Raw genomic sequence first — 52,320 nt, 5'->3', positions numbered from 1 at the left:
CTTCGCCCCCACATCGGGGGTCTGGGGGTCGCCCCCCAGAACAAACCGGAACGCCCCCTACCCGCGCTCTTTGCGGGCAGGGGGCGTTCCAAAGTGAAGGGGACCCCGCGCACCTGTCAGAGCCCGCTTATCCTTGCTGCCTTCCGGCCCTGGGGAGGTTCACAGGATGGACACCGCACGAGGTCCGGGTTCAGTGTAGCGGGTCGCTCGACCGGGTGCTTCGGGGGGCGGTGCCGCCGGATCGGGAGCAGGATGCCGGGCCATGGCGGAGGACACACGGCTTGAGATCGACATCGAGCTGTTCGGCGGTCCCGAGGACGGCCGGACGATCAAGGTCCCGGCGCAGCGGGACGGCGTCCCGATGCTGCCGCGCTGGGAGTACCCGCAGCTGCCCAAGGAACGCAACCGCGAGAAGCTCAAGGCTGCGCTGGCCGCGTCACCGGTGATCGTCTACGAGCGGCCGGCCGAGCCCACCCACGGCCGCTGGAAGTACGTCTACGCCGGCACCCGCGCCCGCAGCTGAAAACAGCAGAGGCCCCACCTGTCGGTGGGGCCTCTGACCTGCGGAGGATACGGGATTTGAACCCGTGAGGGGTTTAATCCCCAACACGATTTCCAGTCGTGCGCACTAGGCCACTATGCGAATCCTCCGCGAGAGACCTTACCCGAGGGGGTATTGACCAGCCAAAACGGCTGGTCAGCTGCTCTGTGGCGGCGAATGTCAGACCCGCGTGCCAGGCTGGTGGGGTGACGGATCCGCTGAGCGCGCTCCTGGAGGGGACGGCAGCCCACGCCCGAGGCCGGTTCGACCAGCGCAACGGGCGGCTGGGCAGCTCTACGACTGTGCACGCGGTGCATTTACAGCGCTGGCTGGGCGAGATGCTGATCCCGGCCCCCGGCTGCCATGTGGGCACCGGCACCTGGGACTTCACCCGGTTCGTGCCGACGAACGACCCGGTGACGTGTGGCCGCTGCCTGCGCTCGCCGCATGTGAGGCAGGCAGCGGCCGATCACGTGTCGCCGCAGCTGGAGCTGGATCTGGTCAGCCCCGAAGACAGCCGCTGACCCATTCCTCGACGCCGGCGGCGGTGATGGGCAGCGCGCTGGAGAGCACGTCGGCGCCGGTGTCGGTGACGACGAGGTCGTCCTCGATGCGCACGCCGAGGCCGCGCAGCTCCGGGGGCACGGTGAGGTCGTTGGGGTGGAAGTACAGCCCCGGTTCGACGGTCAGCGCCATGCCGGCGACGAGGCTGCCGTCGTGGTAGGCCTCGGCCCGGGCCTTGGCGCAGTCGTGCACCTCTAGCCCGAGGAAGTGGCCCACGCCGCAGACGATGTACCGCCGGTGGTGCTGCCCGTCGGAGTCCAGCGCCTCGTCGACGGAGACGGGCAGCAGGCCCCAGTCGTGCAGGCCTTCGGCCAGCACGCGCATGGCGGTCCGGTGGAAGGCCCGGTACTCGGCGCCGGGCCGCACGTCGGCCATGGCGGCAAGGTGGGATTTGAGCACCAACTCGTACACCTGCCGCTGCGGGTCGCTGAACTTGCCGCTAACGGGGAAGGTCCTGGTCACGTCGGCGGTGTAGTAGGTGTTGACCTCGACGCCGGCGTCCATGAGCAGCAGCCCGTCGGCCGGCACGTCGCCGTCGCAGCGAACCCAGTGCAGCACGGGCGCGTGCGGCCCGGCGGCCAGGATCGAGGCGTAGCCGGGGGCGTTGCCGCTGGTGCGGGCGCGCCGGTCGAAGGTGCCCTGGAGCCAGCGCTCGCCGCCGCCCTTGATCGCCATCGGCAGCTCGGCGGCCACCTCGGCGAAGCCGAGCACGGTGGCGTCGACGGCGGCCTGGAGCTGGCCGATCTCCCACGCGTCCTTGATCCGGCGCAGCTCGGCCAGCGCGGTGCGCAGGGTGGAGCTGTTGCCGTAGCCAAGGGCGTCCAGCATCGGCTCGACGCCGCCGGTCGCGTTGACCGCCGGGTGCTGGCCACGCAGCAGGCCGGGCAGGTCCTCGACACGCCGGCACGCCACGCCGAGGGCCTCGCTCCACTCGGCCAGGCCGGGCACGGGCCCGATCCACAGCTCGCCGTCACGGGCGCTGCCGAAGAACTCCGGATCCCCGGGACGGGCGGGCTCGCGCAGCAGCAGCACGGTCTCGTGCCCGCCGGACACGGGCAGCATCAGCAGCACGGCGCCTTCGGCGTTGCAGCCGGTGAGCCACGCGAAGTCGCTGTCGGGGCGGAAGTCGTAGTCGGTGTCGTTGGCGCGGACCGGGGCCCGGCCGGCGGCGACCGCGATGCGCTGGCCCGGGAACTCCGCGGACAGCCGTGCGCGGTGCGCGGCGGCGGCCTCCGCGGCGCCCGGGGTCAGCCGGACCTCGCGGGCGACATCGCCCCAGCCGGTTCCGACCGAGGATCGAAAGCCGGTCGCCTCGACCAGCCTGGACGGGTCTCGCCTCGCCGGCCGATCAGTCATGTCGAGCACTCCTCACAGCGTGAACCCGTTCGGAAACGGGTCGGTTGGGTCCAGCAGGTACTGTGCCATGCCGGTAACCCAGGCGCGGCCTTCGATCGTCGGAGTCACGCCCCGTGATGTCTCGGCCACAAGCCGTCCGATGAAGCGTGTGCCCAGCAACGACTCGTTGACGAAGTCGGTGTTCAGCGGCAACTGGCCGCGGGCGTGCAGCTGCGCCATCCGTGCGCTGGTGCCGGTTCCACACGGCGACCGGTCGAACCAGCCGGGGTGGATGACCATGGCGTTGCGGGCGTCGCCGCCGTTTCGGCCGGGTGCGACGAGTTGCACGTGCTTGCAGCCGGCGATGCCGGGATCTTCCTTGTGCACGGGTTTCCGGACAGCGTTGATGACGTCCATTATGGACAGTCCGGCCGCCAGCATCCGGTCCTTCTCCTTGACGTCGAAGGAGATGCCGATCGACTCGATCGGCAGGATGGCATAGAAGTTGCCGCCGTAGGCCATGTCGTAGCGGACCGCGCCCAGCCCCGGCACGTCCACCACGGCGTCGAGCTCGTGGACGTACGCCGGCACGTTCTGGAACCGCACCGACTCCGCGCGGCCGTCTCGCACGGTCACCTCGGCGACGACCAGGCCCGCCGGGGTGTCCAGCCGCACGGTCGTGACCGGCTCCGTGACCTCGACCATGCCGGTCTCGACCAGCACGGTCGCGACGCCGATCGTGCCGTGACCGCACATCGGCAGGCAGCCGGAGACCTCGATGTAGAGGACGCCCCAGTCCGCGTCCGGCCGGGTCGGCGGTTGCAGGATCGCGCCGCTCATGGCGGCGTGCCCCCGCGGCTCGTTCACCAGGAACTGCCGGATGTGGTCCATGTTCTTGATGAAGTACTCGCGCCGCTCGGCCATGGTGGCGCCGGGGATCGGCGAAAGACCGCCGGTGACCACCCGCGTCGGCATGCCCTCGGTGTGCGAGTCGACGGCGGTGAAGTACCTGCTGGCCCGCACGTCAGACCACCCGGGCGAGATCGGCGTCCAACTGCTTGCGGTGCGCCTCGGTCAGCGGCCCGCGCGGCGGACGGCAGGGACCGCCGTAGCGACCGAGCTTGTCCATCACGTACTTGATGGCCTGCACGAACTCGGTGCGCGAGTCCCAACGGAACACCGCGACGAGCCGCTCGTACAGCTTGCGCGCCTCTTCGAGACGACCCTCCTTGGCCAGGGTGAACAACTCCACCGACTCGGCCGGGTAGGCGTTGGGGAAGCCGGCGAACCAGCCGGTCGCGCCCATCAGCACGGCTTCGAGCAGCACGTCGTCGGCGCCGGCGATCACCGCGAGCTCCGGAGCCTGTTCACGGATCTCCAGCACGCGGCGGACGTCGCCGGAGAACTCCTTGACCGCCAGGACGTTGTCGATCTGGGCGATCTCGCGCAGCAGCGTCGGCGTGAGGTCGACCTTGGTGTCGAAGGGGTTGTTGTAGACCATCACCGGCAGGCCCACTTCCGCCACGGCCGCGAAGTGGTTGATCACCTCGGAGTCGTTGGCCCGGTACATGGTCGGCGGCAGGCAGAGCAGGCCGTCCGCGCCGTCCTCGGCCGCCAGTTCGGCCCAGCGCCGGGCCTGGTGCGAGCCGGGGGCGTGCACGCCGACCACCACGATGCCGTCGTCGCCAACGGTCTCGATCGCCGTGCGCGCCACGGCCCGGCGCTCGTCGTCGGTGAGGGACGAGTACTCGCCGAGGGAGCCGTTCGGGCCGATGCCGTGGCAGCCGTTGTCGATCAGCCAGCGACAGTGCTCGGCGTAGCGGTCGAGGTCGACGCTCAGGTCGTCGTGGTACGGCAGGGCGGTCGCGACGACCACTCCATCGAAGATCATGGCTCCTCCACGGGATTGGCGGCGAGGTCGCCGAGCGGGATCGGGGTGGCGATCGGCCGGCGGGCGAAGGCGGTGGGGTCCAGGTCGAGCAGGTCGGCGACGGTGTGACCGCAGATCCGGGCCTGACAGACACCGAGGCCGGCCCGGCTGGCCAGCTTCACGGCCCGGGTCGCGGTGAGGTTTTCCGCCGCCGTCCGGAGTTTCCGGTGCGTGACGCGTTCGCAGCGGCAGATGATCGTGTCGTCGGTCAGCCAGCCCCGCCAGCCGTCCTTGACGGGATACACCCTGGTCAAGGCCTCGGCGAAGCGCCGGTCGACGGTGAGGCCGAGCTGCACGCCCGCCGCCGCGGCGCCGGCTCTGATGCCTTCGCGCGCGGCCAGTTCCGCGCCGCCGATGCCGGTGATCTCGCCGGCGGCGAAGATCCACGGCACCGAGGTGCGCTGATCCTCGTCGACCTCCACGAAGCCGTTGCCGATCCGACAACCGGCGGAGATCGCCAGTTCCAACTGCGGCACGAAGCCGTAGCCGACGCAGACGGCGTCAACCGGGATCCTCTTGGTCTGTAGGGGATTCCAGTCCCTGTCGAGCTTCGCGACGGTGACCTCGCGGACCCGGTCGTCACCGTGGGCGGCGATGACCGCCGTGCGTTCACGGTAGTAGGGCGCAACCTTGGCGTACTGGGCCAGCTCCACGAGTTTGCGGCGACCAGCGATCAGCGCTCTTGTTTCGCCCGGCCACGTTGTTGATGGCGAATTCGCCTCGAACACCCGGACCTTGGCGCCGACGTCCATGAGCGAGCTCGCGACCGGCAGCAGGAAGGGCCCGGTGCCGGCGACGATCACGTTGCGGCCCAAGGCAATTCCCTGCCCTTTGGCCATCGCCTGCGCCGCACCGGCGGTGTACACGCCGGGCAGGTCCCAGCCGGGGAACGGCAGGGTGCGATCGTAGGCGCCGGTGGCCAGGATCAGTTGTGACGCCGTGACGACGCGGGATCCGGTGAGGTGCAGGCGGTTACCCTCGATCGCCCAGACGCTCGTGTCCGGCAGATGCTTCACGCGGTCGTGGGCTACGCGGATTTCCTTGGCACGGAAGGATTGCCGGTGATACTGGCCGCCGATCCTCGGCGCGGAGTCGATCAGCAGCACGTCCTGCCCGGCCCGCGCCGCCGTGACGGCCGCGTTGACGCCGGCCGGCCCGGCACCGACCACAACGACGGTCATCGCGTGACCACCTCGTCACCCTCGTGCAGAACCCGTTGGCACGCACGGACATCCGGCAGGCCGTTGACCGTGACGAGGCAGCCGTGGCAGACGCCGATCGCGCAGAAGACGCCGACATTCGGCACCACCGCCGCGATCGTCCGACCGGGTTCGACCTTCCGCGATTCGCCGTTGACCGTGACGTTCACAGCGCCAGCCCGGGTCGGTCCGTGCGGAACGGTTTCGGGTCGATGTGCGGCGTCCTGCCGGTCATGAGCTCCGCGAGCAGGCGGCCGGTGGCCACCGCCAGGCCGATGCCGGCGCCCTCATGGCCGGTGGCGTGCCAGAGGTCCGGCACGCGGTGGTCTTCGCCGATGACCGGCAGATGGTCCGGCAGGTACGGCCGGAACCCGCCGTAGGCCCGCATGACATTGATGTTCCGTAGCTTGGGAAAGAGCCGGATCGCCTTGCGGGCCAGCTCGCGCAGGACGTCGACCTGGATGGTGTCGTCGAAGCCGACGCGCTGGCGGCTGGAGCCGATCAGCACCGTGCCGGCGGGCGTCGATTCCACCACCGTCGAGGTCTGGAGATCGGCGTCGCCGCTGGCCACCGCGCCGACGTAGTCGGCGTCGTACACCTTGTGCCGCACCAGATCCACGACCGGCGTCGTCACCAGGACCAGGCCGCGCCGAGGCAGCACCGGGATCGGCGCGCCGGCCTTGGCCGCGAAGTCGCCGGCCCACGGACCGGCGGCGTTGACGACGTGATCGCAGGCAATGACGCCGCTGTCCGTCAGCAAGGCGTGCTTGGTGACGCCGGTCGCGGTCACTCCGGAAAGGAGCTGGCCGCCACGCTGCCGCACGGCGGAGAGCAGCGTGGTGGCCAGCAGCACGGGTTGCACCTGGCCGTCCTCGGGATAGTGGACGGCCGCGGTGATCTCGCGGGTGAGGTTCGGCTCCAGCTCGAACGCCTCGCGTGCGGTGATCGGGTGGGCCTGCACGCCGGCTTCTCGTTGTCGTGCGGCGAAATCGTGCAACGGCTGGGGATCGGTGGTGGCCACGACGAGACCGCCCTTGGGCTGCCACTCCACATCGGCCTGCCCGAGTTCCGCGGCCAGCTTGGCCAGCAGCTCCGGGAGTTGGCGGCGGGAGGCCTGCGCCAGTTCGAGTTCCGGGCCGGGTTCCTTGTCGGAGACGAGCACGTTGCCCTCGCCGGCGCCGGTCGTGCCCGCGGCCGGGCCGCTGCGGTCGACCACGGTGACCGTGGCGCCGGCCGCGCTGAGCGCCTCGGCGCAGGCCGCGCCGATCACCCCGGCTCCGACGACCACCACGTGCACGGCCACCTCCGTTCGTTAAAATGAACGCTACGGGTTGGAGGTGGCGCAGGTCAAGGCCGGCGGGCCGGCGTCGGCCGGGTACTGGAGCAGCAGCACGGACAGCACCGGCCCGTCGACCGCGCGGTACATGTGCGGGCGGTCGGCCGGGAAGCTCACGTAGTCGCCCGGCCCGAGTTCGTACGGCTCCTCGGGCGGTCCGATCAGCAGGCGGCCGGCGACCACCGTGACGTGTTCGATCCCGGGGTGGCCGTCGGAGTGCTGCTGCTGCCCGGGCCGCACCCGCTGGTCGTACATCTCGAACACGGTCTCGGTCACGTCCAGGCGCCGCAGCATCCGCAGGTCGACCGCGTTGCCGCTGAGCACCTCCAGGTCGGCCGAGCGGATCAGCACCACGTCCGGGTCGCTGCGCAGCGTCAGCAGGCTCGACACCGGCACGCTCAATGCGTTCGACAAACTGAACACGGTCTCGATCGTCGGGTTGCCGGCGCCGGACTCCAGCTGGGACAGCGTGCCCTTGGCGATGCCGGACCGGCGGGCCAGCTCGGACAGCGACAGGCCGCTGCGGTCGCGCAGCACCTTCAGGTTCGCCGCCAGCACCTGGCCGGCCCTCGGCTGAGTCACGTCCCCACAATGACATGAAGGGACCTTTCCTGACGTTCAACGTCAGGAAAGGTCCCTTCCAAGCGGTGTGTTACCTGGCCGGCGGCGCGAAGCAGTGCGCCAGGTCGAGCAGCTGGTCCAGCAGCTCGTTGCCGGTGCTCGGCCGGAACCGGACCACCTGCGGGTCGTGGTCGCTGGCCTGGTCGGCGAACTCGGCGTTGACGTGCACCACGTCGTACTCCACGCCACGCGGCGCGGTGCTGACCAGCAGGTGGTCGAGCACCTCCGAGTTGCCCTGGTAGACGTAGCTGTACCGCTGGTTCGCGGGCAGCTCGTTCACCAGGTCACGCAACTTGCCGCCGGCGGTGAGGGTGGCCACCGTCGGCGAGAACTGCATGTCGTTGAAGTCGCCGGGGATGACGATGTTGGCCTTCTTGTTCACGGCCAGGATCTGGTCGACGAACGCGCGCAGCGCCGCCGTCTGCTGACCGCGCTGCACCTCCGAGCTGCGCGACGGCGGCTGGTTGCGGCCCACGTCCGGCTGGTCGCCGAGCTTGGACACCAGGTGGTTGCCGATCACGATGACCTCGCGGCCCTGGAACCTGAACTCCGCGGCCAGCGGCTTCCGGCTGGCGTTCCACGCCGTATTGGTCGGGTCGACACGACCCGGCGAGACCGAGAGCTCGGCCTGGCCGTGGTTGTTGACGATCGTGGTCGCGGTGGTGGCGCCGCCACCCGGACGGTCCACAAAGGACACCCGCTTGGCGTTGTAGAAGAAGGCGATCCGGATGTTGCCGCCCGGCTGGCCGCCGTCGGCGTCGTTCGTCGGATCGATCTCCGTCCACTTGTACTGCGGGCCGCCCGCGGCCACCACGGCGTCCGCGAACTTCTGCAGCGTCTGGTCCGCGGCGACGACGCCGTCGTCGGTGGCCCCCGAGTTGTCCTGGATCTCCTCCAGCGACACGATGTCCGGCGCGGCCAGGTTGTGCACCAGGTTGCCGGCCAGGCGGTCGAACTTGGCCTGCGGGTCGGTCGGCGCCAGGTTCTCCACGTTGTACGTGGCCACCGCCAGCTCGTCCACGGTCTGCTTGGAGGTGGTCTCCGGCTTGAGTCCGCCCGAGACGAGGTCGCCCAACTGCGTCGCCTGGACCACGTAGCCGCCGAACTGGGTGTAGTCCAGCGGGCCCGCGGTGGCGCCGGTGAGCTTGTCGCCCACGTTCGCCACGGGGAACGGCGTCTGGGCGAACGGGATCAGCGACTGCACCTCGAGCCGGCCGGCGTTGTTGTCGTCGTATCCCAGGTAGACCGTGCCGCCGCGGACGCTCGGGTTCTGCGCCGGCTTCGTCGTCACGTACAGCTCGTTGTACTTGTCGGTCGCGCCGACCACACGGGCGTCGTCCACCTCGACCCGCATGCCCTCACGCGACTCGAAGAAGTCCAGCGCGTACTTGTCCGGCTCCAGCGGAAGGCCCTCGATGTTGCCGCCGGTCGGCGCGAACGCCGTCGGCACCGTGTCCGGGTGCAGGATCTCCGCCGCCGGCAACGGGTTGCCCGAGGAGACCACCGTGACCGTGGCCGAGTCGAGCTCCGTGTTGGACTGGTACAGCGACTTCGCGCCGGACTCGTCCGGGTAGAACTCCGAGACCTTGCCGGCCACCGTGATCGCGTCGCCGGGCTTGACCGCGGCGGCCTTCGATCCGGTGTAGACGAAGATGCCCTCGCTGGTGCGCGGGTCGTTGTCCGGGCTCGGGTCCTGGAAGAAGAAGCCCTGGCTGCTGCCGAACGTGCGCACGCCCGTCACGATGCCCGGCACGTCGCTGACCTGCTTGCCGACCAGCGGCGAGAGACGGGTCGTGCCCTGGATGTCGTGGATGCGGGCCGGCACGCCGGTCGGCGGCGGGGTCGTGCCGCCGCCGGTCGTCTCGCCCTTGCTGTTGGTCGGGGCGGGCGCGCCGGCGGTGAAATCCTTGGAGTTGTCGTCGGTGTCGCCCGCCGTGCGGGACACCGCCGCCGTGTTGCTCGGGGCCGGGGCGCTCGCGCCCTCCACGACCACCGCGCCGCCGAAGCCCACCAGGTCGTGCACCCGGGGATCGGCCGCGCAGTCCGCCGCCGTGAGGCAGGTCAGCGGGTCCTTGCCGCTCACCAGGGCCACCGTGCCCGCGGTCGCCGACATGTTGATGTTGCCGGTCGCGTCGGCCGTCGGCAGCGCCGTCGTGCCGCCGGCGCTCTTGGCCTCGCCGACCAGGTACTTCGCGCCCGCGGCGATGCTGCCCGTCAGGGCCGTCGTCTGCCAGGTGCTCGTCGGCTTCGGCGCCGCCGGCAGGTACTGCACGCTCCAGCCGTCCACCGACACCGCCGCCGTGGACCGGTTGGCCAACTCGACGTAGTCGGAGGTCAGGGTGGCACCGGCGTTGCCGCCGCCCCCGTACACCTCGGCGATCAGGGCATCAGCGCTCGGCGCCGCCGACACCGGGGCCGCCGTGACGACCAGTCCGGCCGACAACAGCGCGGTCACCGCCGTGCCGGCCAGGGCTCTGCGGCGGTGTGGAGATGGGGTCACCCTCGTCCTCCTACTAGCTCAGTGGTCGGGGCATCCTCCCCCGGTCGAGTGAACACCGGAAGGCTTTTGCACAACGGTTACCTGGTAGTACGAAGGGCGGCAACTTCCGTCGTTTCCCGCATATCGGGCGGATCGCCGATCTACCGTCGACCCGTGAAGTGGTGGGGGCGCTTGTTGGCGGCGGAGGCCGCGTGCCTGCTCGTCCTGGTCATCCTGTCGATCGCGCCTGGCATCGAGCTGCCTGTGGCCGTCACCGTGCTGTTCCTGCTGCCCGGGTTCGCCGCCATCCCACCGTTGATGCTCATGGTCGACGCCAAGGAGCAGCTGTGGCGCGGGTTCGTGGCCGTGCCCCCGGTGTGGCGGCTCGTCCTGATCATGCTGGCCGTCGTTGCCCTCATCGGCGGGCTGAGCATGGTGCCGCGTGGCTTCCCCAGCTACGAGAACGGGCAGTACGTGACCAACAATCACGGTCACAAGACCATCTACACCGCCACCGAGTACGCCGAGGCCATGGCCAGCATCCCCCGCCTCGTCGCCGCCGTCGCGGTGGCCTTCCTCGCCGTGATGGCCATGCTCTGCCTGGCGTCCCTCAACCTCGGTCCCCCACCGAGGCCGCCCGCGCCGCCTCCGGCGGAACCGCGCGTCAAGCTGTGGCGGGACTTCGACAACTCCACACCCGAGGACTGAACCGTGAAGTGGTTGATCTTCGCTTTGCTCGTGGGCGCGGCCTGGGCCGTGATCGCCCTCGTGCTGTCCCTGGTCTTCGGCTCGGCCCTGCCGATCAGCAACCTGGCCATGGGCCTCACCGCCATCCCCGCCGGCTTGATCGCCATCGTCGTCTGGCGCGGCACCGGCGACGACGGCACGTACCGGAAGCTGCACCGCTTCTCCCCCGCCGCCAAGCGCTTGGCCCTCCTGTGCGTCGCGCTCTGGGTTCTCGGCATGGTCGCCTTCATCAATGGCGCTTTCTACGGTTCTCCCGACACTCCGCTCCATCTGCGCTCGCACTCGCACGTCTGGGCCGTGACCGAGGCCAAGTACCACGCCGCCGAAGCCGCCCAGTTCCGCATCATCGCCGGCTGGGTGCTGGCCGCCTACGGCACCATTGGCCTGATGACGGTCTTTCGGGCGCACTACCGCCCCGTCGTGCCCCGCTGATACGACGAAGCCCCGGCAACCTGGTTCGGTTGCCGGGGCTTCGTGCAGCGGTGGCGGTGGGATTTGAACCCACGGAGGGTTGCCCCTCACACGCTTTCGAGGTCTGCGACCGGCCGACCGGTAGGGATCGCTGAGGACGTCTCGCCTGGTCGGAGGTCCACGCCGTCTTGGAGCGATCAGCAGCGAACCGGGGCGATTGCAACCATCATTGCACCGGTGACGCACAGCAGAACAGCCGCTGCCTCACGAGTGGCATGTCGGCTCTCCCGACGCACAGGAGCTCCGCAAATCTGGACCGTCGCCTGTTCAGCGGTACATAGTCGACAACACTTTCGACTAGGATCGCAGTGAAGGGACAAGTTGGCGACGTAACTCAAGCAGGCGATGGTCGTGTCACTTTCAGCGACGAGTCATCACTCTCAGCTAACGCGGCTTGGCGCGAGCGTTACACTCCGTGTAGGATCGGCTGTTTGGCTAGACTTGGTTGTGGTGGTACGTCCAGGGTTGTGGTGCGTGCCAGACTGACGCGACAGGCGTCGTGGCGGCGGGATCATGAGCGAGAGGTGGTGCAGATGCTGACAGCTGATGATGTTGCATCCGTAATCCTTGAGCGCTCGGCCCCGTGGTCCGACGCGATGCGGCTCCAGAAGCTTCTGTATTACGTCCAGGCATGGCATCTAGCCGTAACAGACGAGCCATTGTTTCCAGAGCAGATCAAAGCCTGGAAGCAAGGCCCGGTTGTCCCACAGGTTTGGCATTCCCGGCGTGACCAGGCGACTCGTAGCGCCAACGCTCAGCACACGGGTCACATCCACCTTGATGAGATGACCTCCAATCTGATTGACCTTGTACTGGCCCGCTACGGCTCAATGTCGGGTGAGGAACTGAGCGCTCTTACACATGTGGAGCAGCCATGGTTGAACGCGCGCGGAGATCTCCCACCGGACGCCGAGTGTAGAACGGCCATTAGCACCGAAGATATGGCTGCGTACTATCGCGCCAACCGGAAGCTAGGAGGCCGGACCGCCGCCGATCTCGCAATCGGCGGAGTTTATATTCGTGGCGCGCGAGATGAGTCGGTCGACATCGATGCGATTCTAGATTCCTTCCCGGAAGACGATGACCCCGGCGAGGACCCTTGGGGTGGAGCTAGTCTGGAGTCGGCAGATAAGGGTGACGGCCGCGGCATCCACCTGGAGCCCTGGCGCGCCTATTCGGATTTGTGATAGATGGCAGCGAGCGATGAACCGCAGAGGCACGTCGTCGTGTTCGACTGCAACATCTATCTTGATATAGCCTCGCTTGTTGGAGCGCCGTTCGCGTGGTCAAACTTTGACAAGCTCGCCGCACAGCTCGCGAAGGAGTCTGTGCCACATCCGACCGATCGGGCGTATGACTCGCTTCGAGCCGTCGCCACATGTACATCTGGCCGCTTTGCGGGCGCAGAAACGGTTGAAGTATGGACCAATTCACATATTGACCGCATCACCCTTAGTAAAGCTACCCAGTCGACCAACCTGGACATTGAGACGGGTTACCGTGGGCTCGGATGGAGTATCGACGACGCCCGTTCGCTAGTAGCCGACTTGGTTTACGGCGTACTGCATCGGTCTAACGGTGGCACTCTCGGGGATCACTTCCCAGATGGAAATCCTCCGTTGGACTACGAAGATGGCATGGTCTACGGAGCCTGCCGACGCTTGTCTGCCATCGACCCGCTTGCTCGCGTCTACTGCGTTACACGCGATCGCGGGTTTTTGAAAGCAAGCAAGGAGGGCAGGCTGGACTGTCACAGTACCGTCCTAAGTCCGTCTCGCTTTGTTTCCCTTATCAGGGCCGCCCGCTCCCAATACTCTATTCGATCTATGAAGCCGCCGAATCCGAGCTAGTAGCCAAGCGAAGAAGCATGTATGCCGACGTATCACGACACTGTTGCGAGGGTAGAGTTTAGCTGACGGCGGAAAGAGCTGGCCGAAGCTGATTGGCGATAGCAGCCGCTGGGACCCACCCGCCCTTCTCGATTTGCTCGCTCGGTACCGTCACGGTTGCCACGAGGTCCCCCACCGCCTGGCCCTCCGTCGGGGCGAACAGCCTGATCTCCGGTGACGCCGGTACCAGCGGCACGACCACCGGCTGCCCGCCGTGGGTGCCAGTCAGCGCCCCGTACTCCCACCGTGGGACATCGGGTAGACGTCGAACCGGCGGTGTCTGGGCGACCTCGATCCCGGCCTCGGTCAGCAGCGTCACCACGGCCTTGACCAACTCCAGCGAGGCCACCACCAGCGTGCCGACTTGCTCGTTTGTCGACGCCTTCTTGTGGCGGTCGAACCAGTCCCGTGCGCCCTTCTCCAGCTCCTCCGCCGTCACCGCCGCGGTCGCTGCCATGTCGTGCCCTCCCCGATCGCAGTACCTGCCGCCATCCTTGCTGATCACGGCCGGTGGAAATGCGCGCGACAGCGGGTGAACCCCCGATCGTGTCCACTGCCGACATGCCGCTGAGCAGCGACGATGAACACGTGGAGGTGGTATGGGAGCGGTTCCTGGTCGCCGTCGACGTTGTGGTCCTGGTCAACGTCGACGACGCCGAGCTGGAGCGCTGGCCGGCCGGCGACCTCTACGAGCGCCTGCTGTTGGCCGGCGTGCCCATCACCTACGACCCCACCGGCGCTCACGGCCTGTTCGGCGACCGGCCCGACTACTTCGTGCTGCTGGTGGCCATGACCGCCGAGCTGGTCACCGCCTACCGGCCCGGCGCCGGCCTGGGCCAGGTCGACCTGCTCGAACCCGAGGTCGCCGAGATCGTGCTCGACTGGTACCGAAGGAACGTCGATGTGCCCTGATGAACTGATCAGCGAGGCCGACAAGCACCTGCTGGCCGAGCTCGATCGCCGCGCCGCGCCGACCCGAGCTCAAGCGGCGGCCGGGCTGTGGGTGTACGGGTCGGTGGAGGACCTGGTCATCCAGGCCGGACGCTGGTACCTGCCCACGGTCGCGCCGCTGCCAGCGGGTGGGTTCTCCGGCGTCGCCCGCCAGGCCCGCGAGCGCCGACTCCAGTACGTGGAGGGGTTCCTGCTGGACATCAACTACGAGCTCCGCGAGGGGGCCTGGGCGACCAACGGCGACCTCATCGTGGTCGGCACGTCCGGCGGGCTGGCGTTCTGGGGAGTGCCGTTGCGCGCCGGATTCGCCGACCTGGTGCGGAAACGGTCCGGATCCGCGTCGGTGCTGCACGGGCAGCGCCTGGACCGGTGGCACCTGCTGGAGTTCGGTTTTCCCCGCAACGCCCTCGTCGACACGACCTGAACCTGCGCTAGGACCGGTCATGGTGTGCGCGGTGCTGCTCAGAGGGCGGCCAGTACCCGCAGGCCCCGGGCTGTCCGGCCGAGGCGCTCTTCGAGCTCGTGCGCACCGTCCTGGGCGGCCAGCATCCGCAGCTGCTCGTAGACCGCGGCCAGCGGACCAGCACCGGCCTCGACGTCCGCCAGGCAGGGGTCATGCCGCTCGTGCCAGCGGTGGGCCAGTTCGGCCGGGATGTCCATCGTTCGATGGTTGCTCCCACAACACCACAGGTCAAGAAGCACGCACGGCAAGGACGCTCACAGGCCGCGGTGGGTTTGCGTGATGCGGGGTGCGAGCACGGTCTCCGGCAGCCACTGGTCAAGGGCGTCAAGCCCGCCAGGGCGTCCGTCCAGGTAGGGGATTCGGTAGTTGCACCGTCCGATCCAGAGACCACCGTCCGCCTGGATCCACTGCCGCACAAGGCCCATCACTGGCTGGCTCACGTCGACCCCGTCCGTCACCCGCCGATCAGCGCCAGCTGGCCGCGGAAACAGCGCCGTCAGGTCGACCCAGGCCGGCCGCCAAGGTTCGGAGGTTGTATCGGCTCGCTTGCTCCGGTCAATCGAGTCACTACCGACCATATGTTCTACTATGCGCCCTGACCTGCTGCGAGGGGAAGTCAACGCAGGTCACAGCGGGGTCGTCCACACCCAAGGCACCCGCCTGGGCGACCCCGCGCTCCCCTCGCCCGGCCAGCGCCACGACTGTCGCCATGCCCCCGTACGGTAGGCCGGTGGATGACGAGGTCAGGCGGTTGTGGCGAGCGCATGTGAAGGCCCGTTTCACTCTGGCCGCCGACGCCGAGCACCTCTCGCCCGGCGAGTTCGCGGCGATCATGCGTGAGGGCGAGATGCGGGCGAACGAGCTGATCACGAACCTGATGCGGGTTGCGGCCGGCCGGGGCGAGTCCGTGCAGGAGCTGCTGGCCGATCCTGTGGTCCGGGAGCAGTTGCGTACGGTCGGGGCCGACGCTGCCGGCGGGGTGTTCGACGATGACGCCCTCGATCGAGAGCTCGGCGCGCTGAGCTGGCTGACGTAGGCCTCAGCGCAGCGGGATTCGCCGGGTGGCGTCGTGCCACACGAACCGTCGACCAGTCGTTTCGGGCCGCTGGTCGGCGACTTGGGCGTGCGTTTCCTCCCTGACCAGCGCGACCTCGCGTCCGTAGGTGGTGACCGGCTCTAGGAATCCGGCGGCCGGCCCTGGGGTGCGCAGCAGCTGCGATTGCAGCCCGTGGGTGTCGACGTCGTGACGGCAGTAGGCCAACGCCGTGTGCGGCCGCCATGCTCGACCGCCGCCGGCCGGCGGCACACCGGTAGTGCGCGTGATGGCCGCCGACACGCGCTCGTGCAGCCTGGCCAGCGCGGCGGTCGGCCGGACGTAGAGCTCGATGGCGACGTCGTTGACCAGCGGCGGGCCGAGGGTGAGCTCAACCGGCGGGACGTCGGCTAGGCCGATCGTCAGCGCCGCGTGCAGCTGCTCGACCTCGACCGTGTCCGCCGGGACAGCGACGGCGGCGAGGGTGAGGTGCCGCAGGTGGCGGTCGAGTACCTCCAAGGGCGGCTCCAGTGAGGCGTTGGCCGGGGAGCTGGCCCACCAGGCCTGCACGGTGTCGGCGCAGGCGTCGCCCAGGTCCAGGGCGAGGTCGGTGAGCAGCAGATGCACGACCCACAGTGGCCCGCGATAGTCGACGCCGGGTGCAAAACGGTGCACAAGCAGTTCCCTTTCCACCGCGGCACCAGCCCGATGAGCAGCACCACGTCCGATGCGGTAACAACCCGGCTGCGCCATCACGCAGCAACTGACCATTTGCGACGATAGCTAGATGCCGCACCCTGTCCGACGCCCGGATCACCATGGCGGTAGGTCGGGACGCCGGCACAACAGGCCGCGCTGGACCGACTGGTCCGCGCTCATGCGCCGGCCCCGGGCGCCTCACCATGCTGCTGAAGGTCCCGCCAGCGGTGCCGCAGCATGTGTGGGACGGCAGCGCCGCGGACTGGCACCGGCCCGTCCAGGCTGAACAACTGCCCGGGGGCGACCGCTGGCCGACCGTGACCTGGTCACCGGGCGCATAATGGCATCGGACATCGATTGCGATCAGAATATCGGTCGGAGGGAAATTGAGTAGCCAGCCGTTCGGCGCAGAGTCGAGCCGTGATGTTCTGAACGAGGCGTGCCGATCGGTCGGGCTGCACGCAGGAAACACCGAGTTGCTCCGGCTAGGCGAGAACGCGATCTACCATCTCTTGGGCACCGACATAGTTGTACGCATTGCGCGCACGATGGACTATTGGACTGACGCCGTCAAAGAGGTGTCGGTCGCCAAATGGCTCGAACATGAGGCCTTCCCAGCCGCCCGAGTAACCAATCATGACCAGCCGCTGTCCATTGCTGGGCATCCCGTAACCTTCTGGAAATTCATTGAGGGTCGCCGCGGCGGTCCGTCCGACATTTGCTCATTGGCGACCATTCTCCGCCAGTTGCACGGCCTCCAGTTGCCCACCGCCGTAACCCTCCCCGAGGGGACGATACTAGAACGGGTAGAGCGCCGCATTGTCAACTCACAAGTAAATGACGCAGACAAAGCGTTCCTATCCACAAGGCTAGACGAACTACGTAACGCTGTAGTAGAGCTTGAGTTCCCCCTCCCCAAAGCCCCTACGCACGGAGACGCGCACGTTCAAAATCTCATGATCACCGGTCAGGGTGCGGCAATAATCGACTTTGAGCGGTTCGGATGGGAGCACCCCGAATGGGACCTATCAATGACCGCCACAGAGTACGTCACGGCGGGATGGTGGACCGATGCTCAATACGGACAGTTTGTTGCCGCTTACGGCTACGATGTAACCGAGTGGAGCGGTTTCGACGTACTTCGACAGGTTCACGAGATTAAAATGACGACATGGCTTATGCAAAATGTTGCCGAGTCGCCCGAAATTGCTGCCGAATACGAGCATCGCATGCACTCGATCCGCACGGGAAGCGCCGCCGGCTCCTGGAAGCCCTTCTAGCCTCGTTTTACGAGATCAATGGTAGGGTAGTAAAGTTTGACACGAGCGTTGAACGATACCGTCAGGGGGTCCTTCTCATGCGCAACGGCCAGATCGTCGCTAAAGTCCGTGAGGTAACGGACGTATCGCTTCGACTGCAACGGCCCTGCTAGGTCGACTGCCGTTACTGCGAGACTTACCGCCTCGTCTAGATTTCCAGCTGTCAGCGCGCCGCTAGCCATGACCATATTAATGAAGGCCATGGTTCGGGGTGGCGTGTTGGTTGGTTCAATTGCCTTGGTGGCGAACAGTCGCGTCTCTTCAGGCCGCCGGAGGTCTCGAAAGCAGTGCGCCGCCTCTCCGGCGAGTTCCTCAGCATTGAAGTAGCCGATCCAGTCCGGATCATCTTCCGGCACCCGCTGCTCAAAGAACTGTTCGGCCCGATTGAGTATCTTAACACACTCAAGCTGCTGGCCACTGCTCGCCAGGGCCCGCGCCTCCATTGCAAGGAAGTTTGCAACGACGGTGTTAGTGGCCTTACCGAAGGTTGCGGTTTGCGCTGCGCGCGCAAACTGTACCGCATCCGAGAATTTGCCAAGGTAGTTCGCCTGATGGCTCAGATTGCCAAGAAGTCGGCCGCCAAGCATGTGATCGTCCGCCTCGCGCGCAAGCCGAAGGGCCTGCATGAAATACCTCTGCGCCGCGCCATGACGCCCAGCGTCGTAAGCTGTCCACCCGAGTAGCTGGACAACCTCTGCTGCTGCACTGAAGATCTCCCTGCGCACACCTTCAGGATGATTTAGCTTCAGTTGAGGCGCTACCTCCGATTTGAAATAAAACAACAGAAGCTTTCTGGTGTGCCCACCGCCAAATCGAAAGTCAAGGTCCATCAGTTGCGCAGCGGTGGACCGAATCGCAACGGCCAGCGGGGAACCCGCAGAGGGGCTGATCGTACTAAAGGTGGCTTCGAGCGACTGGCCGAAAAGGTAGCCGGTAATAGCGTTAGACGACGCGGATCGATTCCAGTCCGCATGCAGTACTGCGCCTTGATCGTCAAGATCCGAACCAGTCAGTTTCTCCAGCAGCGCCACCGAAGCCAAGGCGTCCTGTTGATATTGCGCCCCGTCTTCAATCACGTCGACTTCCGCGTCAGCCGATGCCGACTCGAAACCTATGTCGGCGAGACTTACCCGCCTACCGAGTTTGATGCTCAAGGCTTTCGCGATGTACTTGGGCGCAGGGTCGTTCGGGATCGTGCCTTTGAGCCAACGCGTGACAGAGGTGTGGTCTGGGGTCATGCTGCGCCCGTCGGCCGCTGCCAGCTCCCGTACCCGCGCCGCAAGACCCTTGTTGCTCACGCCCGCCTCGGCCATGACCGCGGCTAGGCGTGCATTCGGCATCTTCTCGCCGGCCATGACTACGTCACCTCATCCCCAGTTGCGGCGTCGTGCGCACACCCCCGTGCACATGTGCGCCCCCTCGTGCGCCCTGCCGCACACCCCCTGACCAGCGGTTTGCTTTGAGCCAAGACAACAAGCCCCGGTGCTTCGCTCGGTTGGCAGAGCAGCAAGCAGCAGATGCAGACGGCATCCGCTCACCGGGCGACAGGAGGACACCATGGCTCGCAACAGCTCGATGCTCCCGATGCCAAGTCGGCGCGGACCCGGACGGCTGATCGTCGGCTTGATCCTGCTTGCCCTCCTGGTGCTGGCGCTTCGCGATCCGGTTGGCACCGCGCACACCGTTCGCGCCGCTTTCGCTGGCCTGGGCCGCGTTCTGGACTCGTTCGGCGTGTTCGTCCAGCAGGTCAAGCAGTGAAGCGTTCGACACTAGTCCTGCGCCGTCCTTTCGTAGACGCTCTGCGACAACTGGGCAACCTGCCCGCGCAGCGTCGCAACCTCATCGCGAAGGCCGGCTACCTCCACGCGGAGTGCGTCGATTGGGTCGTCGGAGGCGACGGCGGTCTGCCCGGTCGCTACCTGCGCCAAGTGGCCGGGCGGCCACTCCAGACCCTTGGAGATGGCCTCCAAGAGAGCCGGGTTGCGCTTGCGCGGAGCGTAGTTCCGTTGGAGCTGCCGCAAGAGGGCGACGCTGACCTGCGCCCGCCGGGCAACCTCCTGCTGAGTCAGGTGCAGTTCGTCCATCCGGGTGTTAATCGCGGCCGCGACAGCGTCCCAGTCCTGCGTCATTGCCCCTCCGAAACCGCGTGTTGACCAGCGCTAATTGTAGCGGTTGGACGTAGGGCGCGACCGTCATCCGACACAGCTGTTGAACGGGACGCCGCGCCACCCTCTTGCGGTAGCGCTATAAGTAGCGCTACTTTTTCGCCACAACAGAACGACCGATTCACCGCCAGCGTTCCGGCCGGCGCCCGGCACAACGAAGTACCGGGCATCGCCCAGGTCGCTGGACCTCCGGAAAGCCAAGCCCAGCAAGGCATTTGTGGGTGACGCATGCCCGGATGACCGGCTGCACCTCTGTTCATTGAGAACTCCATAGCGTTCGAGCGGCCTGCCCGTCAGTCCCGTCTGCCAGCCCACCTTCGGGCTGGTGGTGTTCAGCCCCCGTCTAGTAGGGGCTGCCGGGCCGCCGCTCCAGCCGCGATTGCGGCTGGCTCTCCACTGCGCCGGCTCTCCGGCGCGCCGGAGAGCACCTAGGTCAGCGAAACCTGCACCCCCGGCAGCACGTCGGGCCTCACGGCCTGGCGCAAGCCCGCAACGACCCGCATCCCCACCGCGGCGAGCGACGTGAGGCATTGGACGCCAATGCCGGGAGCTCCACCGGCCGAGCTGACCGCACCCGTTGGGTGCCGTTCCCGCACATCCCCGGCGTCCCGTGTGGACGGCCGGCTGATGTCCGGGTTCGGAGGCCAACGGCCCCCGCGCTGCTCGGCCGCTCGCGCCGGACCCCGCTTCGTTCGATGCCGATCCGTCCCGGCCTGCTGCCGGTCTTCCGCGCTGCCTGACCACCTTTTCCACGACCACCTGGAGCTTTCCGATGTTCGACGTCTACGACGCCCTGTCCCCGCTGGACGACGCCGGCTGGCGGGACCCGGACGGCTACACCGCCGCCGAGATCGACGCCCTGATCGCTGCGGCGCTGCCCGAGGGCGAGTTGGACTCGCTGTCCGGCCCGTACCAGGACCGCCGCACCACCAACCGCTCGCTGGACGCCGCGGTGCGGACCCTGCGGGCCTACGTCGCCCAGATGCCGGACTCGGCCGGGAACGAGGCCGCCTGATGAACATCACCGCCGCTGTCACCTTCGCCGTTGTGCTGGGCGCGTTGCTGGTCGCGCACAACGTCGCCGACCACTGGATCCAGACCGATCACCAGGCGTGCACGAAGGGCGGCAGCGACTGGACCGGCCGGCTGGCCTGCCTGCGTCATGTCGCCACCTACACCGCCGCCACCGCCGGCATGGTCGCCCTTCTTGCCGTCCTGCACCTGGCCGAGGTCACGCCGGTCGGCTTCGTGGTCGGCCAGCTCGTGTCCGCCGTGACGCACTACTGGGCGGACCGGCGCACCACCCTGGCCAAGCTCGCCGCCGCGCTGGGCCACCGCAGTTTCTACCGCCGCGGCGCGCCCCGCCCTGGTCGCGACGACAACCCGACGTTGGGCACCGGCGCGTACGCGCTGGACCAGTCCTGGCACTGGCTCTGGCTGCTGGTCGCCGCGCTGACCACAGCCCTGGTCGGCACCTGAGTCCAAAGCACCGCTCACGTTCGCCTTTTACCTCTCCTCACCGCAAGGAGTTCGACGTGCGCACCATCTCCCACACCAACCCCGGCCCGGTCCGACTGGTACTCAACCTCGGCCCTGGCACCGTTCGCCTGATCGTCGAGGACCGCGACACCGCCGAAATCACTCTTGCCCCGCTGCGCGAGGGCGACGATGTCGCCACCGACCTGATCACGCAGGCCGAGGTCGACCACGCCTGTCACGTTTTGGCGGTCACCGTGCCGCGACCGAGCGCCGGCGACACGGCCGCGTGCACCGTCATGCAGTCCGCCGGCGGCGTGCGCATCACCCAGTCCCACAGTGTGGTGCGCGGCAACGTCACCGGCCTGATCATCACCGGCGGCGAGGTCTTGATGGCCGGTGGCCGGATCGCGTTCGGCGGCGCCACGCTGACCACCGGCGGCCAGGTCCGCGCCGAGGTTCGGCTGCCGATCGGATCCTCGCTGACCTTCGACACCGACGCCGCCGACCTCTACGCCAGCGGCCATCTGGTCGACCTGGTCTTCCACTCCCAGTCCGGCCGGCTGGTCGCCGACAGCATCGGCACACTGGCCGCCTCCACCACCTCCGGCGGCGTGGGTGCGGTCAGCGTCACCACCGGCAGCGTCAAGACGATGTCGGGCGACGTCGCGGCCGACTACATCCAGACCATGCGGGCCCAGACGATGTCCGGGGACGTCACGCTGATCCCGGCCGCGCCCGGCCACCGGGCCGAGATCTCCACCATGTCGGGGGACGTGCGCGTCACCGCGCACCATGACGGGCACGTGGACGCGTCCACGATGTCCGGCGACATCACCGTGCTCGCGGCGCAGAGCCGGACGGTCACCACCAACACCCGGAGCATGAGCGGACGCGTTCGCGTCCCCGGGACGCGGTGATGGCCAACAAGGTCCGGCCGGTGCTGCTGCTGCCGGTGGCCTGGTCGCCATATCCGGAGTTCACCCACGGCCTGCACGACGGCTTACCGCTGCTGCCGACCAAGTGGGCGCCACCGCACTTGTTGGCCACCCGGCGGCAGTTGAACGCGCTGGGCAAGCGGCCCGGCGGGCAAGACCCGGTCGCGCTCCTCTACGGCTACAGCGAGACGGGCCACTGCCAGTGGTTCGCCAATCTCTACCTGATCAGCAGGGCCAAGCCGAAGTTGCCGATGACGCCACGCAAGTGGCACGCGCTCAACCTGGCCAACCTCGCCCGCCGCGAGTGCAAGCGGTGCCACCGCGCCCGCGACTACGTCATCCCGCCGACCTTCGGCATGTGCTTCCCCTGCGTGGAAGCCAGCGAGAACACCAACCTCAGCAACGAGAACGGAGCCGATCCATGGGCGGCATGAACACGCAAGTGCTCCGTGCGGCGCGCGAACTCGTCACCGGCGACCGCGTCCGGCTGACCGACGGCACCACGGTCACCGTGACCGACGCTTCCCCGGCCGGGCCGCCTCGGCTGACGTGGTTGGAGCTGTCCAACGGCCACTGCGGCGCGATCCCCAGCACCCAGTTGCTCACCATCATCACCGCCTAGACAGCGGTCACCGATTCCCGTCCCCACAACAGAAATCAGGAGCCCCAGTATGAAGTGCTTCCGCCGGTTCGGGGCCGACGTCGACCTGACCGGCTGGGTGGGCTGACCCATGGCCGGCTACTGCAGCGCGATGGACGCCCCGATCGAGATCCGCGCCACCCGCCCCGGATCGCCGGAGATCGCCTCGTGGGTCTACCCCGACCAGGTCGACAGCACCGGCAAGCGTCTGACCGAGCAGGGCTACACCGTCACCTCGGTCACCAACCACGCCACCTGACCACGCAAGCAATCTCGGAGGAAACCGATGTCCGCCACCTGCAAGTGCGGCGCGAAGGCCACCCACGCCTACGGCAAGTTGAAGGTCTGCGCGACGTGCTACCAGACCCACGCGATCGTCGACGACAACCCGGTGCGCATCCCGAAGAACTACGACTGGTCGGCCGAGATGAACGGCCGCAAGCTGCGCTGACGCCCCGGTCCGGCAGCCCTCCCGCAAGAAGCGACTGCCGGACCGGGTTCACACACCCCATCCGATCTGCGATCAGAAGGGACACCACAGTGTCTCGCATCCTCGCCATGCCCACGACCACCGCCCGGTCCGACGGCCTGTGGTGGGGCACCTGCCCCACCTGTCTGGAGATCCACTACACGCTCACCACCGACGGCGCCCTGCCCGAGCACCCCAAGCCCGGTTACGGCCCGGACCGGCCGACCTGCCTCGGCTCGTTCACGCAGCCGCTGCCCGGCTCCGTGGAGCCGGCCCAGACCTGCTTCAACGCCTCCGGCAACTACGCGGTGATCCAACAGGGAGCCGCGGCATGACCGAGAAGGTCACGGTCCACGGCGACCTGGAAGCCGCGTTCGCCGCCGCCCACGCGCTCGCGCTGGACGCCGTCGGCGACGCCGCCGCCGGGCCCGCGACCTGGAAACGGCAGCTCGCCGCCGCGCACCGCGCGGTGGCCGAGGTCTACGCCACGGCCCGCGACAGCATCCCGCCGGGCGGCCTGATCTGGCACGCCGTCGACGAGGCCGCGCACTTCCGCCGCGACCGCGCCAAGAACCTCGACCATCTCGCCGCACAGCACGAGCAGGAAGGCCAGTGACCGCCATGAAGTTCCGCGCACTGCTCAAGAAGCTGACCTGGCCCGCTCGGGTCGCGTTCGTGGTCGTGTTCGTCCTCACCGGGATCGTGCAGATCATCACGGCCGTCGCCGCGCTGGTGACCGAGGTCGCCGCGTGGCTGGTCGCCGCGGGGGAGGCGGCGCAGCGTGCGGTGGTCGAGGCCGGCGAGCTGCCGCAGACGCCGATGCCGACCGGCTACCGCACTCGGGGCATGGCCGCCTGGAGCACGCCGTGACCGCCGCCGTGCAGTGGTTGGACCTGACGCCGATGCAGGCCGACGGCCTGGCTTGCGTCATCTGCCGCACCAACTACCTGATCGCCGGCCGCCCGTGTCGCCCGGTCGGCCGCTCCCACACCGGCTCGCAGGTCTTCGCCTGCGCCGGGAACTGCGAGCAGACCGCCCAGGCCCGGACCGAGTCGAGGTGACCCGATGAGCTTCACCACCATCCCCGACCCCGTCGGCAGCCGGAAGCGCTGCGCCAACTGCCGGGAGATGACCGTGCTGGTCACCACCGGCACCGGCGGCACCGAACGCGTCCACTGCGGCACCTACACCGCCCGCTGCCACACCACGACTTCTCGGAGGACGACGTGAGCACCCCGCGCATGACCGGCCCGGAGCACTTCCGCGAGGCGGAGCGGCTCATCCACGCCGCCCAGGCCACGCCCGGCCGGTACGGCGAGGCTCCCTACAGCGACAATGCCGACCGCATGCTGACGGCCGCCGACGTGCACGCCACGCTCGCGCTCGCCGCGGCCACGGCGCTGCACGCCCTGACCCAGTACACGGGCATGGGCATGGTGCCCCGGTCGCAGGCCCAGCAGTGGCAGCCCATCGTGTCGCCGGAGCCCGGAACGGCCGGTGAGCAGTCGTGAGGGGATCACCCCTGCTGGGCGGGGCTCTGCTCGTGCTGGTCGTGGTCGCCGCCCGCCATAGCGACCACACCAGCACCACCCCGGCCGCGCTACCGGCCCCGGCCGGCGCCGCGACGCACCACTCCGACACCCCCGCCCCCGCCGTCACCGCGTCGGTGACCGGCACCGAGTACGCACGCGACTCGAACAACCCAACGACCGGCACCCACTACGCCGAGTGCCGCGCCGCCGACGGCTCCGAGTACCGGGTGGTCGTCGACGCGGCCACCGAGTACCGGCTGCGCACCGGGCAGCCCTGCCCGGCCGGGCCTCACCTGCCCACGGTCCGACAGCAGCACCCCGAGATCTACGACGCGCTCACCGCGCCGTTGCCCTTCAACGGCGGCGACGCCGACGGGCCGTGCGGGGCCTGGTCGGCGGCCACCAAGGAGATCGCCGACCAGGAGCGCGCCGCATGGCAGCGCTGCATGGCCAACCCGCCGAGGAGGTGAACAGCAAGTGAGCACCACTCACGTTGATCCGTACCTGGCCGGCAGGGCGCAGTTGGCCACGGCCAAGGCCGACGCCGCGACCGCGAAGATCACCGCCAAGGCCACCGCCGCCGCCGCGACGCTGGCCGCGCAGGAGGCCGCCAAGACCGCCGCCGCGCAGCGGCGCGAGGCCGACCGGCAGCGCCGCCGTGCCGAGAAGCGCCAGCGTCGGGCCGAGCGGTGGGCGGCACTGGCGGCGCTGGGGGAGTTCCTGCTCGCTCACTGGCAGCTGGCGTTGTGGCTGCCGGTGATCGTGGCCCCGGGCATCCTGGCCTGGGAGGGCCAGACCTCGGCCGGTGATGCGATCTTCGGTCCTGGCTTGGGTTTCCTGCTCGCGCTGTTCACCGAGTGCAGTAGTTGGGCGCTGTTGGCGCAGGCCGAGATCCGCCGACGCGCCGGGCATCCGGTCGGCGCGACCCTGGTGGCGGCGTGGCTGGTCGCCGCGGTCGGCGCGGGCCTGAACTACGTGCACGGCTCGCAGGACCCGGGCGCGTCCTGGCACGGCGTCGTGATGGCGCTGGTGTCGGTGTCCGGGTTCGCCGTGCACCAGGTCAGCCACTGCCGCACCGACCTGCTCGCCGCGGTGCGCGCCTGGTGGGCCGGCCGGCAACGCCGCCGGCTGACCCGCGCGGCCCGGTCCCGGGTGCGCCGCTACGAGCTGGCGGCGGTCCGGTCGGCCACCGCGGTGCTGCACGCGGACGGGGCGGTGTCGCTGCGCTACCCGGACGGCCCCGTCGCGCTGGTGCGGCGGTGGTGGGCGCCGTGGACCCGGCGGCTGGTCACCGGCCCCGCCTACAGCCTCGCCGAGGACGTGACGCGGCTGCTGGCCGGCCGTCCGTCCGGCCCGTCCGCCGTATGGCCGGACGCCACCCGGACGCCGTCGGAACCGACCCCACAGACGTCGTCCGGCGAGTCGACGGCCGAGACGTCCGGACGCGTTGACAGCCCGATCAACCGGCCCGATCGTGACCGTCCGGCCCCGGACGCCCCCGGCCTGTCCGAGGACGACCAGGCGGTGCTTGACGCCGTCCGGACGGCCATCGCGGACGGGTCCCTGCCGGAGCGTCCGTCCGGCTACGCGATCTACCGGCACATCTTGGGCGGGCGAGGCGACAAGGCCCGCGCCTACCGCATCCAGGAGGCGCTGACCGACGGGGACACCCGCCTGCACGCCGTGTCCTGACCCCTCTCGCACTGCCGCGCTTGCCCGGTCCCCGCCCGTTCGGCGGGGACCGGTTCTCGCTGTGCCCCACTACCCGCTGCGTCACGACCCCCACGCCGGGGAGGAGACAAACTGATGTCCACCACTCCGGTCGGCACGCCCGACCCTGACAACCAGCGTCAACGCGACTTCGACAACGTCCGGGTCCTGCCCGTGCGCGCCGACCGGAACGCCACCGCCCCGTGCACCGTGTGCGAGACCCCGAAGGCCACCTGTCTTCAGATGGAGCAGCTGCACGACGGCGTGCGCTGCTGCGGGCAGTGCCACCACCCCACACCGGCCGCACAGCCCACCCCCGACCCTGTGACCAGCGATGACGCGCACTTCGACGTCGAGTTGGACGCCGAGCCCACCGAGGGTGGCGACGTGGTCGACACCCCGGGCAGCGCGGTCGTGGTGGCCGAGCGGGAGACCCGGCGCCCGGTCATCCCCACGTCCCTGCACGGCTGGGCCAACATCCGTGCCACCGCCATCTACCAGCTCGACCGCGCCGCCTACATCACGGCCTATCACGCGGTGCGGTCCCCGATCTACGGGGCCAAGACCGCGTGGTGGGCCACGATCGGCCTGGGCCGGCTGGCCGGGCGGCAACTGCGCTGGTGGTGGGTGTCCGAGCAGCACGCGCTGCGGCAGAGCGCCGCCTCGGCCGACGACGCGGTCGGGTGGATGCAGCTGCACCGCGAGGTCCGCACGGTCCGCTTCTGGCGCGGCGGCGTGCTTCTGGCCGAGGCCGCCGGCCTGGGCATCACGCTGCCGGTGGCGTGGGCGCACCTGCCCGGGTGGCTGTGCGCGGCCGGGATCGCCGCTGCCGCAACAGGTTTGGCCCGCCTGGGCCGTCCGGCGGACCGGCCGATCGTGGCCAAGGCGCTGGTGTCGGGCCGGCACCGCCGGATCAACGCCGACATCGTGCTGCGCGCCTACTACGCGGCCGGCCTGGGCAACCCGGACAAGCCCGCCCAGCAGATCAGTTTCGGGTCGACCATGGCCCGCGACACCTCCGGCACCGGATCGCGGGTGGTCATCGATCTGCCCTACGGCAAGGGTTTCGACGACGTCATGAAGGCCAAGGGAGCGATCGCGTCCGGGTTGGACGTGTCGGTCAACCAGGTGTTTCTGACGCCGGACGAGACCTCGCACCGCCGGCACAGCCTGTTCGTCACCGACGTCGACCCGTTGTCCGTCCCGGCCGGACGCTCGCCGTTGGTCGACTGCAAGGTCCGCGACATCTGGCAGCCCGCACCGTTCGGCCTGGACGAGCGGGGCCGGCCGGTGCGGCTGGACCTGATGTGGGTCAGCGTGCTGGTCGGGGCGCAGCCCCGGAAGGGCAAGACGTTCTCCGCCCGCGCGTTGGCGCTGTTCGCGGCGTTGGACCCGTACGTGCGGATGACCGTGGTGGACGGCAAGAACAGCCCCGACTGGGACAAGTTCCGCCTGGTGGCGCACCGGATGGTGTTCGGCACCGTGGCCAACAACCGCGACTCCGACCCGGTGGAGCACCTGCTGGAGGCGTTGCGGGAGATCGAGCGCCACATCCAGGGCGTCAACGAGTTCCTGTCCAAGCTGCCGGTCTCGGAGTGCCCGGAGGGCAAGCTCACCCGGGAGCTGTCGCACAAGTACCCGCAGCTGCGGGTGTGGATGCTGGTGATGGAGGAGTTCCAGGTCTACTTCGAGCTCGACGACCAGGACACCAACAAAGAGATCGCCAAGCTGCTGTCCTACATCATGGCCGTGGGCCCCTCGGCCGGGGTGATCATCCTGTCGTCGTCGCAGAAGCCGTCCGGTGTCGGGGCGGGCGACGTGACGCGGCTGTTCAACCGGTTCCGTGACAACCACGCCGTGCGGTTCGCCCTCAAGTGCGGCAACAGGATCGTTTCGGAGGCGGTGCTGGGCGGCGACGCCTACGCCGAGGGCTTCGACGCCTCCGCGCTGCCCACCGGCACCCGCTACCGCGGCGTCGGCATCCTCTACGGCGCCACCGACGACACCCCGATCACCCGCACCTACCTGGCCGACCACGCCGACGCGGAGAAGATCCTGACCGCCGCCCGCCGCCACCGCCTGGCCCTGGGCACCCTGACCGGCCACGCGGCCGGCGAGGACATGGCGCGGGAGGTCCGCGACGTGCTGGCCGACGCCCGGTCGGTGGTCGACCCGGGGGACAAGGGCCTGCACTGGGACGAGTTGGCCGGGCGGCTGGCCGAGCGGATGCCCGAGCACTACGCCGACGTCACCGCCGAGGCGATCTCCGCTCAACTCCGCGCGCTTCGTGTACAGAGCGTGAACATCAACCGGGGTGGCGCGGTCCGCAAGGGCTGCAAGACCGAGCACCTGGACGCCGCGCTCACCGCCCGTGCGGCCGCCGCGAGGTAGCGGCACCCCCGCTACGGGGTAGCGCCGCCGCTACCCGCGCCGCTACCGCCCTGGTCAGCGGCTATGCGCCCGTGTAGCGGGTAGCGGCAGGCACCCCGTCGACCTGCGAAACCGCTTCTGGAGGCACATTGACCGTCCTGTCGGCCGCTACCGCCACCCCCGGTGTCGATCTTTCCGGCCTATTGACCTTCACCCTGATCGTTGTCACTGTCGGTTACTTGCTGTTGTGCATGCTGCTGCCGGTCCGGCAGTGCCGGCGCTGCCACGGCATGGGCCGGATCCGATCCCGATTCGGCGGCATCCGCACGTGCGGCCGGTGCCGGGGCCAGGGCCTGCGCATCCGGACCGGGCGGCGGGTGTGGAACTGGCTGGCCCGCGAGTTCGACGAGGCCCGCCGGGGGATGCGCACCGACCGCACCGACGCGCATGCCCAGCGATCACGTCAATCCCGAAAGGACATTCGCGATGAGCACTGAGCCCTGGCACGCCCCGCTGACCTGCACACCACACGAGTGAGGGACACGACGATGGGACTGTTCAGGTTTGGGCCGAGTAAGCAGGAACGCCGGGAGATGGCCGCACGTGCGGACGTCTCGGCCGCAGAGGACGCTGCCGAGGGCTGCCGCTTGCGGGCCGAGGCCGCCGCTGTGCGCAAGCGCGGCCAGAGCCACGCGCGCCACATTGCCGGCCACTTGGAGACCAACGCCCGCATCGCGGAGGACAACGCCCGCATCGAGCAGCGCGCAGCGGAGCAGCTGCGCCGGCCGTGGTGGCGCTGCCCCGGGTCGAGGAGATCGACCTCAACACCTGACCGTTGCTCGACAGCCTCAGCAGCAGGGGAGAACGCATGAGCAAGCAGCAGCACACGACCGAGGTCTACGACGGCGAGATCGAGGGCAGCGTGCAGGCCCGCTGCACCTGCGGATGGGAGGGCCGCATCCGCCGCAACATCGTCGAGGCCGGCATGGAGGCCGACGCGCACAACGAGGGGCACGCCGCCCCATGAGCTCCGTCAACCAACCACCCGCCGGGCACGAGGCCGACGACGGCACGTGCGGCGACTGCATCGAGGGCCGCTGCCACTTCGGCGGCGACGGCCCTTGGCCCGGCGAGGAATGCGGGTGCGACCGCCACGACGCCAGCGTCCGAGCACGCGAGCACCACGACGACGGCCACCAGGCCGGCTGATCCAGCACAACCACCCACACAGAGGGAGATCACTCATGGCCAGCAAGCGGCACGACCAGATCGACATCGGCGACGTCATCAAGGGCGAGACCGGCGGCTGGTGGCGCGTCACCAACATCACCAAGCAGTCGGACGGCTTCCGCCAGTTCGACGCGGTCAGCGTCAAGACGGGCCGCGCCGGCTACCTGTCGGGCCCGGCCCGCCAGGTGCGCGAGGTCCGCTGATCCCGCCCCGGTCCGGCGGTCCCTTCCGCCAAGAACAGCCCGCCGGACCGGGTCTCACCACCCCAACCGAACCCCCCTTCACGAGAGGAGCCCAGCCGTGGGCTTTTTCACCGTATCCAGCAAGGCCCCGACGATGCGCGCCAAGGCCCGCCAGAGCGTCGCCAACGCCGGAAACCGCGCTGTCGCCGCCACCGGCGGCGCGGTCTGCATCGTGTGCGACAAGGCGATCGCCGGCGCCAAGCCCGGCAAGGCCAACGTCCACGCCGGTTCCTGCACCCGCAAGCTCGCCGCCGGATGGAAGTCCATCCACGAGGCGTGAACCGCCCGCATCCGTTGCCCTATCACGAAGGGAGCCCCGAGAAGTGATCACGTCCGATAGCTTCCCGACACCTGATCTGGCCCAGCGGTCCGCCGACCCGGTCGAGCTGGCCCGTGTCCGCGAGTTCGCGGGCCACCAGGCCGCCGAAGCCGAAGCGTTGCGGCAGCGACTGGCCGAGCAGTTGCCCGCCGCCGACCCGGACCGGCGCGTCCTGATGCTGCGGCGCGCCCTGGCCGAGCTGATCCAGTGGCGCTACCAGCTGGCGCTGACCGCACCCGGCCGGCTCGGTATCGGCATCAAACTGGACGCCGAGCGGTTCCGCACCCCGCTGCGCAGCGACCCCAACTTCGACCGGCTCGGCACCCTGGGCCGGCTGCGCGCCGGTGCTGAATGGGACCCCGCCAGCCTCACCTACCGGGGTGGGACGGCGACGCCGGCCAGCCGGATCATGGACCGCTACGGCCGGGCCGCGCTCGCGCGGTTTGACGCCGAAGCCCCCGGCGAGGATGTGCTGCGCAACGAGGTCCTGCTGCCGGACGGGCGCCGGGTGATGGGCAACCGGTTGGTGCGCGGCGAGCCCGCCGCCGAGCTCGCCCGCCAGCTCGTGATCCGGGTCGGGGGCCGCGGCCACGACGCCAGCCGCATGGAGATCGGCGGCGAGCTGCTGTTCGCCGTCACCGCGGCCGACGACGACGCGGACACCCTGCACGCCGAGGCGTTGCGGCGCCTGGCCAACGCGCTCGACGAGGACGACCACCGCGCCCGGGTGTGGGAGTGGCAGACCGCCCGCTACCTGCTCTACCAGTCGCCGCGCACCAAGAAGGGCAGCGACGCCGTCATCCGCGTGCTCCTGGTCGTGGTCGGCGCGGTGCTGTTCGAGCGACCGCCGGTCATGCAGCAGGACGCCGACCTGCGCTGCGCCGTGCTGGGACAGCTCGACGCCACTCGCATGCCCGCCGACGCCGCACTCGACCCCCGCTGAGCAACGTCCCACGGAGAGGTGAGTGGATGATCACCGTCTACGACGAGTTCGCCGGCTTCGGCGGCAGCTCGCAGGGCATCACCGCCGTGCCCGGCACACAGCTCGTGCTGGCCGCCAACCACCACCCGCTGGCGGTCGACGTGCACGCCGCGAACTTCCCGCACGCCGACCACTACTGCGGCGACATCGCCAAGGCCGACATCGGCCGCTTCCCCCGCGCGGACTTCTTCTCGTCCTCCCCGTCGTGTCCACCATGGACGGACGCGCGCGGCGTGAAAAGGGACTTCGACCGGTCCACGCAGGGCGTGCTGTTCGACCCCGCCACCGGGCCCCGCGCCCTGGACCCGACCGTGGCCCGGGCCCGGGCGTTGATGGAGGAGGTGCCCCGGTACCTGCGGGCCATGCGCCTCAAGGGCACGGGCCGGCCCGTGCTCGCCGGGGTTGTGGAGAACGTGGTGCAGGTCCGCCGGTGGGCCGAGTTCGGTCGGTGGCGCCGCGAGATCGAGGCCGAGGGCTACCGCACCAAGGTCATCGCCCTGAACTCCATGCACGTCAACGCTCCGCGGTTCGGCAAGGTCGCCCAGAGCCGCAACCGGTTCTGGATGGGCTACTACCTGGCCTCGCTCGGTCGGGAACCGGACTGGGACAAGTGGTTGCGCCCCACGGTGTACTGCCCGACCTGCGACCAGACCGTCCGCGCGATGCAGGTGTTCAAGCAGCCCGGAGTGGACATGGGCGTGTACGGCATCCGGCACGGCCAGTACGTCTATCGCTGCCCGCACAGCTCGTGCCGCAACCAGGTCGTGGAGCCGATCGTGGCCGGCGCGGACACGATCATCGACTGGTCGCTTCACCCGGGCCAGCGCATCGGGGAACGGGTGGACAGCAAGGGCCGGCCGGACCCGCTGGCCGGGCCGACGGTGGCGCGGATCACCGCCGGGCTGCGGCGCCACGCCCGGCCGTTGCTGACGCCGTCGGGCGGCACCTGGCGACGCGAGGCCGCGCCGCTGGACGAACCGCTGGCGACCCGCACCACGCGGGAGTCCGACGGCCTGGTCGTGCCGCCGTTCGTGTCCCTGCTGCGCGGCGGCGGCTCGAAACAGGCGGCGTATCCGGTGTCCGGTCCGATCCCGACCGTGTCGGCACAGGGCAACCACCACGGCCTGGTCGGCCCGCCGGCCGAGGCACTGCTGCTGGCCTACTACTCCAACGGGCCGGCCCGATCGGTCACCGACCCGGTCGGCACGCTGACCACTCGGGACCGTTACGGCCTGCTCGGCCCCGACCACGAGTGGGCCGGCGCGGGCGTCGAGATCGCCGACGTGGTGAAGCGGTCGACGTTCCGGATGCTCGCCGGCCACGAGATCGGGGCCGCCATGGGCTTCCGCCACGACTACGACGTCACGGCCGTGACCAGCAAGAAGGAGCTGGTCCGGGGCTTCGGCAACGCCGTCACCCCGAACGCCATGGAGGTCCTGGCCAGCGCGCTGATCGAGACGATCACCGGCGAGGCACTGGAGCCCGCTACCAACCCCTAACCCTCCTCAGGGTTGAAAAGAAACCCGCAAACCCGCAACCGACCCCCGGCCAGGGCTACTGACCTGCGCAAACGGGGTGCGGGTTTGGGTGCGGGTTTGGCCGATCCGGCGGGTTTGAAACCCGCACCCAAACCCGCAGACAAGCCGCCCCACGGCGGTCCCGGCGTCGTACGCATCAACCGAGGCCCTACTACTCCTGCGCGGGGGTAGTAGGGCTTCTTGGACCGTGCGCACCGGGCTCAATCAACAGGACGCGACCCGAATGCCCGGCCCGCCCCCCCGCCGTCCGGGATCGTGGATGCCGTGGCGCCGCAGTCCTACACATCGAGGAGAGGAACGTGGCGCACCGCGGAGGACGCTGCGGCGGCGATGGCGCTGATCGGAGACGAGTACGCGCTGTCACCGCCGGCCGGGGTCGTCCGCACGCCGGAGTACACCTGGACCTGGGAGCCGTTCGCGGTGCCGGTCAGTGGGGGCATCCCGCCGTCTGAGAAGGACGTGGAGTATCTGCCCTTCTGGGTGGCCGCTACCCGCAACCGCGTGGTCAGCAGCCCCTACGGAGGCTCGACCATCTGCGAGATACCGCCGGACCTGGTCGGCTGGAACAGCACGAGCTGACCTGGCCTGATTGAACTACCGGCCGTCCTGCACGTGCAGGACAGGGCCGGTGGATCACCCGATACGGCGATCAAGCCGGTCCGAACGTGGCCCCAGATGTCTACCTGTAGCTACACAAGCTGTAGGTTCCCCTACAGCAGGGTATGGGGTAGCGGAAGTCGCACCAGTCCTGTGCAGGGGAAACGCCCCGGCCGGAGGCCGAGGCGCGCCCTACGGGTGGGTTACTTGCCGTTCCGCGACCAACGGATGATGACGGCGAGGACCCTCATGGCCGGCACGGCTGCCCAGATGGGCACCGTGCCGTCCCCCTGTTCGATGAAGGCCCGCAGCGCCGCCTGCGCCATCTCGGCGACGAGCAGCACAACGCGCCTCACTTTCTCCTGCACCTTCGCATACCTCCTGACCTCACTTCCCCCCTCCCCGGTGAGGGCGAGGTGTCAGAGTCGCGACGACGCGCAAGCGAATCTACAACCCGGAAATTGTTGGAGAACACTGGGGTGGCCGAGCGGCGGTAGCAAAGGCTTGTCGTACACCGATCGGTAGTATTACTGCCCAGTAACCACTGTAGTTCTGGTAACGGCCTGCATGCCCGTGCGCCTGACATGCGGGTTTGAGTCCGCCGCCAAGCCGGTGATGTTGGCGACTCCGCGTAACGCCGCAAGGTATTCCGTTACACACACCCTGGGAAACTTTCCAATTTCGCGTTGGTCCGAGTAACCGCTCGTCACGTTCGGTCGACATCGAAAACCACCGTCGGCGAGTTTGTACGAGTTTCCTCGGATGGAATCGCACACCTCGTGTTTCCGTGTGCTTGTCCCTCTTCTTAGGGAGGTCCAACCATGTCGACACCAGCCGTGCCGGGCGCCGCCGCGACGGTGGCGCTGTGGATGGCCACCCACCACGGGTGGCACGTGCTGCCCCTCAACCCCGGTACCAAGACCCCGTTGGGCGGCTGCCGGCCCTGCGGCAAGAACGGCGACGGCCACACCGCCGCCGACTGCGCCTGCCTGGCCCGCGGCGACGGGGCGCTGTGCCACGGCGTGTGGGCCGCCACCAACGACCCCGCCGTGATCACCACCTGGGGCAAGCGTTGGCACTCCGGGGTGTGGGCGCTCAACATCGACCGGTCCGGCCTGTTCGCCGTCGACATGGACAACCACGGCGGCACCCCACCGGCCCAACCACTGGGCGTGCTCGACTGGCCCGAAGACACCCCGCCGCCGGCCGACGGCATCGACGTGTTCGCCACCCTGGCCGGCCTGCACCACCACGGGCTCGACACCGACCGCACGCTGACCACCCAAACACCCGGCGACGGCATGCACCTGCTCTACAAGGCCGTACCGGGTCGCTGGAAGTCCAGCACCGCCCGCGTCCGAGACGACGGCACCTTGGGCGCTGGGATCGGGTGGCAGGTCGACATCAAGGCCTACGGCGGCTACGTGGTCATCCCCGGCAGCGTCACCACCGCCGGCCGCTACGAGCGGATCTCCCCGACCGTCGACGTCGTCGCCCCGCCCCCGTGGCTGACCGAGGTGCTCATCGGCACCGGCCACGACCGCACCGCCGAACCAGCCCGGCCAGCGGGGCCGCCGCCTGTGATCCATCCGTTGCCCGGCAGCGGCCGGGAAGGGCGCTACGCAGCCGGTGCGCTGCGCTCGGCCTGCGTCGAGCTGGCCGCCATGGAGCCCGACACCGGCCGCAACCGCAAGCTGTTCCGCTCTGCCAGCCGCTTGGCCGGCATGGCCGAGGCCGGGTGGATCGATCGCAACCAGGTCGAAACCGCGCTGGTCGCGGCGGCGCAGGCCTGCGGCCTGCCGGCCGGGGAGATCCGCTACGCCGTGAACTCCGGATTCCGCCATCCCCGCCTGCCCCACCTTCGGAGCGCCGCGTGACCAGCACCGTCGAACCACCCGCCCCCGACGACGTCGACAACCAGCACACCGACGACAACGGCGGCGGGGTGCCGGCGGACCTGCCCGCGATCTACCTCGGCAGCGACGCCGAAGCGATCCGCGCGCTGACCACCGCCGTGGCCGCCGGCGTGCTGCCCGACGTCTACGTCTCCGGCGGCCAGCTGACGCACCTGTCCCGGGTGTCCGGGCAGGCCAGCACCGATGCCGGCAGCGCCGACCAGCCGTTGCCGACCGCGGCCGAACCGCTTTCGGTGTCGTCACTGGCGTTCCTGTTGGCTCACCACACCTACTGCTACCGCGTCCGTAAGGAGGAGAAGACAGAGGCCTCACCCTCGAAGACGACGCTGGCCGCGGTGCTGTCGCACCGCTACTGGCCCGGTGTGCGGCCGCTGCTGGGAATCGTCGGCTCCCCGGTGCTGCGACCGGACGGAACCCTGTTGCAGACCACCGGATACGACCCGGCCACCGGCCTGTACTACGCGCCGAAAATCAGCGTCCCGCCGATCCCGGCCGAGCCGACCGCCGACCAGGTCGCCGAGGCGCGACAGTTCATCCTCGGCGCGTTGCTGCGGGACTTCCCGTTCGTCGACACCGCAGACAAGGCCAACCACGTCGGGCTGCTGCTCGCGCCGATCCTGCGCCCGTACCTGCGGTGCTTGACGCCGTTCGGGCTGATCAGCGCGACCACCCAATCGTCCGGAAAGACGCTGCTGGCGGAGATCCTGGGCTACCTGTACGGCAGCAAAACCCTGGTGTGGCGGAAAGGAGATGACGCCGAGCTGGAAAAGTCCATCACGTCGGCGCTGCACGCGTCCGCGCCGATCATGTTGTGGGACAACATCGCCGAAGGCGGCATCGTCGCCTCCGCCGTGCTGGCCCAGTTGCTCACCTCGCCGGAATGGTCCGCGCGGATGCTCGGATCCTCCGGCGCGGGGTTCAGCGCCACGAATGACCGGCTGTGGCTGGCGACCGGCAACAACATCCGGTTGGGCGGGGACATGGCCACCCGCACCGTGCTGGTCAGGTTGGACCCGAACGATCCTCACCCCGATCAGCGCGACCAGTCCGGGTTCGGCATCCCGCATCTGGACACGTGGCTGAAAAGCCCGGAGAACCGGGTGACGGTGCTGCGGCACCTGCTGATCCTGGTCATGGACTGGATCGGCGCGGGCGCCCCGCGAAGCGGCCACATGATGCGGCAGTTCACCTCCTGGGCACAGGCCACCGGCGGCGTGTTGGCGCATCACGGGATCGACGGCTTTCTCGACAACCTGGCCGAGGTTCGGGAGGCCGACGACGACAACGCGGAATGGGTCGCGTTCCTCGCGCGCTGGTACGAGATCAACGGGTCGGAACCATTGTCGGCGCGGAGGCTGCGGATGCAGGCCGAGATCGACATCGTGGACGGCCGCCCGGTCGACCGGTTCGAGGGCGCGTTCCTGACCGACGACCTCGGCCGCGCGCCGTCGGCGAAATCGTTGGGCCGCACGCTGACCGGCCATGTTGGCCGCTGGCACGGGCAGCACGTGCTGCGGTCCGGGATGGACAGTCACGCCAACGCCCGCGTGTTCTGGGTCGAGCAGCGGGCCGGCTGAGGCCCGCGGTTGCGGGTTTGCGGCGGGTTGCGGGTTTGGATGCGGGTTTCCTGCGGGTTTGCCCGCACCCAAACCCGCACCCTGTTGTGCCTGGTCACAGACATGCGGCGGCCTGGTTGCGGGTTTGCGGGTTTGACCCGCCTTGCCCCCGCCGCTCACGCACGCACAGGAGGGCCACCACACGCGGCGCCACCCAACGCCGCCAGCCTTGAGGAGGAGTCCACGGGATGACGAACACCACGCCCAGCGTCGCCGAGTTGGTCACGATGGTCGCGAACCTCGCACAGGCGCTTGCGGAGCTCGACCGACATAAGGCGGCCATTCCTACCCAACCATCACCACCACCTGAGCGTGTCCTTCTAACCGTCGAGGAAGCCGGTCAGCAACTCCGCATCGGCAAAACCAAGATGTATGAACTAGTGAAGTCTGGAGAGTTGGAGTCCGTACTAATCGGCCGACTACGCCGGATCCATATCGACTCAGTTAAAGCGTACGCGTCACGCATCGTCGAACAGCGCAAGCGCGACCTCGACACCGCAGCCTAGGAGATCCATTGGCACGCGAAAAGAAGGGCCGCAACGCCAACGGCCGGTCAAGCATTTACCAGAGCGAGACGGACGGCGGCTGGCACGGATGGGTCACCGTTGGCGTGAAAGACAACGGTAAGCCTGACCGACGCCACGTGCGCGGCAAGGACCAGGATGAGGTAACGCGCAAGGTTCAGGAGTTGGAACGCTCGAGAGATGAAGGGCGCGTGCGCAAGGCCGGTCAGCGATGGACGGTGGAGTCCTGGCTCAAGCACTGGCTTGAGAACATTGTGGCTCCGCCCGCGATCACCGTGAACGCCTACAGCGCGTACGACGTTGCCGTGCGGGTACACCTCATCCCCGGGATTGGCGGCCATCGCCTCGACAAGTTGCAGCCGGAACACCTTGAAAAGCTGTACCGGAAGATCATGCAACAGCCAACCAAGATGGGACCGACTACCAGTGCGGCAACAGCACATCAGGCTCACCGAACAATTCGAGCCGCACTGAACGTGGCTGTCCGGCGCAAGCACATCACGTCCAACCCTGCGCTGGAAGCTAAGCCGCCGAAGGTTGAGGAGATCGACGTGGAGCCATACAGCGTCGATCAAGTTAAGACCCTCCTGATGACTGCATTGCAACAGCGCAATAGCGCGCGGTGGGCAGTCGCCTTGGCGCTGGGCCTCAGGCAAGGCGAGGCGTTGGGGTTGCAGTGGCGTGATTTGGACCTTGAGGCTGGGACTTTGGTAGTCCGTCGCAGCCGTCTGCGTCCTAAGTGGAAACACGGCTGTACCGTGCCATGTGGACGTAAGTTTGGTGGCCACTGCCCAGAGCGGGTCGCTCTGCGGCAGGAAACAGCGCCGACAAAATCCCGCGCCGGCAAGCGCGGTATCGGCCTGCCGGACGAACTGATCGGCCTGCTCAAGCAACATGCGGCCGAACAGGCTCAGGAGCGACTTCGCGCGGCAGATCTGTGGCAGGACACGGGCTACGTCTTCACCACGCCCACCGGCGCACCGCTCAACCCGAGATCCGACTGGACGGAGTGGAAGGAGCTGCTGGACGCAGCCGGCATGAGGGACGCCCGGCTTCACGACGCCCGGCACACCGCAGCCACCGTGCTGTTGCTGCTGGGGGTTCCCGAGCGGACGGTCATGGGCATCATGGGCTGGTCCAACACGGCCATGGCTGCCCGGTACCAACACGTCACGGCGGCCATCCGCCGGGACGTCGCCGAACGGGTCGGCGGGCTGCTCTGGAAGCCGGCTACGACACCCAAGGTCGACGACGAAGATGGTGCCGCTGGGGTGCCCATTCCGGCCGCCTGACGGGGCAACTGCAACCAGAACTGCAACCACGCGAAAGAGCCCCGGTTGCCATGATCGGTAACCGGGGCTCTGACCTGCGGTGGCGGTGGGATTTGAACCCACGGAGGGTTGCCCCTCACACGCTTTCGAGGCGTGCTCCTTCGGCCGCTCGGACACGCCACCGGTAAGAACATTACAGGACGCCCGATGGTGGTCGTCAGCTGGGGTTGTTCACGGGCGGTGAGCGGCGAAGAAGGAGTCGAGGAGGGCGGCGCAGTCAGGTTCGAGGACGCCGCCGCGGACCTCGGGGCGGTGGTTGAGGCGGCGGTCGCGGACGACGTCCCAGAGGGAGCCGACGGCGCCGGTCTTGGGCTCCCAGGCGCCGAAGACGAGGCGGGAGACGCGGGCCAGGACGAGGGCGCCGGCGCACATGGTGCAGGGCTCGACGGTCACGGCGAGGGTGCAGCCCTCGAGGCGCCAGCCGTCGCCGAGGACGGTGGCGGCGGCGCGGAGGGCGAGGATCTCCGCGTGGGCGGTGGGGTCGCCGAGGCGCTCACGGGCGTTGCTGGCGGAGGCGAGCTCGCGGCCGTCACGGTCGACGACGACGGCCCCTATGGGGATGTCGTCGCCGGCGGAGCGGGCGGCCCGGATGGCGGCCCGGACCAGCTCCTCGTCACTGCTGGACACGGTCGATGATGGCGTCGAACTCGGAGTTGAAGCCGCAGCGCTGGGCGATCATCTGCAACTGCTCGTCGGGGTAGAGGTCGACCTCGTCGACGATCACCTGGAGCTCGCCGTCGGGCAGCCCGAGGTCGGCGAGGATGGCCAGGTCGCCCTCGGGCCACAGGCCGTCGTCCTCGTCGTCCGGCGGCTCGACGCGCAGCAGGTCGAGCACGTCGGCGGCGATGTCGTAGTCCAGCGCGGCGGCGGCGTCGGACAGCAGCAGGGACACCCCGCCGGGGCTGGGCCGGAGCAGCACGAAGAACTCGTCGTCGATGTTGAGCATGCCGAACAGCGCACCGGTCGACCTGATCTTGCGCAGGGCGGTGATGGCGGCGTCGAGCTCGTTCAAAGTGGCCAGGTCGAGCGAGCTGCAGCGCCATTTGCCGTCCTCGCGGACGACGGCGACACCGAAACCACCGACCGGCTCGTGCACCGACATGTGCACACCGTATGCGTACGGGCCGGTCACCCGGAAGCACTATCCCCCAAGCCGACCCCGCACAGATCGGCCGGACGGTGGTTCCGGTGGGAACATGGCTGGATGACCACTTCAGCGGCACGCCCAGCAACCACCCAGTCAGGTGACCCCAGGCTCGCTGGTCTCATCGAGGCTGCCCGCGCGCTCCAGCCACGCACAGTGGCGCTGCGCCGACAGGTCCACAAGCGGCCTGAGCTGGGACTGAGGCTTCCACTGACGCAGGCGGCGGTGCTGCACGCGCTGGAGGGTCTGCCGTTGGAGATCACCACCGGCAAGTCGACGGACTCGGTCGTGGCCGTCCTGCACGGCGCCCGCCCGGGCCCGACGGTGTTGCTCCGGGCCGACATGGACGCGCTGCCCCTGACGGAGCAGACCAGCTGTGCCTTCGCGTCCGAGGTGCACGGGACGATGCACGCGTGTGGCCACGACACGCACGTGGCGATGCTGGCCTCGGCCGCACGGCTGCTGTGCGCCCGCAAGGAGGCCCTCAACGGGCATGTGGTCTTCATGTTCCAGCCCGGCGAGGAAGGCCACCACGGGGCCAAGCACATGATCGACGAGGGCGTGCTCGGCGCGTCCGGCCTGCTCGCGAACAAGGCGTTCGCCCTGCACATCACGTCGACGGTGCGGTCGGGCGTGATCACCAGCCGGCCCGGCCCGATCATGGCCGCGGCCGACGTGTTCCGGGTGCGGGTGATCGGCCGCGGCGGTCACGCCTCGCAGCCGCACAAGGCGCTGGACCCGGTGCCGGCCGCGGCGGCGATGGTGGGCGCGCTGCAGACGATGATCACGCACCGGGTCGCCACGACCGAGCCGGCCGTGCTCACCGTGGCCAAGATCGCCGCCGGCACCTCCACCAACATCATCCCGGAGCTGGCCGAGCTGGAGGGCACCATCCGGACGTTCTCCGAGACCACCCGCACCGCGGTGCACACGGAGGCCAAGCGCATCTGCGAGCACACCGCGGCGGCCTACGGCTGCTCGGCGACGTTCCAACTCGAACGGGGCTATCCGATCACTGTGAACGACGCCGAGGTCGCCGCCACCGTGCTCGGCCTGGCCGGCTCCGTGCTCGGGCAGCGCTACAGCGAGCCGATGGACGAACCGATGATGGGCGCGGAGGACTTCTCGTACGTGACCAGGCAGATTCCCGGCGCGATGGCCTTCCTCGGCGCCTGCCCGCCGTCGACCGCGCTGGACGGGGCGGCCCCGAACCACTCCAACCGGGTGCTGTTCGACGAGGCCGCGATGGAGCACGGGGTGGCGATGTACGCCGCTTTCGCACTCGACGCGCTGCGTTAACACCCGGGGTGGTTTCGCCAGGTTCGCCCGTGGCGGCAGGATGGGACACGTGCTGCCTGTTTGTGTGATCGGGTTGGGACTGATCGGCGGGTCCGTCATGCGCGCCGCCAGCGCTGCCGGCCGGGCGACCTGGGGTGCCACCGCGTCCACCACGGACGCCGATGCCGCGCGCGCGGCCGGCTTCACAGTCGAGGACAGCGTCGACGACGCGCTGCGCCGAGCCGATGAGGAAGACGCCCTCATCGTGCTCGCCGTGCCGCTGACCGCGCTGGCCGACGTGCTGCGGTCGGTCTCCGCCTACGCGCCCGGATGTCGGCTCACCGACGTCATCAGCGTCAAGGGGGCGGTGTCGGAGGCCGTGCGCAAGATCAACCCTTACGCGCGGTACGTCGGCGGGCATCCCATGGCCGGCACGTCGCGGTCGGGGTGGACAGCCGGCTCGGCCGAGCTGTTCCGGGATGCCGCCTGGGTCGTCACGACGGAGGACGACAGCGACCAGGAGGTGTGGCTCGAGGTCGTGCAGCTCGCCCTGGCCTGCGGCGCCCACGTCGTGCCGGCGTCGGCGTCCGCCCATGACGACGCCGTCGCCCGCATCTCCCACCTGCCGCATCTGCTGGCCGCTGTGCTCGCCAGCGTCGGCGCCTCCGGAGGGCCGCTGTCGCTAGCGCTGGCCGCCGGCGCCTTCGGCGATGGCACGCGGGTCGCCGGCAGCCGTCCCGAGCTCGTGCAGGCCATGTGTGAGGGCAACCGGGCCGCCCTCCTCGACGCCGTCGACGACGCCCTCGGCCGCCTCGGCGCCGCCCGCGGCTCCCTCGCCTCCACGGGCGGCCTCGCCGCCACCGTCAACGCCGGCCACCTGGCTCGCCGGGAGCTCGAACAGCACCGCTCCGGCGCCCGTCACGCCGTCAAGGTCGACCTGGAGGCTCGGGACGCCCTCACCAACCTGCGCGACCTCGGCAACAAGGGCGGCCGACTGACCGCCCTCGACGGCACCGTGGCCATCGTCCAGATGCTCTGATCAGACCCGACGGGCGAGATCGGGGTACTCGACCACGAGGCCGTTGGAGTCGACGGTGAGCTCGACCGAGGCGTCGCCACGGTCGAACGCGACGACGCTGCCGCTGTCGTCCACGGAGACGGTGCGGTAGCGCTCGTGGACGAGGCTGACCGACAGGTCCGGCAGTGACACCCAGACGACCGGCAGCTCGTGCTCGCCGGCCTCGCGGTGCAGGCCGAGGCGGCGCACCGGCAGCGCGTTGAACAGGACGCTGCTCTGCAGGTTGACGTCGAGCGCGCCCTCAAAGTCACGGCGCTCGGCGCCGCGGCCGCGGTCGATGATCCACATGCCGTCCTCGGTGCGGCTGAGCGACATGGTGCGCTCTTCCTCGGCGGTGGTGCTGCGCAGCAGCAGCCGGCTCACCACGCCGTCCTCACCGACGGAGAGCTCGAAGGAGGCGTTGTAGGCTTCGTTGCCCTCGATGGCGGCGGCGACGACCCGCCCGCTGCCTTTGATCCGGTTCTCCGACAGCACCAGCCGGGCCGACTCGAGGCGGGGGCCGGTCAGGCCCTCCCACGTCACCATCACCGGCCGGCGACCGGCACGGGGGGTGCTGTCGGACTGTGCGGGCTCAGTCGCGTTGGGGACGTTCACAGTCCACCTTTCGAGGTCAGGGTCGACAACGGAGCGTACCTAACCGAAACGACAGTGGGGCCTCCCGTTCGCACGGGAGGCCCCACATGGCTCAGCGAACCAGCTGGTGTCAGCTGTGGTTGGCCTTACGGCGACGCACGAAGAACAGCGCGCCGATGCCCGCGCCGATCAGCACGATCGCGGCGATCACCGGGCCGATGACCGAGGCTCCGGTGTAGGCGAGCTGGTTGGTGTCGGCCGTGGTGGTCGGGGTCGGCGTGGTGCACGACGGCGGCATCGAGGTGGTGGTGGGGCTCGTGGTGCCACCGTTGCTCGTCGTGGTGGTCGTCGTGGTCGTCGGCGACGTCGACGTGGACGGCACACACGGCTGCGTGGTGGTCGTCGTGGTCGTCGGCTTCGTGGTCGTGGTGGTCGTCGTGGTCGTGGTGGTCGGCGTCGTGGGAGTGGTCCATGAGGCCGGCGCTTCGGCCGAGACGGTCACCTTGCTGGCCTGCGCGACGATCAGCGGCTGGGTGCAGTACTTCTGGTCCTTGCTGCCGTCCTTGCACTTGTCGGGGTTGTCGTTGACACCGACGAAGATGCGGCCGAGGTCGAGCGTGGCCTCGGCGGAGATGCTGAACGTGGTGTTGCCGGCCGGAGTGCCGTCAGCGACCTTGACGAAGACGCTGTCGCCGTCCTTGACCGAGGTGACCGGGTTGCCCTTGGCGTCGGTCAGCGTGACGCCCTTGGGGAACTTGCTGGTGTCCAGCTTCAGGTCGCCGGTCGCGGTGCTCTTGATGACGAACGGCCCGACCAGGTTGCCGTTCTGCTTGGCATCGGCCGATGCGATGTTCAGCGTCGGCTTGGGCTGCTCGAGGCCGGGGTTCTTGTCAGTGAGGAAGTGGTAAAGCTTGTCCACGTCCTTGACAGTCTTGTCGGAGTACGGCTTCCCGTCGGAGTTCTTGGCGCCCACCAGGTCGACGCCGTCGCTGAAGTGCCAGACGGCGGACTGGGTCGCGCCGACCGCCTCTTCCACGGTCAGGTCCGGGATGCCCGCGGCCTTGGCCAGGTCGGCCAGCTTCACGGTCGGGAACGAGTTGTGCAGCACCCAGTTGATCTGCGACTTGTTCTTGTCGAACAGCACGCTCGGGTTCGGGTACTTGTCCCAGTCGACCTCGTGCATCTTGTCGTGGTTGAGGTGCAGCGTGAGGCCGATGCAGTAGGTCAGGACCGGGTCCTTGACACCGTCGATCTTGAGCGCGATCAGCGTGGTGCCCTCCACCGACGGCTCCTTGAGGTCGCCGCCCTTCAGCAGGACCCTGACGCCATGCGGACCCGGGTTGGGGTCGATCGGCGTGGCGGTGACGGACGACGTGCCGTCGTGCGGGGCGGCGCTGTCCGCAGCGAATGCCAGCGGCGCGGCCGACATGAGCGCGATCGAGGCGCCGAGCACAGCGGCGGCGATGCGACCCGGGTGGAACCGGTTTGCCATGACTCTCCTCTTTGACTGCCTGCTAGCGCGGGTCCCCGACCACTGACCTGCCCTGCAATGTCACGTTCCGAGCGTCCACTCACCCAAAAGGACGCATCCAAGCTCGTGACACATAGTCCGAACGGGCGGTTTGCGCCGCGCTCGGTGAAAGTCCGGTATGGAACGCGGCGCCACGCTACTCGATTGAGTGACCCCTATCGCGCACCGGTCAACACACAAGGCTTGACCTGCGGAAACGTCAGAGGACCGTGACACGACACGAAGATCGACTAGCCGAGTTCAACTCGGTTATCACCCTGCGTCACCAAAATCGTCGACCGAGGCCGTGAATCGCGGATCGCTCAAGTTATCCACAGGTCGGCGTTTCCGCTGGTCACATCGACGCAAACGATTACACGGTCATGAAACAGCAGACATCTCGCGATAAGATCGTTATCCAACGGAGATAACTTGATCTCCCCGACTAGCCCGTTCGTGTCAAACGGTCACCTGCTCAGCGTCGTCAACATCACGTGTCGTGGGGGTGAACGAAACCGGGACCGGCGGGGACACTGTGGACGTGACGCGAGCGCGCGATCTGACCCCGTACGTGGAGCTGGGGCGCGAGCACTGGCGTGAGCTGCGCGCGGCCACGCCGATGAGCCTCACCTCGGACGAGCTGCATCGCCTGCAGGGTCTCGGCGACCGAGTGTCGCTCGACGAGGTCGCCGACATCTACCTGCCGCTGTCACGGCTGATCAACCTTCAGGTCGCCGCCCGCCAGCGGCTGCACGCCGCCACCACGACATTCCTGGGCGAACCGTCCGAAAAGGTGCCTTTCATCATCGGCGTCGCCGGCAGCGTCGCCGTCGGCAAGTCCACCACCGCCCGCATTCTCCAGGCCCTGCTGGCCCGGTGGAGCGACCATCCTCGGGTCGACCTCATCACCACCGACGGCTTCCTGCTGCCCAACGCCGAGCTGGAGCGGCGGGGCCTGATGACACGCAAGGGTTTCCCCGAGAGCTACGACCGCCGGGCCCTTGTGCGCTTCGTCGCCGACGTCAAGGCCGGCGCGCCCGAGGTCGAGGCGCCCGTCTACTCCCACCTCAGCTACGACATCGTGCCCGGAACCCGGCAACTGGTGCGCAAGCCCGACATCCTCATCGTCGAGGGCCTCAACGTGCTTCAGCCCGGCACCCGCCTCGCCGTGTCCGACCTGTTCGACTTCTCCCTCTACGTCGACGCCCGCACCGACTGCATCCAGCAGTGGTACGTCAGCCGCTTCCTCAAGCTGCGCGACACCGCCTTCGCCAACCCCGCCTCGTACTTCCACCGCTACGCCTCGCTGACCGACGAGCAGGCCGTGGCCCGGGCGACGCAGATCTGGCAGGAGATCAACGAGCCCAACCTGGTCAACAACATCCGGCCCACCCGGGGCCGGGCGACCCTGGTGCTGCGCAAGGAAGCCGACCACTCCATCAGCCGTGTGCGGATGAAGAAGCTCTGACCAGCCCCCACCCAAACCCGGGGGGCGTCCCCGCTGCCAGCCTACCGGCCCGGCGCTGCCCTCGGGGCGGGCGAAGATCCAGATGTGGACAACTCGAGACCTGTGGACAACTCAGGCCCAGCGCTGGGCGATGGCTTGACACTGGAGCCGCAGGGCGTCCAGGACGATGGGGAGCAGCGGGTTGGTGTTGCTGGGGCGGTGCAGGGCGAGGATGCGGCGGAAGACGTCGGAGTCGGCGATGCGCAGGACGCCGAGGCCGGTGTCGATGCCGAGGGCCAGGCGGGGCACGACGGCGACGCCGAGGCCGCGGCGGACGAGGGAGCAGACGACGCCATAGTCGTTGCTGCGCAAGGTGATGCGCGGGACGAAGCCGGCGGCGGCGCAGAGGCGTTCCAAGGACTTGGAGCCGGCGGTGTCGCTGCGGGTGCAGATCCAGCGCTCGTCGGCGACCTCCACAAGGGACACGTCGCCGCGCGTGGCCAAGCGGTGGCCGGGAGCGGTGACGAGAACGAGCGGCTCGGACAGCAGCGGGGTGGCGACGAGCTCCCGGGGCCACGTCCGGGGGTCGAGGTCGTAGCCGAAGACGACGGCGACGTCACGGTCGCCGTCCAGCACGCCGGCGAGGACCTCGTCGGGCTCGCCCTCGTCCAGCAGGACGTCGGCGCCGGGGCGGCGTTCGACGATGGCGGCCAGGGTCGAGGCCATGATCCGCGCGTTGGCGGTGGCGAAGCTGGCCAGCCGCAAGGTGCCGGCGTCACCGCGGGTGAGGGCCCGCACCTCACGCTCCAGTTCGGACAGTGCGGCGAGCGCGTCCCGGCTCAACAGGGCCATCCGCTCGGCGATGGCGGTGGGACGGACGCTACGCGCGGAGCGCTCGAACAGCTGGGCGCCGACGGCCCGTTCCAACATGGCGATCTGCTGTGAGACGGCGGAAGTCGTGTAGCCGAGCAGGCGCGCGGTCTCGGCGAACGAGCCGGTGCGGACCGCCTCGGTCAGGGTGCGCAGATGGATGGGGTTCAGCATCAGACGCAGTTCAGTTCGGGACGATCCGAACTGCTGGCGAACCGGTCGGCGGACAGCCCGTCCACGTCGACCACGGGCGGCACGCCGAGCACGAGGTCCCGCAGCACCTCGCCGACGGCCGGCCCCTGAAGGAAGCCGTGCCCCGAAAAGCCGGTCGCGTACAACAGCCGGCTGACGTCACGGGATTCGCCGATCAGGGCGTTGTGGTCGGGGCTCATCTCGTACAGCCCGGCCCACCGGTGCGCGATGCCGACATCGGCCAGCGACGGCGCGCGCCGCTGCACGGCCTCAGCCAGCCCCGGCAGCCATTCGTCGTCGGTACTGAGATGGAAACCCGGTTCCTGGTCCGGATCGGACATCCCGACCAGCAGCCCCGGCCCCTCGGGATGGAAGTAGAACGACGTGCCGAAGTCGATGGTCATCGGCAGATCCGGTGGTAGGTCGGGCATTTCGGTCGTCACGATGATCTGCCGCCGCAACGGCACGACCGGCAGCGGCACTCCGGCCATCTCGCCGACGGTCGCCGACCACGCGCCGGCCGTCACGACCACTGTTGACGTGTCGACAAGTCCCTCTGTCGTCCGGACGCCGGTGATCATGCCGTCCACCACCTCGATCCCGTTGACCGTGCAGTGCTGCCGGATCCGAGCGCCGAGCCGCCGGGCGCCACGGGCGTAGCCCTGGACCACGGCCTCGGGTGTGCAGTGACCGTCCGTCGGCGAGAACGCCGCCGCTAGCAGCCCGTCCCCGACGACCAGCGGCGACAGTTCGATCGCCTGCCCGACGGTCAGCATCCGGCTCGGCACACCCAGCTCGTTCTGGAGCCGGACGCCGGCCTCGAAGGCGGCCACGTCGGACTCGTCGTCGAGCAGGAACAGGTAGCCGTGCTGGCGCAGGTCGATCTCCGCGCCGGGCCGCTCGCGGAATCGTTCGAACGCCGTGAGCGAGCGCCGGGCCAGCTCGATGTTGGCCGGATCGGAGAACTGGGCCCGCACACCGCCGGCTGCCCGGCAGGTGCTGCCGGAGCCGAGTTCGTCCCGTTCCACCAGCAGCACGTCGACCCCGGCCTCGGCGAGGTGGAAGGCGGTCGACAGCCCCATCACACCACCACCGACGACGACCACTTCGGCTCGCTCGGTCATGTGATTCACGCTAAGCCAGGATCACCGCCAGCACGCCGGCAAACAACCCGATTAGCGCACACAGCGCAGCGCCGATACGGGGGTACGGCCGACCGGGCACCCACCGGAGCACCGGCACCAGGATCTGCGACACGGCCAGCGACGCCACCACCAGCACGACGATCGAGCGCAGCCCGCCGCCGGTGAAGCTGGTCGGCACCTGCGGCAGGAACAGCGCGGTCGCCGCGATCACCGACAGCCAGATCGACACCACCGGCCCGACCGTCACCACGAGCATCAGCAGCGCGAACAGGTGCGCGGCGCGTTGCTCCTTCACGAGCCCAACCGTAGTTGCCATGGGCGGCAGGCGGGGCGCCCATCCCCCGCTGCCGCCCATGTCCTGCTCGCCCGGCCGGTCCCACTGTGGCACCGAGGGCGTCACACGCTGGGGTGGAGCTTGGACGCTCGAATCGGTGAAAATATATTGTTCAACGGTTATCGCCGAAAGGGGTCTCGTGGCCGATCCGACCGGCGGACCGGTGGAGCTGCTCGCCGCCGACCGCCTCCAGCTGGACCGCGTCAGCACCGCGGAACGCGTCGCCGACGTGCTGCGCACCAGGATCACCGTGGGTGACCTGCCGCCGGGCACCCGCCTGTCCGAGGAGGCGATCGGCGCCGCGCTCGGCGTCTCCCGCAACACGCTGCGCGAGGCGTTCCGGCTGCTCACCCACGAGCGGCTGCTGGTGCACGAGCTGAACCGCGGCGTGTTCGTGCGCACCCTGACCCAGGACGACGTCACCGACCTGTACCGGCTGCGCAAGGTCGTCGAGTGCGGCGCGCTGCGCTACGCCGAGGTGACCGCCGAGGACATCCGGCGTGTGCACCTGGTCGTGGACGAGGCCGTCGCGGCGGCCGAGCAGTCCGACTGGGCCGCGGTCGGCACCCACAACCTGCGGTTCCACCAGGCGCTGTGCGAGCTCGCCGGCAGCCCACGGGTCGTCGACATGATGCGCGGCATCCTCGCCGAGCTCCGGCTGGTCTTCCACGTGATGGGCGACCCGCAGCGGTTCCACGAGCCGTATATCAAGCGCAACCGGGAGATCCTGGTGGCGCTGGCCGAGGAGGGCCGGGAGCGGGCCGAACAGATGCTCGCCGAGTACCTGGACGACGCCGAGCGGCAGCTCAGGCAGGCTTATCTTTGACGCGCTTGTCCGTGACGCGCCGGAGCTGATCCGGCATCTCCAGGTGCTCGCCGGTGAGCAGGGCGCTGGCCGTCATCAGGTCCACGGTCAGCGGCCGGTCCACGGTCTCCGTCGGCAGCACGGCCACCGCGTTGTCGAACGCGGCACGCAGCTCGACGCTGTTGTTCGGGTGCATCTGCCGCATCCGCAGCACGCGCGCGCTCGCGATCAGCTCACATGCCAGCACGATCACGAAGTGCGGCACCACTTCTCCGGTCATCCGCGCCGACTGGGCCGAGAAGCTGGCGTGCTCCTCGACGCCCCGGGACAGCGTGGCGTGGCCGAGCACCGCGGGCATCGCCATCGAGCGGAAGCTGGCCAGCGAGGCCGCCGCCGTGTACTCGATGACCATCAGGCCCGAGCTGCCGCTGGCTTCGTCCGCCGCGAACGGACGCAGGCCCGTGTAGTTCGGTTCGCACAGCATCGCCAGCCGGCTCACCGACAGCTGCGCCGTCTGGAGGGCCGACAGCCGCGCCTTGTCCAAGGCCAGGCTGAGCGTGATGCTGTGGAATCCGCCGTGGTGGAAGACGTCGCCGTCGAGCACCGACACCAGCGGGTTCTCCGCGCCGGCGTTGATCTCCACGGTGAGCACCTGCTCCAGCGCCAGCAGGCCGTCGGCCGCCTCCCCGTGGACCTGCGGGAAACACCGCAGGCCGAACGGATCCTGCACGCGCGCCGGCGTGTGCGTGATCTCGCCCAGCAGGTCACGGATGCGCCGCGCCACCAGCTGGCTGCCGTGGTGCGGCCTCGACTGGTGCACGACCTCGGCGAACGGCTCCACCGAGCCGTCCACCGCGAGCAGCGAGAGCGCCGCCGTCGTGCACGTCTGGTCCAGCAGCGCCGACAGCTGGCCCGAGGCGAGCACCGCCTGGCCGATCGTCAGGGCATTGCTGGACAGGAACGCCAGCGCGTCCGACGTCGCGAAGTCGATCGGGGGCAACGGGTGCGGGCCCATCCAGGGCTGTTCGCCCAGCAGCGTCAACGCCAGCTCCGCCAGCGCCGTCAGGTCGCCCGTGCCGATCGCGCCGATCGAGTGCACCTGTGGATAGCAGCGCGCGTTGAGGGCCAGCACCACCGCGTCCAGCACATGCTCCGACACCCCGGAGTGACCGGCGAGGATCTGGTTGGCGCGGACGATCATCATCGCCCGCGCCTCCGTCTCCGGGATCAGCGGACCCGTGCCGCCCGCGTGGCTGCGGAGCAGGCGGCGGCCGAACGCCGCGACCTCCTGCTCCTCCACGCTCACCATGCGGTTGGCGCCCACGCCCGTGGTGCGGCCGTAGACCGGCCGGCGTCCCGTGACCTCCTGCGCCAGGTCCGCCGCCCGTTTCACCCACTCCCGTGCTGTCGGGTCGATGCTCACCGGTTCGCCGCGGACGGCGACCGCGATCACCTCCGCACACGTCAACGACTTGCCGTCGAGCACAACTGCCACGTTCCGAAGGTTAACTCCTCAACAACCGCAGTCCAGTGCCGTGAGCGGATCGGGTTTCCCCAGCTCCTCACCCGCGTCCGTGCGCACCGGAAAGCCCTCCCTGATCCAGTACTCGATGCCGCCGATCATCTCCCGCACCTGGAACCCCTCGGCGGCCAGCTTCGCCGCCGCCTTCGTCGCCCCGTTGCAGCCCGGCCCCCAGCAGTACGTCACCACCGGGACCTCCGGCCGCAGGTCCGCGTCTTCCAGCCGCACCGCCCCCGGGATCCGCCCTCGCCCCCACGCCTGCGCGCTCCGGGTGTCGACCAGCACGAACCCCGGCTCCCCACTGCTCAGCGCCTTCTGCACGTCGCTCACGTCCGTCTGGAAGGCCAGCCGCATCTCGAAGAAGTTCATGCCACCGACGCTATTTCCAGGCCGCCCTTCGCTGAACCCATGATCCACGGCCTTCCGGCCATCCTGCCGGCTTTTCCATGGAACTCTCGCTTCGTGACCACGGATTCCCTCGACTCCACCGACTGGCGCATCCTGGAGGCGCTCCAGGCCGATGGCCGCGCCTCCTACGCGGAGCTCGCCCGCGCCGTCTCCATGTCCCCCAGCGCCGTCACCGAGCGCGTCCGCCGCCTCGAGGAGTCCGGCGTCATCACCGGCTACTCCGCCGTCCTCGACCCCGACCGCCTGGGCCTGTCGATCATGGCCTTCGTCCGCCTTCGCTATCCCACCAACAACTATCGGCCCTTCCACGCCCTCGTCGACTCCACCCCCGAGGTCGTCGAGGCCCATCACGTCACCGGCGAGGACTGCTTCGTCCTCAAGGTCCTCGCCCGCTCCATGCGCCACCTGGAGGAGGTCACCGGCCGCATCAGCACCCTCGGCCCCGTAACCACCACCATCGTCTATTCCAGTCCACTGCCCCGCCGGCCGTTCGCGCCTTAATTTCCCAGCGTCAGCGACACCCGGCCGGCCTTGGCGTCGTCGGCCGTCACCGTCACCTTGCCCCGATGGCTGATTTCGATCTGATAGAACTTCTCGCCGTTCGGGACATTAGGAACAACGATGGAGAATGTGCATCCCAGCACACCAAGACTCGAGGGCTGCGTTATCGCCCCGACTGCGGTGACCTTCCCGGCCGCGTCATACACTGTCACCGCTGCTCCGTCTGCGATGTCGCTGTATCCACCGCTGCCATGGCACATACTGCTGGTGCCGGTCGAGGTCCCGTACAGCTTGAACGTCCCGAGCATTGTGAACGTCGCCGCCGCGCTGCTGGTCGTCCC

General features: G+C 69.1%; 68 protein-coding genes, 2 tRNA genes and 1 other RNA gene (1 of these 71 running past the window's edge). 43 read left to right on the top strand and 28 right to left on the bottom strand.

Annotated features, from left to right (window positions below; genetic code table 11):
- Nucleotides 1-94 precede the first annotated feature (94 nt).
- An RNA gene (ffs, locus tag AB0M73_RS25300) (signal recognition particle sRNA small type) lies at nucleotides 95-189 on the bottom strand.
- Between the two features lie 73 nt (nucleotides 190-262).
- On the opposite strand from ffs, the gene AB0M73_RS25295 reads away from it, so the two are divergent.
- Entirely contained in the window at nucleotides 263-523 is a 261-nt protein-coding gene (locus AB0M73_RS25295; protein WP_363894812.1) for a hypothetical protein, read from the top strand.
- Nucleotides 524-564: 41 nt separating this feature from the next.
- On the opposite strand, the gene AB0M73_RS25290 is transcribed toward AB0M73_RS25295, so the two are convergent.
- Nucleotides 565-651: transfer RNA gene (locus tag AB0M73_RS25290), tRNA-Ser, on the bottom strand.
- A gap of 96 nt (nucleotides 652-747) precedes the next feature.
- Here AB0M73_RS25290 and AB0M73_RS25285 point away from each other — a divergent pair.
- Nucleotides 748-1,065 (top strand): hypothetical protein, encoded by a 318-nt coding sequence (locus AB0M73_RS25285; protein WP_363894809.1) that lies wholly within the window; start codon nucleotides 748-750, stop codon nucleotides 1,063-1,065.
- Here AB0M73_RS25285 and AB0M73_RS25280 read toward each other — a convergent pair.
- From AB0M73_RS25280 to AB0M73_RS25245, 8 genes are all read right to left on the bottom strand, one after another.
- Nucleotides 1,043-2,461, bottom strand: coding sequence for an aminopeptidase P family protein (locus AB0M73_RS25280; RefSeq protein ID WP_363894806.1), 1,419 nt, complete (start codon nucleotides 2,459-2,461; stop codon nucleotides 1,043-1,045). The two genes, AB0M73_RS25285 and AB0M73_RS25280, sit on opposite strands and share 23 nt — an antisense overlap.
- A gap of 12 nt (nucleotides 2,462-2,473) precedes the next feature.
- Complete coding sequence (locus AB0M73_RS25275; protein WP_363894803.1) at nucleotides 2,474-3,463, bottom strand: proline racemase family protein; 990 nt, start codon at nucleotides 3,461-3,463, stop codon at nucleotides 2,474-2,476.
- Between the two features lies 1 nt (nucleotide 3,464).
- Nucleotides 3,465-4,331, bottom strand: a complete 867-nt coding sequence (locus AB0M73_RS25270) for a dihydrodipicolinate synthase family protein (protein ID WP_363894800.1) — start codon at nucleotides 4,329-4,331, stop codon at nucleotides 3,465-3,467.
- A complete protein-coding gene (locus tag AB0M73_RS25265) occupies nucleotides 4,328-5,551 on the bottom strand; it encodes an FAD/NAD(P)-binding oxidoreductase (RefSeq protein ID WP_363894797.1) in 1,224 nt (407 codons plus the stop codon). Before AB0M73_RS25265 ends, AB0M73_RS25270 begins: the two co-directional genes overlap by 4 nt.
- Nucleotides 5,548-5,739, bottom strand: a complete 192-nt coding sequence (locus AB0M73_RS25260; protein ID WP_363894795.1) for a 2Fe-2S iron-sulfur cluster-binding protein — start codon at nucleotides 5,737-5,739, stop codon at nucleotides 5,548-5,550. The genes AB0M73_RS25265 and AB0M73_RS25260 overlap by 4 nt, the downstream gene beginning before the upstream one ends.
- Nucleotides 5,736-6,857, bottom strand: a complete 1,122-nt coding sequence (locus AB0M73_RS25255; protein WP_363894821.1) for an FAD-dependent oxidoreductase — start codon at nucleotides 6,855-6,857, stop codon at nucleotides 5,736-5,738. The genes AB0M73_RS25260 and AB0M73_RS25255 overlap by 4 nt, the downstream gene beginning before the upstream one ends.
- A gap of 36 nt (nucleotides 6,858-6,893) precedes the next feature.
- Nucleotides 6,894-7,487 (bottom strand): XRE family transcriptional regulator, encoded by a 594-nt coding sequence (locus AB0M73_RS25250; RefSeq protein ID WP_363894793.1) that lies wholly within the window; start codon nucleotides 7,485-7,487, stop codon nucleotides 6,894-6,896.
- Between the two features lie 70 nt (nucleotides 7,488-7,557).
- Nucleotides 7,558-10,026, bottom strand: a complete 2,469-nt coding sequence (locus tag AB0M73_RS25245) for a lamin tail domain-containing protein (RefSeq protein ID WP_363894791.1) — start codon at nucleotides 10,024-10,026, stop codon at nucleotides 7,558-7,560.
- 153 nt (nucleotides 10,027-10,179) lie between these two features.
- On the opposite strand from AB0M73_RS25245, the gene AB0M73_RS25240 reads away from it, so the two are divergent.
- The 3 genes from AB0M73_RS25240 to AB0M73_RS25230 all read left to right on the top strand — a co-directional run bounded on the left by AB0M73_RS25240 (nucleotide 10,180) and on the right by AB0M73_RS25230 (nucleotide 12,410).
- Nucleotides 10,180-10,713 (top strand): hypothetical protein, encoded by a 534-nt coding sequence (locus tag AB0M73_RS25240; protein ID WP_363894788.1) that lies wholly within the window; start codon nucleotides 10,180-10,182, stop codon nucleotides 10,711-10,713.
- 3 nt (nucleotides 10,714-10,716) lie between these two features.
- Nucleotides 10,717-11,184: a hypothetical protein gene (locus AB0M73_RS25235; protein WP_363894785.1), complete on the top strand. Its 468-nt coding sequence runs from the start codon at nucleotides 10,717-10,719 to the stop codon at nucleotides 11,182-11,184.
- A 572-nt stretch (nucleotides 11,185-11,756) separates the two neighbouring features.
- Complete coding sequence (locus AB0M73_RS25230; RefSeq protein WP_363894782.1) at nucleotides 11,757-12,410, top strand: type II toxin-antitoxin system antitoxin SocA domain-containing protein; 654 nt, start codon at nucleotides 11,757-11,759, stop codon at nucleotides 12,408-12,410.
- A gap of 721 nt (nucleotides 12,411-13,131) precedes the next feature.
- Here the strand turns inward: AB0M73_RS25230 and AB0M73_RS25225 are convergent.
- Complete coding sequence (locus AB0M73_RS25225; protein WP_363894779.1) at nucleotides 13,132-13,569, bottom strand: hypothetical protein; 438 nt, start codon at nucleotides 13,567-13,569, stop codon at nucleotides 13,132-13,134.
- 104 nt (nucleotides 13,570-13,673) lie between these two features.
- Between AB0M73_RS25225 and AB0M73_RS25220 the strand changes: the two genes are divergently transcribed.
- The gene (locus AB0M73_RS25220) at nucleotides 13,674-14,024 is read left to right on the top strand and encodes a hypothetical protein (RefSeq protein WP_363894777.1); all 351 of its coding nucleotides are present in this window, start codon (nucleotides 13,674-13,676) and stop codon (nucleotides 14,022-14,024) included.
- A complete protein-coding gene (locus AB0M73_RS25215; RefSeq protein ID WP_363894774.1) occupies nucleotides 14,014-14,487 on the top strand; it encodes a hypothetical protein in 474 nt (157 codons plus the stop codon). Before AB0M73_RS25220 ends, AB0M73_RS25215 begins: the two co-directional genes overlap by 11 nt.
- Before the next feature lie 38 nt (nucleotides 14,488-14,525).
- Here AB0M73_RS25215 and AB0M73_RS25210 read toward each other — a convergent pair whose 3' ends face one another.
- Both AB0M73_RS25210 and AB0M73_RS25205 read right to left on the bottom strand, forming a co-directional pair.
- A complete protein-coding gene (locus AB0M73_RS25210) occupies nucleotides 14,526-14,723 on the bottom strand; it encodes a hypothetical protein (protein WP_363894772.1) in 198 nt (65 codons plus the stop codon).
- A 57-nt stretch (nucleotides 14,724-14,780) separates the two neighbouring features.
- Complete coding sequence (locus tag AB0M73_RS25205) at nucleotides 14,781-14,966, bottom strand: hypothetical protein (RefSeq protein WP_363894769.1); 186 nt, start codon at nucleotides 14,964-14,966, stop codon at nucleotides 14,781-14,783.
- A 290-nt stretch (nucleotides 14,967-15,256) separates the two neighbouring features.
- Here AB0M73_RS25205 and AB0M73_RS25200 point away from each other — a divergent pair, with 290 nt between their 5' ends.
- Complete coding sequence (locus tag AB0M73_RS25200) at nucleotides 15,257-15,562, top strand: hypothetical protein (RefSeq protein WP_363894766.1); 306 nt, start codon at nucleotides 15,257-15,259, stop codon at nucleotides 15,560-15,562.
- A 3-nt stretch (nucleotides 15,563-15,565) separates the two neighbouring features.
- Here the strand turns inward: AB0M73_RS25200 and AB0M73_RS25195 are convergent, their stop codons facing one another.
- A complete protein-coding gene (locus tag AB0M73_RS25195) occupies nucleotides 15,566-16,234 on the bottom strand; it encodes a 2'-5' RNA ligase family protein (RefSeq protein ID WP_363894763.1) in 669 nt (222 codons plus the stop codon).
- Between the two features lie 410 nt (nucleotides 16,235-16,644).
- Here AB0M73_RS25195 and AB0M73_RS25190 point away from each other — a divergent pair, with 410 nt between their 5' ends.
- A complete protein-coding gene (locus AB0M73_RS25190) occupies nucleotides 16,645-17,538 on the top strand; it encodes an aminoglycoside phosphotransferase family protein (RefSeq protein ID WP_363894760.1) in 894 nt (297 codons plus the stop codon).
- On the opposite strand, the gene AB0M73_RS25185 is transcribed toward AB0M73_RS25190, so the two are convergent.
- Nucleotides 17,535-18,932, bottom strand: a complete 1,398-nt coding sequence (locus AB0M73_RS25185) for a hypothetical protein (RefSeq protein ID WP_363894757.1) — start codon at nucleotides 18,930-18,932, stop codon at nucleotides 17,535-17,537. The genes AB0M73_RS25190 and AB0M73_RS25185 overlap by 4 nt on opposite strands.
- A 202-nt stretch (nucleotides 18,933-19,134) precedes the next feature.
- Here AB0M73_RS25185 and AB0M73_RS25180 point away from each other — a divergent pair, with 202 nt between their 5' ends.
- Complete coding sequence (locus AB0M73_RS25180; RefSeq protein ID WP_363894754.1) at nucleotides 19,135-19,335, top strand: hypothetical protein; 201 nt, start codon at nucleotides 19,135-19,137, stop codon at nucleotides 19,333-19,335.
- A gap of 11 nt (nucleotides 19,336-19,346) precedes the next feature.
- Here the strand turns inward: AB0M73_RS25180 and AB0M73_RS25175 are convergent, their stop codons facing one another.
- The gene (locus AB0M73_RS25175) at nucleotides 19,347-19,706 is read right to left on the bottom strand and encodes an XRE family transcriptional regulator (RefSeq protein ID WP_363894751.1); all 360 of its coding nucleotides are present in this window, start codon (nucleotides 19,704-19,706) and stop codon (nucleotides 19,347-19,349) included.
- A gap of 808 nt (nucleotides 19,707-20,514) precedes the next feature.
- On the opposite strand from AB0M73_RS25175, the gene AB0M73_RS25170 reads away from it, so the two are divergent.
- The 24 genes from AB0M73_RS25170 to AB0M73_RS25055 all read left to right on the top strand — a co-directional run bounded on the left by AB0M73_RS25170 (nucleotide 20,515) and on the right by AB0M73_RS25055 (nucleotide 33,767).
- Complete coding sequence (locus AB0M73_RS25170) at nucleotides 20,515-20,757, top strand: hypothetical protein (RefSeq protein WP_363894748.1); 243 nt, start codon at nucleotides 20,515-20,517, stop codon at nucleotides 20,755-20,757.
- The gene (locus AB0M73_RS25165) at nucleotides 20,757-21,221 is read left to right on the top strand and encodes a DUF3307 domain-containing protein (RefSeq protein ID WP_363894746.1); all 465 of its coding nucleotides are present in this window, start codon (nucleotides 20,757-20,759) and stop codon (nucleotides 21,219-21,221) included. The genes AB0M73_RS25170 and AB0M73_RS25165 overlap by 1 nt, the downstream gene beginning before the upstream one ends.
- A gap of 56 nt (nucleotides 21,222-21,277) precedes the next feature.
- The gene (locus tag AB0M73_RS25160; RefSeq protein ID WP_363894743.1) at nucleotides 21,278-22,138 is read left to right on the top strand and encodes a DUF4097 family beta strand repeat-containing protein; all 861 of its coding nucleotides are present in this window, start codon (nucleotides 21,278-21,280) and stop codon (nucleotides 22,136-22,138) included.
- Nucleotides 22,138-22,590, top strand: a complete 453-nt coding sequence (locus AB0M73_RS25155; RefSeq protein ID WP_363894740.1) for an RRQRL motif-containing zinc-binding protein — start codon at nucleotides 22,138-22,140, stop codon at nucleotides 22,588-22,590. The genes AB0M73_RS25160 and AB0M73_RS25155 overlap by 1 nt, the downstream gene beginning before the upstream one ends.
- Nucleotides 22,587-22,778: a hypothetical protein gene (locus AB0M73_RS25150; RefSeq protein ID WP_363894737.1), complete on the top strand. Its 192-nt coding sequence runs from the start codon at nucleotides 22,587-22,589 to the stop codon at nucleotides 22,776-22,778. Before AB0M73_RS25155 ends, AB0M73_RS25150 begins: the two co-directional genes overlap by 4 nt.
- Nucleotides 22,779-22,887: 109 nt before the next feature.
- Nucleotides 22,888-23,055 carry a hypothetical protein gene (locus tag AB0M73_RS25145; RefSeq protein ID WP_363894735.1) on the top strand — a complete coding sequence of 56 codons (168 nt, stop codon included), beginning with the start codon at nucleotides 22,888-22,890 and terminating at the stop codon, nucleotides 23,053-23,055.
- 27 nt (nucleotides 23,056-23,082) lie between these two features.
- Nucleotides 23,083-23,247 carry a hypothetical protein gene (locus tag AB0M73_RS25140; RefSeq protein ID WP_363894732.1) on the top strand — a complete coding sequence of 55 codons (165 nt, stop codon included), beginning with the start codon at nucleotides 23,083-23,085 and terminating at the stop codon, nucleotides 23,245-23,247.
- Between the two features lie 107 nt (nucleotides 23,248-23,354).
- The gene (locus AB0M73_RS25135) at nucleotides 23,355-23,600 is read left to right on the top strand and encodes a hypothetical protein (RefSeq protein ID WP_363894729.1); all 246 of its coding nucleotides are present in this window, start codon (nucleotides 23,355-23,357) and stop codon (nucleotides 23,598-23,600) included.
- The gene (locus tag AB0M73_RS25130) at nucleotides 23,597-23,881 is read left to right on the top strand and encodes a hypothetical protein (RefSeq protein ID WP_363894727.1); all 285 of its coding nucleotides are present in this window, start codon (nucleotides 23,597-23,599) and stop codon (nucleotides 23,879-23,881) included. The genes AB0M73_RS25135 and AB0M73_RS25130 overlap by 4 nt, the downstream gene beginning before the upstream one ends.
- Nucleotides 23,878-24,135, top strand: coding sequence for a hypothetical protein (locus AB0M73_RS25125; RefSeq protein WP_363894724.1), 258 nt, complete (start codon nucleotides 23,878-23,880; stop codon nucleotides 24,133-24,135). The genes AB0M73_RS25130 and AB0M73_RS25125 overlap by 4 nt, the downstream gene beginning before the upstream one ends.
- Entirely contained in the window at nucleotides 24,132-24,326 is a 195-nt protein-coding gene (locus AB0M73_RS25120; RefSeq protein WP_363894722.1) for a hypothetical protein, read from the top strand. The genes AB0M73_RS25125 and AB0M73_RS25120 overlap by 4 nt, the downstream gene beginning before the upstream one ends.
- A 4-nt stretch (nucleotides 24,327-24,330) precedes the next feature.
- Nucleotides 24,331-24,495 (top strand): hypothetical protein, encoded by a 165-nt coding sequence (locus AB0M73_RS25115; protein WP_363894719.1) that lies wholly within the window; start codon nucleotides 24,331-24,333, stop codon nucleotides 24,493-24,495.
- The gene (locus AB0M73_RS25110) at nucleotides 24,492-24,776 is read left to right on the top strand and encodes a hypothetical protein (protein ID WP_363894716.1); all 285 of its coding nucleotides are present in this window, start codon (nucleotides 24,492-24,494) and stop codon (nucleotides 24,774-24,776) included. Before AB0M73_RS25115 ends, AB0M73_RS25110 begins: the two co-directional genes overlap by 4 nt.
- Nucleotides 24,773-25,267 (top strand): hypothetical protein, encoded by a 495-nt coding sequence (locus tag AB0M73_RS25105; RefSeq protein ID WP_363894713.1) that lies wholly within the window; start codon nucleotides 24,773-24,775, stop codon nucleotides 25,265-25,267. Before AB0M73_RS25110 ends, AB0M73_RS25105 begins: the two co-directional genes overlap by 4 nt.
- Before the next feature lie 7 nt (nucleotides 25,268-25,274).
- Nucleotides 25,275-26,489, top strand: a complete 1,215-nt coding sequence (locus tag AB0M73_RS25100; RefSeq protein ID WP_363894710.1) for a hypothetical protein — start codon at nucleotides 25,275-25,277, stop codon at nucleotides 26,487-26,489.
- Nucleotides 26,490-26,603: 114 nt separating this feature from the next.
- On the top strand, nucleotides 26,604-28,898 hold the full coding sequence (locus tag AB0M73_RS25095) for a hypothetical protein (RefSeq protein ID WP_363894707.1): 2,295 nt from the start codon (nucleotides 26,604-26,606) through the stop codon (nucleotides 28,896-28,898).
- A gap of 128 nt (nucleotides 28,899-29,026) precedes the next feature.
- Nucleotides 29,027-29,374 (top strand): hypothetical protein, encoded by a 348-nt coding sequence (locus tag AB0M73_RS25090; RefSeq protein ID WP_363894704.1) that lies wholly within the window; start codon nucleotides 29,027-29,029, stop codon nucleotides 29,372-29,374.
- A 371-nt stretch (nucleotides 29,375-29,745) separates the two neighbouring features.
- The gene (locus tag AB0M73_RS25085) at nucleotides 29,746-29,904 is read left to right on the top strand and encodes a hypothetical protein (protein WP_363894702.1); all 159 of its coding nucleotides are present in this window, start codon (nucleotides 29,746-29,748) and stop codon (nucleotides 29,902-29,904) included.
- Nucleotides 29,901-30,086 carry a hypothetical protein gene (locus AB0M73_RS25080; RefSeq protein WP_363894699.1) on the top strand — a complete coding sequence of 62 codons (186 nt, stop codon included), beginning with the start codon at nucleotides 29,901-29,903 and terminating at the stop codon, nucleotides 30,084-30,086. The genes AB0M73_RS25085 and AB0M73_RS25080 overlap by 4 nt, the downstream gene beginning before the upstream one ends.
- Nucleotides 30,087-30,121: 35 nt before the next feature.
- A complete protein-coding gene (locus AB0M73_RS25075; protein ID WP_363894697.1) occupies nucleotides 30,122-30,310 on the top strand; it encodes a hypothetical protein in 189 nt (62 codons plus the stop codon).
- 97 nt (nucleotides 30,311-30,407) lie between these two features.
- Complete coding sequence (locus AB0M73_RS25070) at nucleotides 30,408-30,629, top strand: hypothetical protein (RefSeq protein ID WP_363894695.1); 222 nt, start codon at nucleotides 30,408-30,410, stop codon at nucleotides 30,627-30,629.
- A 43-nt stretch (nucleotides 30,630-30,672) separates the two neighbouring features.
- Entirely contained in the window at nucleotides 30,673-31,611 is a 939-nt protein-coding gene (locus tag AB0M73_RS25065) for a hypothetical protein (protein ID WP_363894692.1), read from the top strand.
- A 26-nt stretch (nucleotides 31,612-31,637) separates the two neighbouring features.
- Nucleotides 31,638-33,149 (top strand): DNA cytosine methyltransferase, encoded by a 1,512-nt coding sequence (locus AB0M73_RS25060; protein WP_363894689.1) that lies wholly within the window; start codon nucleotides 31,638-31,640, stop codon nucleotides 33,147-33,149.
- 303 nt (nucleotides 33,150-33,452) lie between these two features.
- Entirely contained in the window at nucleotides 33,453-33,767 is a 315-nt protein-coding gene (locus AB0M73_RS25055) for a hypothetical protein (RefSeq protein ID WP_363894687.1), read from the top strand.
- Between the two features lie 221 nt (nucleotides 33,768-33,988).
- Here the strand turns inward: AB0M73_RS25055 and AB0M73_RS25050 are convergent, their stop codons facing one another.
- Nucleotides 33,989-34,141 (bottom strand): hypothetical protein, encoded by a 153-nt coding sequence (locus tag AB0M73_RS25050; RefSeq protein ID WP_363894684.1) that lies wholly within the window; start codon nucleotides 34,139-34,141, stop codon nucleotides 33,989-33,991.
- Between the two features lie 465 nt (nucleotides 34,142-34,606).
- Here AB0M73_RS25050 and AB0M73_RS25045 point away from each other — a divergent pair, with 465 nt between their 5' ends.
- The 4 genes from AB0M73_RS25045 to AB0M73_RS25030 all read left to right on the top strand — a co-directional run bounded on the left by AB0M73_RS25045 (nucleotide 34,607) and on the right by AB0M73_RS25030 (nucleotide 39,133).
- The gene (locus tag AB0M73_RS25045) at nucleotides 34,607-35,662 is read left to right on the top strand and encodes a bifunctional DNA primase/polymerase (protein ID WP_363894681.1); all 1,056 of its coding nucleotides are present in this window, start codon (nucleotides 34,607-34,609) and stop codon (nucleotides 35,660-35,662) included.
- Nucleotides 35,659-37,278, top strand: coding sequence for a hypothetical protein (locus tag AB0M73_RS25040; RefSeq protein WP_363894678.1), 1,620 nt, complete (start codon nucleotides 35,659-35,661; stop codon nucleotides 37,276-37,278). Before AB0M73_RS25045 ends, AB0M73_RS25040 begins: the two co-directional genes overlap by 4 nt.
- A gap of 227 nt (nucleotides 37,279-37,505) precedes the next feature.
- Complete coding sequence (locus AB0M73_RS25035) at nucleotides 37,506-37,823, top strand: excisionase family DNA-binding protein (protein ID WP_363894675.1); 318 nt, start codon at nucleotides 37,506-37,508, stop codon at nucleotides 37,821-37,823.
- Between the two features lie 8 nt (nucleotides 37,824-37,831).
- Entirely contained in the window at nucleotides 37,832-39,133 is a 1,302-nt protein-coding gene (locus AB0M73_RS25030) for a site-specific integrase (RefSeq protein WP_363894672.1), read from the top strand.
- A 77-nt stretch (nucleotides 39,134-39,210) separates the two neighbouring features.
- Here AB0M73_RS25030 and AB0M73_RS25025 read toward each other — a convergent pair.
- The 3 genes from AB0M73_RS25025 to AB0M73_RS25015 all read right to left on the bottom strand — a co-directional run bounded on the left by AB0M73_RS25025 (nucleotide 39,211) and on the right by AB0M73_RS25015 (nucleotide 40,274).
- Nucleotides 39,211-39,295: transfer RNA gene (locus tag AB0M73_RS25025), tRNA-Ser, on the bottom strand.
- Nucleotides 39,296-39,343: 48 nt separating this feature from the next.
- Nucleotides 39,344-39,799, bottom strand: a complete 456-nt coding sequence (locus AB0M73_RS25020; RefSeq protein WP_043720189.1) for a nucleoside deaminase — start codon at nucleotides 39,797-39,799, stop codon at nucleotides 39,344-39,346.
- Nucleotides 39,786-40,274, bottom strand: coding sequence for a tRNA adenosine deaminase-associated protein (locus AB0M73_RS25015; RefSeq protein ID WP_043720193.1), 489 nt, complete (start codon nucleotides 40,272-40,274; stop codon nucleotides 39,786-39,788). Before AB0M73_RS25015 ends, AB0M73_RS25020 begins: the two co-directional genes overlap by 14 nt.
- 102 nt (nucleotides 40,275-40,376) lie before the next feature.
- Here AB0M73_RS25015 and AB0M73_RS25010 point away from each other — a divergent pair, with 102 nt between their 5' ends.
- Nucleotides 40,377-41,615, top strand: coding sequence for a M20 family metallopeptidase (locus AB0M73_RS25010; RefSeq protein WP_363894668.1), 1,239 nt, complete (start codon nucleotides 40,377-40,379; stop codon nucleotides 41,613-41,615).
- Nucleotides 41,616-41,664: 49 nt separating this feature from the next.
- Nucleotides 41,665-42,633, top strand: a complete 969-nt coding sequence (locus tag AB0M73_RS25005) for a prephenate dehydrogenase (protein ID WP_363894665.1) — start codon at nucleotides 41,665-41,667, stop codon at nucleotides 42,631-42,633.
- On the opposite strand, the gene AB0M73_RS25000 is transcribed toward AB0M73_RS25005, so the two are convergent.
- Both AB0M73_RS25000 and AB0M73_RS24995 read right to left on the bottom strand, forming a co-directional pair.
- The gene (locus AB0M73_RS25000) at nucleotides 42,634-43,266 is read right to left on the bottom strand and encodes a putative glycolipid-binding domain-containing protein (protein ID WP_363894662.1); all 633 of its coding nucleotides are present in this window, start codon (nucleotides 43,264-43,266) and stop codon (nucleotides 42,634-42,636) included.
- Nucleotides 43,267-43,375: 109 nt separating this feature from the next.
- A complete protein-coding gene (locus AB0M73_RS24995) occupies nucleotides 43,376-44,737 on the bottom strand; it encodes a thioester domain-containing protein (protein WP_363894659.1) in 1,362 nt (453 codons plus the stop codon).
- Between the two features lie 559 nt (nucleotides 44,738-45,296).
- Between AB0M73_RS24995 and coaA the strand changes: the two genes are divergently transcribed.
- On the top strand, nucleotides 45,297-46,223 hold the full coding sequence (gene coaA / locus AB0M73_RS24990) for a type I pantothenate kinase (protein ID WP_363894656.1): 927 nt from the start codon (nucleotides 45,297-45,299) through the stop codon (nucleotides 46,221-46,223).
- Nucleotides 46,224-46,334: 111 nt separating this feature from the next.
- Here coaA and AB0M73_RS24985 read toward each other — a convergent pair whose 3' ends face one another.
- Genes AB0M73_RS24985 through AB0M73_RS24975 form a run of 3 tightly spaced genes read right to left on the bottom strand, consistent with a single transcriptional unit; the run spans nucleotide 46,335 to nucleotide 48,704 of the window.
- On the bottom strand, nucleotides 46,335-47,246 hold the full coding sequence (locus tag AB0M73_RS24985) for a LysR family transcriptional regulator (protein WP_363894653.1): 912 nt from the start codon (nucleotides 47,244-47,246) through the stop codon (nucleotides 46,335-46,337).
- On the bottom strand, nucleotides 47,246-48,388 hold the full coding sequence (locus tag AB0M73_RS24980; RefSeq protein ID WP_363894650.1) for an FAD-binding oxidoreductase: 1,143 nt from the start codon (nucleotides 48,386-48,388) through the stop codon (nucleotides 47,246-47,248). Before AB0M73_RS24980 ends, AB0M73_RS24985 begins: the two co-directional genes overlap by 1 nt.
- A gap of 10 nt (nucleotides 48,389-48,398) precedes the next feature.
- Nucleotides 48,399-48,704: a hypothetical protein gene (locus tag AB0M73_RS24975; protein ID WP_043720202.1), complete on the bottom strand. Its 306-nt coding sequence runs from the start codon at nucleotides 48,702-48,704 to the stop codon at nucleotides 48,399-48,401.
- Between the two features lie 178 nt (nucleotides 48,705-48,882).
- On the opposite strand from AB0M73_RS24975, the gene AB0M73_RS24970 reads away from it, so the two are divergent.
- Complete coding sequence (locus tag AB0M73_RS24970; RefSeq protein WP_043720204.1) at nucleotides 48,883-49,569, top strand: GntR family transcriptional regulator; 687 nt, start codon at nucleotides 48,883-48,885, stop codon at nucleotides 49,567-49,569.
- Here the strand turns inward: AB0M73_RS24970 and AB0M73_RS24965 are convergent.
- On the bottom strand, nucleotides 49,550-51,043 hold the full coding sequence (locus tag AB0M73_RS24965) for an aromatic amino acid ammonia-lyase (RefSeq protein ID WP_363894646.1): 1,494 nt from the start codon (nucleotides 51,041-51,043) through the stop codon (nucleotides 49,550-49,552). The two genes, AB0M73_RS24970 and AB0M73_RS24965, sit on opposite strands and share 20 nt — an antisense overlap.
- Nucleotides 51,044-51,061: 18 nt before the next feature.
- Nucleotides 51,062-51,439, bottom strand: a complete 378-nt coding sequence (locus tag AB0M73_RS24960; RefSeq protein WP_363894644.1) for a rhodanese-like domain-containing protein — start codon at nucleotides 51,437-51,439, stop codon at nucleotides 51,062-51,064.
- A 93-nt stretch (nucleotides 51,440-51,532) separates the two neighbouring features.
- On the opposite strand from AB0M73_RS24960, the gene AB0M73_RS24955 reads away from it, so the two are divergent.
- Nucleotides 51,533-51,979, top strand: a complete 447-nt coding sequence (locus AB0M73_RS24955; RefSeq protein ID WP_363894642.1) for an Lrp/AsnC family transcriptional regulator — start codon at nucleotides 51,533-51,535, stop codon at nucleotides 51,977-51,979.
- On the opposite strand, the gene AB0M73_RS24950 is transcribed toward AB0M73_RS24955, so the two are convergent.
- Nucleotides 51,976-52,320, bottom strand: partial view of a hypothetical protein gene (locus AB0M73_RS24950; RefSeq protein ID WP_363894639.1) — the 3' portion only. 204 nt of this gene lie beyond the right edge of the window; 345 of the gene's 549 nt are visible here — the last part of the coding sequence; the start codon falls outside the window, past its right edge; its stop codon occupies nucleotides 51,976-51,978. The two genes, AB0M73_RS24955 and AB0M73_RS24950, sit on opposite strands and share 4 nt — an antisense overlap.

The sequence above is a fragment of the Kutzneria sp. NPDC051319 genome, from assembly GCF_040682195.1.
GTDB lineage: Bacteria > Actinomycetota > Actinomycetes > Mycobacteriales > Pseudonocardiaceae > Kutzneria.
The sequence above is the reverse complement of the archived record's forward strand: the minus strand, read 5'-3'. Positions and strand labels throughout refer to the sequence as shown.

What these genes read in the sequence shown, in the direction of transcription:
- AB0M73_RS25295 (WP_363894812.1), top strand. Translation starts at nt 263, where the DNA reads ATGGCGGAGGACACACGGCTTGAGATCGACATCGAGCTGTTCGGCGGT.
- AB0M73_RS25010 (WP_363894668.1), top strand. Translation starts at nt 40,377, where the DNA reads ATGACCACTTCAGCGGCACGCCCAGCAACCACCCAGTCAGGTGACCCC.
- AB0M73_RS25225 (WP_363894779.1), bottom strand. Translation starts at nt 13,569, where the DNA reads ATGGCAGCGACCGCGGCGGTGACGGCGGAGGAGCTGGAGAAGGGCGCA.
- AB0M73_RS25175 (WP_363894751.1), bottom strand. Translation starts at nt 19,706, where the DNA reads ATGACGCAGGACTGGGACGCTGTCGCGGCCGCGATTAACACCCGGATG.
- AB0M73_RS25170 (WP_363894748.1), top strand. Translation starts at nt 20,515, where the DNA reads ATGTTCGACGTCTACGACGCCCTGTCCCCGCTGGACGACGCCGGCTGG.
- AB0M73_RS25045 (WP_363894681.1), top strand. Translation starts at nt 34,607, where the DNA reads ATGTCGACACCAGCCGTGCCGGGCGCCGCCGCGACGGTGGCGCTGTGG.
- AB0M73_RS25150 (WP_363894737.1), top strand. Translation starts at nt 22,587, where the DNA reads ATGAACACGCAAGTGCTCCGTGCGGCGCGCGAACTCGTCACCGGCGAC.
- AB0M73_RS25270 (WP_363894800.1), bottom strand. Translation starts at nt 4,331, where the DNA reads ATGATCTTCGATGGAGTGGTCGTCGCGACCGCCCTGCCGTACCACGAC.
- AB0M73_RS25280 (WP_363894806.1), bottom strand. Translation starts at nt 2,461, where the DNA reads ATGACTGATCGGCCGGCGAGGCGAGACCCGTCCAGGCTGGTCGAGGCG.
- AB0M73_RS24985 (WP_363894653.1), bottom strand. Translation starts at nt 47,246, where the DNA reads ATGCTGAACCCCATCCATCTGCGCACCCTGACCGAGGCGGTCCGCACC.
- AB0M73_RS25130 (WP_363894727.1), top strand. Translation starts at nt 23,597, where the DNA reads ATGACCGAGAAGGTCACGGTCCACGGCGACCTGGAAGCCGCGTTCGCC.
- AB0M73_RS25080 (WP_363894699.1), top strand. Translation starts at nt 29,901, where the DNA reads ATGAGCTCCGTCAACCAACCACCCGCCGGGCACGAGGCCGACGACGGC.
- AB0M73_RS25085 (WP_363894702.1), top strand. Translation starts at nt 29,746, where the DNA reads ATGAGCAAGCAGCAGCACACGACCGAGGTCTACGACGGCGAGATCGAG.
- AB0M73_RS25060 (WP_363894689.1), top strand. Translation starts at nt 31,638, where the DNA reads ATGATCACCGTCTACGACGAGTTCGCCGGCTTCGGCGGCAGCTCGCAG.
- AB0M73_RS25215 (WP_363894774.1), top strand. Translation starts at nt 14,014, where the DNA reads ATGTGCCCTGATGAACTGATCAGCGAGGCCGACAAGCACCTGCTGGCC.
- AB0M73_RS24980 (WP_363894650.1), bottom strand. Translation starts at nt 48,388, where the DNA reads ATGACCGAGCGAGCCGAAGTGGTCGTCGTCGGTGGTGGTGTGATGGGG.
- AB0M73_RS24960 (WP_363894644.1), bottom strand. Translation starts at nt 51,439, where the DNA reads ATGAACTTCTTCGAGATGCGGCTGGCCTTCCAGACGGACGTGAGCGAC.
- AB0M73_RS25155 (WP_363894740.1), top strand. Translation starts at nt 22,138, where the DNA reads ATGGCCAACAAGGTCCGGCCGGTGCTGCTGCTGCCGGTGGCCTGGTCG.
- AB0M73_RS25115 (WP_363894719.1), top strand. Translation starts at nt 24,331, where the DNA reads ATGAGCTTCACCACCATCCCCGACCCCGTCGGCAGCCGGAAGCGCTGC.
- AB0M73_RS25145 (WP_363894735.1), top strand. Translation starts at nt 22,888, where the DNA reads ATGGCCGGCTACTGCAGCGCGATGGACGCCCCGATCGAGATCCGCGCC.
- AB0M73_RS25220 (WP_363894777.1), top strand. Translation starts at nt 13,674, where the DNA reads ATGCCGCTGAGCAGCGACGATGAACACGTGGAGGTGGTATGGGAGCGG.
- AB0M73_RS25095 (WP_363894707.1), top strand. Translation starts at nt 26,604, where the DNA reads ATGTCCACCACTCCGGTCGGCACGCCCGACCCTGACAACCAGCGTCAA.
- AB0M73_RS25230 (WP_363894782.1), top strand. Translation starts at nt 11,757, where the DNA reads ATGCTGACAGCTGATGATGTTGCATCCGTAATCCTTGAGCGCTCGGCC.
- AB0M73_RS25180 (WP_363894754.1), top strand. Translation starts at nt 19,135, where the DNA reads ATGGCTCGCAACAGCTCGATGCTCCCGATGCCAAGTCGGCGCGGACCC.
- AB0M73_RS25210 (WP_363894772.1), bottom strand. Translation starts at nt 14,723, where the DNA reads ATGGACATCCCGGCCGAACTGGCCCACCGCTGGCACGAGCGGCATGAC.
- AB0M73_RS25165 (WP_363894746.1), top strand. Translation starts at nt 20,757, where the DNA reads ATGAACATCACCGCCGCTGTCACCTTCGCCGTTGTGCTGGGCGCGTTG.
- AB0M73_RS25265 (WP_363894797.1), bottom strand. Translation starts at nt 5,551, where the DNA reads ATGACCGTCGTTGTGGTCGGTGCCGGGCCGGCCGGCGTCAACGCGGCC.
- AB0M73_RS25075 (WP_363894697.1), top strand. Translation starts at nt 30,122, where the DNA reads ATGGCCAGCAAGCGGCACGACCAGATCGACATCGGCGACGTCATCAAG.
- AB0M73_RS25015 (WP_043720193.1), bottom strand. Translation starts at nt 40,274, where the DNA reads ATGTCGGTGCACGAGCCGGTCGGTGGTTTCGGTGTCGCCGTCGTCCGC.
- AB0M73_RS25185 (WP_363894757.1), bottom strand. Translation starts at nt 18,932, where the DNA reads ATGGCCGGCGAGAAGATGCCGAATGCACGCCTAGCCGCGGTCATGGCC.
- AB0M73_RS24995 (WP_363894659.1), bottom strand. Translation starts at nt 44,737, where the DNA reads ATGGCAAACCGGTTCCACCCGGGTCGCATCGCCGCCGCTGTGCTCGGC.
- AB0M73_RS25035 (WP_363894675.1), top strand. Translation starts at nt 37,506, where the DNA reads ATGACGAACACCACGCCCAGCGTCGCCGAGTTGGTCACGATGGTCGCG.
- AB0M73_RS25135 (WP_363894729.1), top strand. Translation starts at nt 23,355, where the DNA reads ATGCCCACGACCACCGCCCGGTCCGACGGCCTGTGGTGGGGCACCTGC.
- AB0M73_RS25140 (WP_363894732.1), top strand. Translation starts at nt 23,083, where the DNA reads ATGTCCGCCACCTGCAAGTGCGGCGCGAAGGCCACCCACGCCTACGGC.